The sequence below is a fragment of the Paenibacillus bouchesdurhonensis genome (genome assembly GCF_900155685.1).
Taxonomy (GTDB): Bacteria; Bacillota; Bacilli; order Paenibacillales; family Paenibacillaceae; genus Fontibacillus; species Fontibacillus bouchesdurhonensis.
Map to the genome: position 1 here is coordinate 1,337,145 of NZ_LT732548.1, position 57,671 is coordinate 1,394,815.

Consider the following 57,671-nt stretch of genomic DNA (forward strand, 5'->3'; position numbering starts at 1 on the left):
AGGTCGAGAATAAGCATTTTATCGTCATTTATGTCCAACTGATGGGAATCACGAGCCTTGAGGGGAAATTTAGAAGCGGGGATGAGGGGCTCGTATCCTATGCGGCCGTGAACATTATCGGCGAGCTGGCTATGCAGCGCTTCAGTCAATCCGACACGATTCATTTTCACGACTTGACGGCGGGCATTTTGCTTGTGGTGCCGGATGATGCTTCTGCGGATGCCGAAATGCGCAGCTTTAGCGAAGAGTTGACAAGAACGATTAACGTCATCTTGAAAATGCGGGTGACGCTAGCCTTCAGCGCCCCAGTATCCAGCATCTCCGATATACCGCTCACTTTTGAAGAGGTCAAACAAGCGGCTAGTTACCGCCCTTTCAGCAATGACAACCAGATCATTGATATGGAGCGGCTGGATCAGGACGGAACGGACGAGGCAGAGCCTACGTATTCGTTTACCTTGGAACGTGAGCTGATCCAAGCTATGCGCACTGGTCAGGAGGAGGATGCCTACCGCTTGCTGGAGGATTTCCTGGACGCGCTGAGGGCTAAAGGGGCAAAGGCCATCGACGTACAGCAGGGGATGCTGCATTTGCTCGGCCATGTCCAGCATGCGATTATGCAGTCAGGAATCGATCCAAAGCGGCTGTTTATGGGGATGAATCTGTATGAGGCGCTTTCACAAATTCGCGAGCCGGAGCTCATGCTGATTTGGTTCAAAGAGAAGATCATAGCGCCTTATCTTAAGGAGCTCTCTCAACGCTCCAACGCCGAAGTGAGGATCATGATTGAGCATGCGATGATTTATTTGCAGCAGAACTATATGAAGGATGTTTCGTTGGATAGCTGTGCGGATGAAATCGGCACGAGTTCTTTTTTTCTCAGCAAATCGTTTAAGCAGGTAACGGGGGATAACTTCATCGATTATTTAACGGAGCTGCGCATGGGTAAAGCGAAGGAACTGCTGCGCGAAACAAAATTGCGAATTAGCGAGATTGCCGAGCAGGTAGGATATCAGCATAGCTATTTCAATCGAATTTTTAAGAAGCTGGAAGGGATGACGCCGACGCATTATCGTGAGCTCAGCCAGTAGCGTCTTTATGCATCATAATCTATAGAAAGGGTCAGTCCCCATGGGATTGATTCTTTTTTTGGACTTTATTGAAAACTAAAGCTTGCAATAAAGTCCAAACCGGTCGAAAATATGCAAATTAGTCTGCTCGGCCGCCGTTCCCGCGGATCAAGAAAGTCTCATTGCCGGCAAATATCTCCCTGCCTACAATGGGGGTACATGGAGAAGAAGGAGATGGTAACCTGTGGCTTTACAAACATCGGTAGGGTTACGGTGGTTGAAGCCATCCTCCATCCCTGTCGGCGTAACTTGGGGAATTCCCTGGGCTAAAGGCGCGTTGCAACGGGGAGAGCTATCTGAGCTTTTTCTGAAGCACGGGGATGAAGGATGGGCGGTGCAAGTGAATCCCGACATTGCCAGTAAACTGCCGCTGCAAAGCTGGGCAACAGCCTACTGGCCGGATGGGAGCGTGAAGTGGACGGCGCATGCAGCTGTTGCTGCTTCGGGGGAAGCGGGGCCCGAAGCAGGTGCTCGCGTCAACATCGAAGAGACGGAGGATGCTTTCATAATCGATACGGGTGTGATTGTTTGTACGGTGAATAAGCAGGGGCGGGGATTGATTCGCAGCATCATTCAGACGCCATCGGATGCCATTGTATGCAGCGGAGGGGAACTCGTATGCATCCGCGAAGAGGCAAGCGAGGTCTCCGGCGTACGAACCTTGAAGGAAGAGAAGTTTACTGGCAGCACGCTGCGGGCTGAAGTGGAGCAGCACGGGCTGGTTCGCGCCGTGGTTCGATTGGACGGGAGGCATCATTCCGAGGCGGCGGGAGGAAGGCAGTGGCTGCCGTATACCATCCGCCTGTATTTTTACGCTGGATTATCGTCGATTCGCATGGTGCATACCTTTTTTTACGATGGCAATCCACATCAGGATTTTGTTAAGGGGCTGGGCATTTCCTTTGCGGTGCCTCTGCGGGGGGCATTGTACAATCGGCATGTCAGGTTTGTCGGAGAGGGCGGCGTATTCAGCGAATCGCCGAAGCCCCTTCATACCCGCCGCACAAAGGGACGATATCAGAGGCTGTACACCACTCAGATTGAAGGCGGGACGGTTGAATTTGATCCGGAGCAGGATGCATACTTTCTTGGTCTGTTGGATGATTCAGCAGCCTGGGACAGCTATAGACTCGTGCAAGGCAGCTCCGAGCATTATCGAGTTTCAAAGCGTACGGCGAATGGCTGCAGTTGGGTAAAGGCAACGGAGGGGAAGAGGGCCGGGGGGCTCGGTTATGTTGGCGGCAAGCGGGGTGGGCTTGCTGCCGGGCTTAAGGACTTCTGGCAGAAGTCTCCCTCGGGCATGGAAATTCATGCAGCGACCGAGAATGAAGCCAGGCTCGTCGTATGGCTTTGGTCTCCCGATGCGGAGGCCATGGATCTCAGGCATTACGACACGAAGACCCATGTGGAGTCGGCTTATGAGGGAGCCGAGGAGCTGCGTGCTACGCCCTATGGGATCGCGAACACGAGCGAGCTCATGATCTGGGGCACGGGGGGGACGCCGGATTTCGCTCAGCTTAGGTGCATGGCGGAGGAGACTGCTGCTCCTGCTCGGCTTGTTTGCGACCCGGCCTATTATCATGAAGCGGGCGCATTCGGCATTTGGAGCTTGCCCGACCGAAGCACGCCAGCGAAAGCTTATTTGGAGGAGCGGCTGGATGGCATTATTGCTTTTTACCAGGCCGAGGTGGAGCAACGGAAGTGGTACGGCTTCTGGGACTACGGCGATTTCATGCATAGCTATGATCCCGTCAGGCATGTATGGAATTTTGACCTGGGCGGCTGTGCTTGGCAGAATACAGAGCTTGCCCCGAATATGTGGCTCTGGCTGATGTTCCTTCGTTCTGGACGGGCCGATGTGTTCCGTATGGCCGAGGCGATGACCCGGCATACGAGCGAGGTCGATGTCTATCACTTCGGTGAATACGCGGGACTCGGGTCGCGGCATAACGTGATGCATTGGGGCTGCGGCTGCAAGGAGGCGCGGATTGCGATGGCTGGTCTGCACCGCTATTACTACTACTTGACTGCTGATGAGCGAATCGGAGACATTCTGGACGAGGTGAAGGATGCCGATTATTCCACAGTCGCGCTGGATCCGATGCGGGCTTATTTTCCAAAGGATGAGCATCCCACACATATCCGGGTCGGCCCGGATTGGGCGGCGTTCAGCTCTAACTGGATGACCCGCTGGGAGCGCTTCGAGGATACGGTATATCGGGACAAAATTGTTACGGGTCTGAATTGTATCAAGGCCGCAAATTTTCGGCTCATCTCAGGCCCCACCTATGGCTACGATCCGAAAACGGGAGTTCTCACGAGCATGGGCGATGACAATTGGGGGCGTCATTTAGCGATATGCATGGGCGGACCGCAAGTCTGGTTCGAGCTGGCAGGCATGCTTGAAGACCCTGAATGGGAGGATATGCTGGCCGAGTTCGGGGTGTTCTACAATTTGCCGGATGAGGAGAAGCTGGCTCTGACGGATGGGGCAATCGGCCGCAATAAGCTGAGATTCGAGCATCCGGTGCTTAGTGCGGCGATTGCGGCATACGGCGCATCTTATCGCCAGGATGCCGCGGCAGCGGCGCAGTGCTGGGCGATTCTGCTCGGCAACAGCTTTGCGCGTATTAATCTGCAGAAGGCTGCTGTACCTGTTACTTATATGGACGAACTGCTGGAGGTGGATTGGATGAACACCAATGAGGCGTCGCAGTGGTCTATCAACACAATTATAAGCTTGGAGCTAATCGCCGATGAGTTGCCTCCGCGGATACCGGGGCAAGAGCAGGAACAGAAAGAAGGGGGAGGGAAGCAGGAATAAGAGCAGGTGTAGAATTAGGAATAGAAACAGAGGCAGAAGCAATGCTGCAGCAGTAGAAGCGCAACAGAAGCAGCAGTAGAAGCATAAACAGTGATGAGGAAAAAGGCAGTAAAGCTGTAGTGGCGGAGGAGGTGGCTTTAGTGAATAACAACAGAAGCGGCTTGATCCCCCAGGAGTGGGAGCTGCTGTATTCCAATCCGCTGCAATCGGCAGAGGATGTGGCGGAATTTCGGATGGAGAGCGCCCGCAGCGCTGCCGAGGGGCAGAAGGCTAATCTGGTATTTTGGTGTCCGGAAGAGCTGCCAGCGGATGTTGCGATTTCCTGGCGCTTTCGACCGATTCGGGAGCCTGGGCTGGCTATATTGTTTTTTAGCGCGAAGGGAGCGGATGGGAAGGATTTATTCGACCCGTCGTTGCCGCGACGCACGGGCGAATACGAGCAGTATCATCATGGGATGATGAATGCTTTTCATATATCGTATTTTCGCCGAATGTGGTCGGAGGAACGGCAGTTTCATACTTGTAATTTACGAAAGAGCTATGGCTTTCATAGGGTTGCCCAAGGGGCGGATCCGCTTCCGGGAGTTCCTGATGCCGCTGACTTTTATCACATGCTTATTCTGAAAAAGGGTTCATCGATTACGTTTGCCATCAATGACTTGCAAGTGCTTTCCTGGGAGGATGACGGCGCAGCATATGGGCCGCTCCTGGCCGGGGGGAAGCTGGGCTTCCGGCAGATGGCGCCGCTGATCGCAGAGTATGCGGAGCTCAGCGTATATGGGGCTCAGCCAGAAGGAGGAGACAATAGGTAATGGCATTGCCGAATATTTATTTTTGCTATCCACAAGGAAAGCACAAGGCACTCACGCTCAGTTATGACGATGGGCGAAGAGCGGATGAGAGGCTTGTCGGGATTATTAATCGCTACGGTGTGCGCGGAGCTTTTCATATTAACTCAGGGCTGCTAGGAGGAGAGGATCGCCTCACGGCGGCGGAGGCTGTTGCGCTGTATGAGGGCCATGAGGTGTCCGCACATACCGTCCGGCATCCGACCTTGGCGCGCTGCCCCATGGAACTTGTCGTAGAAGAAGTGCTCGAAGACCGCAAGAACCTGGAGCGACTGTTCAACGTACCTGTGCGGGGAATGTCTTATCCCAACGGCTCTTATAATGAGCGGATCAAAGAGCTGCTGCCGCATCTCGGGATCGAGTACGCGCGGACGGTGCAATCGACGCATGGCGGGTTCGGTTTGCCAGAGGATTGGCTGGAATGGCGGGCCACCTGCCATCATAACGACCGTCTGCTGGAGCATGCGAAGACTTTTGTAGGACTGCATAAGCGGCAGTACCTCTATTTAATGTATGTTTGGGGTCATAGCTATGAGTTCGATCAGGACGACAATTGGGAGTTGATGGAGCAGTTCTGTGAAATGGTTGGCGGGCGAGATGATATTTGGTATGCGACGAACATTGAAATCGTGGACTATATGAAAGCTTGCACATGGCTTAAGGTCGCTGCGACTCGGGAATTTGTACATAATCCGGGGGCGCTGCCGATTTGGCTGGATGTGGATGGAAGAATCGTTGAGGTTCCCGGCGGAAGCCGGGTAGATTTGATCTGACGATTAATTTGATCTGATTGATTTAGGATGTTCAAAGCGAAGGAATAAGAATGCGGAAGGGAACGAGAAGGGGAGAGGGATATGAAGCATTCAGCTATCACCGTAGGGAAGCGTTATGAAGGAAGCGGTATGGACATGGGAACTGGAAAAAGCCAGCGTAATGAGCCCATTCAACATGATAAGCAAAATCAGCACGACCAGCAGACCTTTCAACTAGCGAGCATTGATATAAGCGCCTCCGGCCCGAGATGCAAAATGCTGCTCGGAGACCTGAACGGGAATGGGCGCGCGGAACTGCTGCTCGTCCAGCCGGATAACCGTCAGGATGTGCGCTACATCCCTCACCAGGTTCAGTGCCTGACGGCTTATGATTTAAATGGCAGCATGCTGTGGCAGCAAGGCAAGCCCAGTAAAGAAGCGGGAAGCCAGGGCTCGGACTATCCGGCGCAAATTTATGACATCGACGGCGATGGCCGTCTAGAAGTGCTGTGCGTCATGAATGATCGGTTTCATATTATAGACGGTGCTACTGGAGAGATTAAAGAGGTGCATGACTTGCCGTCCCCGCATGCGCACGACTGCATCATCATCGCGAACCTATCCGGCGGCGAGCATGCTTCGGATATTATTCTCAAGGATCGCTACCATACCTTGTGGGCGCTGAACCGGAATTTTGAGCTGCTCTGGACGCATGAGGGGAATGTGGGGCATTTTCCATGGGCCAGCGACTTGAACGGCGATGGCTACGACGAGGTGATGGCCGGTTACGATCTGCTCGATCATCAGGGCAAGGTGCTCTGGAGCTGTCGCGATCTTGAAGACCATGCCGATTGCATTTGGGTCGGAGATGTGGACGGCGACGGCATACCAGAGCTGGTCATCGGCGGAAGTGTTACTGTCATGTATGACAGAGACGGGCATGAGCGATGGAGATATGAGGGCTCGATCGAGTCCCAGCATATCGCGCTGGGCAGATTCCGGCCTGATTTGCCAGGGCTTCAGATCGCCGGACTGGATCGGATGGTTCGCGAGGATGACGGAAAAGGATTAAAGGGGAAAGATGCGTTGTTCTTAGTCGATAACGAAGGCAATGAGCTGTGGAAGGAGGAGCGGAAGACGAGCGGCTGGTTGACCATTGCTGAAACATTAAGCAACTGGCGTGCAGGAGCGCCGGATTACATTCTTGCCTATCGACGTGGAGGAGGCGTGCATCCGGCTCTATATGACGGTTTCCAGAACGTCGTAGCCGAGTTTCCTCACGAGGGCTATGCAGTCCATGGCGACCTGCTGGGACTTGGAACCGAGCAGGTTGTCATCTATGACGACAAACTGGCGGTGATCTACGCCGGCGAAAGTGCGGACTTATCAGCGCCGCCGTCCGGAGTACGACTGCCCCATCCGAAGCGCTTGTACAATTCTACTTTATATCCGGGGGGAGAAGTGAATGCAGCGTTATTTTCCGGCTCATGATTCAATAGCGAGACAAGCTGCAGGGCAAACGAAGCGGGTGCTCGCTGCCGTAGCCAGCCGCCATATCGGCGCGCATCCTCCAGAACCGCTGGTGTACCGGGTTCATTCCCGCCGAGGCTTCCGCCGATTGGAGGATTGCCGTTACGACATGAACTTGAGGCAGCGATGGCCGGAGCTGTCTGCCGGACAGTTTGTCTATGTATGGGGCATGCTGTGGACGGAACGGGATGGCGAGACGCCATTTGCGATCAGCTGCTACAGCCCGGTTAAAATTTACATCAACGGAAGGCTGGCCTTCCAATCGAATTTGAACGATGACGTGTTCCCGGATCGGCGAGCGTTCTTTCGCGAAAAAACAAGGAAAGGCCGCAACGATATCGTCTTGGAATTTGTTGCGGCCGATACGGGCTGTGGAGGGATTTTCGGTACGGGCAGTGTCAAAGGAGCGCCTCTGCATTTCCTGAATCCCACTAGCGCAGGGCGAGGATGTGAAGGCTGGGTTTACAGCGAGCCGCAGCAGACGCGCTGGCGCACATTGCCAGGTTGGAGAGACTGCGGGCTGGGGGAGAGCAAGCGCAATTTGCATGGACTAGAGCCGGATTTTCGCCCTGAGCAGGGACAGCAGACGCATTGCGATCCCTTTGAGGCCCTTCTGCTCGATCGCGACGGTGTCCCCACTCATAGCCGCTTAAATGAATGCGGTGAATATACCGTATGGCACCCGCAGGAGCAATGGTTGTCCGAGGAGCTTGGGAACGGCTGCTTCCGCCGCCTGTTCGGCAATAAGCCGGCAGCAAAGGCGTTCGCCTGGTGCAAGCTGGAGCTGCGCGGGGCATTGCGGGCTGATCTGCGGCTTGAAGGCCGATACTCGGGAGAGATTGCCGTTTATGTCAGTGGCAAGCTTGTGTTCCACGGCATGGAGGAGAGGCGGTGTTTGGCATCGGAAGACGATGTTCAAACCCATGGGCGGATCGATATTTCGCTGCAGAGCATCGGATTCGGGAGGCATGATGTTGTTGTAGAGTCCACTTGCCGTGGAGAAGATTGGGGCTTTGAATTTAACGAGCCTTATATTACATCTGCAGCTTCGCCAGGAGCCGTCCTTCGGTTTGTGCAACCTCATCCTATTGAAGGGCTGACCGATAACTGGCTCTATGTTGGCGCGTTTTCAGCGGAAAGTGCGCCCCAGGCTGCGGAGATTCCAGTCATGGATCGGTTATTTGGGCAAGGGCAAGAAGCGACCTATTGGCAGGTGGATCGACCTGAATGCTGGGTCAGGCCTTATTTGGAAAGTTCGCTCTACGGCAGGTGGAATTATCCTCTGGGAGTGACGCTCTATGGACTGCTGAGAACGGGAGTGGCGCTGTCTGCACCGCACTATACAGAATATGCAGCAGAGCATATTGAGCAATGCAGCAAGTGGCATGATTATGCGCAGTGGGATCGTGAACGTTACGGGGCGCCGGGATTAAATCATCAGCTGAGCTTGATTGATTCCCTGGACGATTGCGGCTCCTTTGGCGCCGCAATGCTGACGGCGAATAAGCTGCGGCCTTTATTGGGCGTGGAGGCTGCGGCTGCCCATATCGCCCATTACATTGCTGTTGTACAGGATCGTCTGCCGGATGGAGCGTTCTATCGGACTCACGGCACGGTCGATTTTATGAAGGATACGATGTGGTGTGATGATTTGTATATGAGCACCCCGTTTCTATGTAGGTATTACGAGCTTACAGGAGAAGAGCGTTATCTGGACGATGCAGCCTCCCAATTTTTGCGCTATAAAGAGCGCCTATTTATCCCTGAGCTTGGGATTATGCATCATGTGTTCGATGATAAATTCGGCAAACCGAACGGCGTGCCATGGGGACGGGGGAACGGCTGGGTCATTTTCTCGCTGACCGAGCTGCTAACGATCATGCCGCTTGAGCATAAGCTTCGGCCGAAGCTGCTGGAATTTTATCGCGAGCTTAGCGAGGGCTACCGCAAGCTGCAAAGTGCAAACGGGATGTGGCATCAGGTGCTGACAGACGGCGAATCATATGCCGAGGCTTCCTGTACGGCGATGTTCATCTACGCTTTTGCTCATGGGGTTCGGTACGGCTGGCTGGAAGAGCCGGACTTATTTTTGGAGGCGTCTGTAAAAGGCTGGGAAGGACTAACCGAAACATGCATCGATAAGCAGGGCAACGTATATGGCGTTTGCCGAGGTTCGGGGTATTCATTCAATAAATTGTACTATAAGGAAGAGCTCGATTGGCAGCTGAATGATACGCATGGGATCGGTATTGTGCTGCTGGCAGGAATAGAAATTGCTCAATTGGAGGCTGGCCTATAGAATAATGATAATTGCTTGCAAATATGGTACCATATTTAATGGCTATTTATTTACGCATGCTCAAGCCTTTAGGTGGAGGGATCATTATGCAAGAAGAATATACGCGCAAGCTGGAGGATCAGAAAGGCTTATTCAAGCAGCTTGGCATTAAGATGGATGCATTGACTATTCATGAGAAAGATTTTGATGTGAAGATGCGCGGATATGAGAAAGAGGAAGTAGACCGTTTCCTGGATGACATCATCGTGGACTATGAAAGATTTTACGATATCATCACGGATCTGTTGGATAAATATAAGGAGATTCAGCGCCGTCAGGCTTATCTTGAAGAAGAGAAGAAGGCACTGTCGATCCGCAAGGTAACTACCGATTCCAGCAACGTTATCGAGCGCCGGCTCGTAGAGGACGGCATCCGGCAAATGGAGCGCAGCCTGGAGCAATTCAAACTGCATATTCGCAAGGAATTTGATGTATAAGTAGGACTGGTGCTTGGAGCGCCGGTTCTTTTTTTTTGTATAAAAAGAGTCCGTATTGCGCAAAATTTCACTAAAGCGTTGTTCCTTTCATAGGATGTTCATGCTTTATTCATTGCATAAAGTGGAGGGACATGGTATTATATATTTAGGATTTAGATCTAGTCTAAATTTAAAAGAATCTAAAGAAATGAGACTCTTATGGCTAGGCTGATGAGTATCATATTTTAATTTTGAATGGAGGAACCATTAATGTCGAACCAAGTACTAACTGAAACCAATCAAACTCTGCATCAACAATTGAACCTGCAAATCGCCAACTGGACGGTGCTGTATACAAAGCTGCATCATTTCCACTGGTATGTGAAAGGGCCTCAATTTTTTACGCTGCATGAGAAATTCGAGGAGCTATATGATGAAGCGGCTGGATACGTGGATGAAATTGCTGAGCGGCTGTTGGCCATTGGCGGCAAGCCTATTAGCACCCTCAAGGATGCCTTGGCTCAGACGACGATCTCCGAAGCGGCAGGCAATCAATCTGCAGAAGAGATGGTCGCAGCTGTAGTAGCCGACTTCGAATCGATCAGTCAAGAGCTGAAGAGCGGAATGGAAGCGGCAGAGCAGGCCGAGGATGAAGCAACCGGGGATTTGCTGCTTGGCATGCTGTCGGCATTAGACAAGCACAGATGGATGCTGAACGCTTATTTGGGCAAATAATTTCATAGGTATGTCTATGGAACCTGTTCGATTGGGATGATACCCTGCGGACAGGTTTCTTAGCCTGCAATTGCGACACCGAGTCTTATGCAAGGTAGGTGCTTTAGTATTATGGATGTCTATGCAATAAGCCAGTAAAGGGGAAATAATACCGTGCTGAAATTAAAAAGAATTTATGAGAGTCCCGCCGTGGAGGATGGCAAGCGCATCCTTGTGGACAGGATATGGCCTCGCGGCATCAGCAAAGCCGAAGCTCAGCTCTTCTTATGGTTAAAGGAAGTCGCCCCAAGCACCGAGCTGCGAAAATGGTTTGCCCACAAGCCTGAACGTTTCGCCGAATTTTCCAAGCTTTATGAGCAGGAGCTGGCTGCGCAAGAAGCAAAAGCGTATATTGAACAATTACGTTCCTGGATAGAGATAGAAACGGTCACTTTACTGTACGCAGCTAAGGATCAGAAGCATAACCATGCACTTGTGCTGCAGGAAGTACTGGAACGTGAATGATGTGCAGTGATCATACAGCCCCTGGCATTCTAAAGCATGATCCACACGCTATTTCGCGGTTGCATGACGCATGTCCCGAAGCTGGACATTAGAGCTGTAAGTTGCCGCTTTACTGCTTAATTTGAAGGCAGGGTAGTTCTCCTCCGCATCAAGCCACAGTGTATCCTCATAGAAGATTTGATGCTGCTGATCGATGACAAAGGACAAGTCACCGGCATCAATCGGAAGGTCAAATTGACCTTTCTCGTTTTGAATCAGCAGTGTATTCACGCCGTCACAGCCGCAGCCTTCCGTGTCGTAATACAGCTTGATCACACCGGGCTGTTCCCCTAATTTCTCCTGAAGTCTGCGCACGGCTAACGGCGTTATTTCTAATTTTATCATTGTTATTGCTCCTTTCTTTTTATACAAGATGAACTTTAAAAAAGGGATATAAGCAAGGGAGAAAAATGATTCTGAAGAAACCGAAAGCTTTCTGAAAGAAAGCTGCTTCGAAAGCATAAGCTTGTGGTCGCCTTTGCGGTCGCCTTTGTTCCCGGATTTCTAGCCCTTATGAGTCCATATCTCCAAAAAAATCTGGGGACAACAGCGATCGTAGAAACATTTTACGTACTTGCGTATTTGCCTACATCCCTTTCAACGGTTTGACTTATATAATCCACTACTTGTTTTGATTATAGATATTATTTTTTATTCAATCAAATTTCCATTGATTAAATTTTGAATTATAATAGTAAGCAGATTGGATTTATCGTCTATGGTGGCGAATCTTTGGAATGGATGGTGATTCAAATGGACGTATTGTCGGCAATTCAGAAACGGAGAGAGATCACGGCTTACAAAGAGATGTCTATTTCAGAGGAGGACTTAAGCAAGCTCAAGACGGTCTTGTATCAAGCTCCTACCGGAAATAATTTGCCCTCAAGGGAATTCATCCTGATTACGAACAAGCCGCTTCTGGCGCAACTGAGCAAGACGACGCCTTATATGCGGTGGCTGGAGCAGGCTGCGGCTGGAGTAGTTATTATAGGCCACGAGGAACTGAGCAAGTATTGGCTGCAGGATGCTTCGATTGCTGGAGGATACTTGTGGCTGGCGGCGACATCCCTTGGACTCGGGGCAGCCTGGGGAGCAGTCTATCATGCAGAAGATCAGCAAGAATCTGCTCAACGGGAAAGCTATGTACAGGATTTGCTGGATATTCCGAAGAAGTATCGTGTAGTGGCGATTCTGGGAATGGGCTATCCGGCCAATGACCCGCCTCCGAAGAAAATGTACGCTGAGGACGTGGTGTTTCATTTGAATGGCTATAGCGCACGATGAACGCAGGCGCACAGCTCGTAGCGTGTGGCGATTCGCTGTATGATGGCGGTCGGTCGATCACGTTAACAAGTAGGCTTTCCATGGAGAGTGATGCATGGGAAGCTTGCGTTCTTTTGTAGATTTCAGATTGCCATCCGACCCGACAAGATTAACTGCCAACCTCCCTCACAAGATTAGATGGAATTTTGGTATTAAAAATATGCAATCTAGTGCAAGGTGTATGATTAACTGGATTTTGTGTCATTAATTCAAGGGTTTTAAGCTGGACAATGTTATTGAAATGATTTAAATACATGGAATCCAACTAACTCTTCAGATTGCTCTATTACCCTAAAACTAAGTACAGAGAATCCAGTAAAACCGAATAAGGATACAGGGCTTCGCCTACGGGGCATCATTCATTGTTTATCATCTATCATCTATCATCTATCGATCATCACCTACCACCTATAGTTATCAAATATTGACTCTCACCTCTCTCTCATCGGTTAATAGAAATTGGCTAACTGGTATTTGCGATAAGCAGTGAAATAGTCGTCAATCACCGCGTTATTATCGGCGTGCGTACTGCTCCCTGTGCGCATGGTGCCGATGGGGGCATGCTGCAGCGCAGCGCTATTTAATCTTTTTTGATTTGTGACTAAAATCACAAGGGAGAAAAATGAATGCCCTACAATAAGGGTAAGAGTTATTGCAAATGAAGAAACGAGGTGCTTGTATGGGGGGCGTGAATACTTTGCAGGAATTCTCTTTTGACGATATGAAGAAAATTTCAAGGACAGCATTGGGAAACACGGTGCCGATCGAGCTTTATCGAGCTATTCGACTCATCGGCATGTACCAAGGCCTTCCGATGAAAGGGAGGGGAACAACATTGACGGTTGGGCGGAAAATTGGCGAAAGCCTGCCCGTGCAGTCCGTGCAAGAACTGCTTGATTTATTCCGCGAGCTGAAGGTGGGAGATCCTCAGATCGTCCTGGAAGAAAATAATAAGCTTCATATTGCGGTGAATGATTGCTTTTGCGTAGGACTGCCTGAGATCGAAGGGAATCTGGTTTGCGACTTGGAAGGTGCCATTATGGAGGGAGCGCTTAGCAAAATGATGGACAAAAGAGTGTCTGTCAGGGAAATCAAGTGCAATGTCAATGGCGATGATTGCTGCGAGTATGAGGTGCGACTCTAGACTCTAGAGATGGTACAAGCAGCGCTTAATACAGCTTCATTATTATAAGGAGGATGATCAGGATGGAGAAGAAAAATCTTGCTCAGTATCAAGAATATGTGGACAACAAATTTACAAAGCGCATTGTCTTTAAGGAAGAGGAAAATGTTATTTTCGTATTGAACTTTGCTCCAGGGGCGGAGCTGCCGACACATAAGCATCCTGGTGCAAATGTATATATATTGGTTCTTGAAGGCGCTGGTGAAGTAACGTCTAACGGACAGCCATCGGCTGTTGCCAAAGGGGACGTTCTTCATATTACCGGGGACGAGGATTTCTCTTATCGCGGCGGGGAGTCAAATTCCAGCCTGTACGTTGTATTGACGAAGACTCCCAACGAAAACTACGCCAAGAACGTTTAAGGCCAGTGCCGAGCCGAACGACTTGAACTTATGTTGATAGAGCTGATTTCAAAAAAAATGGTGAACAAGGATTCTTCCTTTGTTCACCATTTTTTATTTTTTTGCCTAGTAAACAGCAGCATCAGGAAGGAAATGAAAATGATCGTAATGGTCCAGGCCCAGGCTAAATTGGTATTCCCAGAATCTACCGCGACGTAGATTGCGGTGGGAAGCGTCTGGGTTTTGCCTGGAATATTGCCAGCGAACATGACGGTAGCTCCAAATTCCCCCAGTCCCCGGGCAAATCCAAGGATATAGGCCGTAATCAGGGATGGACTGCTAAGCGGCAGAGTGATATAGCGGAATACTTGCCATTCATTGGCCCCGCTCGATCGCCCCGCATCCTCTAGTTCTTGCTCTATCGAGGCGAACGCAGATTTCATCGTCTGGTAGACAAGCGGAAATGAGACGACAACGGAGGCGATGACCGCCGCCCACCAAGAAAATACGAGCGGTGAGGAGAAGAGCCATTCGACAAAACGGCCGACCCCGCTCCTTCTGCCCAGAAGGACAAGCAGCAAAAAGCCTATAACCGTAGGAGGCAGAACAAGTGGCAGCATAAGTACAGTCTCAAGTAAAATTTTTCCCTTCCATGGCCGACTGGCCATCCAGCGGGCTATGACTGTGCCGAGAATCGTGGCTAGCACACTGGACAGTAGGGCGACTTGCAGGGATAGGCGGATAGGCTGCCAAAATTCATGCCAAGGCAGTTGCATGCTCATAAGTTCTGAGCGGGAGTGAAGCCGTATTTAACAAAAACATCCAGTGCGTCTTTGGATTGAAGATAGTTATACAGCTCCGCCGCTTCCTTGTTATGCTTCGTAGACTTAATGACGCCGATTGGATACTCGACAGGAGTATAGGTCGCGGGATCAACGGGAAAGGCGATCTTTACCTTTGTAGAGGTCAGCGCGTCAGACTGGTAGACAAAACCTGCATCCGCATTGCCGGTCTCTACATATTGCAGAACCTGCCGAACATCCTTGGCTTGAACGACCTTAGGCTGGAGGATGTCCCATAGCCCGGCGAACGTCAAAGCTTCTTTGGCATAGCTCCCGGCTGGAACGCTTTCTGGAATTCCTACTGCGATCATTTTAATCTGAGTGTCGTTCAAATCTTCCAGCCGCTGAATCTCTTCTGATTGGTCATCAGGTATGATAACGACAAGTTTATTCGTCAGCAGACTTATGTGCTGCTCAGCATCGATGATGTCTTGATCTAGAAGGAGATCCATATTTTTAGCTGCTGCCGAGAGAAATAAATCAACAGGCGCTCCTTGCTCGATTTGTGTCTGCAAGGCGCCGGAGCCTCCAAAATTAAATGAGAGCTTAACGGCAGGATGCTGTGCTTCATAGGAGGCTTGGATATCTTTCATAGCGTCGGTAAGGCTTGCTGCCGCTGAAATGGTTAGCTCCACCTGTTCTTTGGGGACAGCATTGCAGCCGGTAAATATAAGGGACATGAATAGGAATAGGGCGGGAAAGGTACGCAGGTTTTTCATACATACGGACTTCCTTTCAAGATAAGATTCAGTTTCGTTGGACGTTTCGCGTTTCATTATAAGTGGATGCCGACCGGGAAGTAAACCCTGTTTGCCTCCGAGAAGGCGATTCCTGAAAGAAAGAGGGATTTCCCCGAAACGATATTAGGACTTCCCCTTATAGGAATGAGAAGAGCTCCCTCTCATAATTAACATATAAGAATAGACAAATTATTGATTCCCGTCATATCTTTGTCATTCGGCAGAAGGAGTGATTCGTCCAGTGAAACGGAAATTCGGGCTCAGATTTTTTAAGCCGACAGAAAGCTACTCTGATAATTGGTCGATTCTTGAAGAGAAGGATCGTACTTGGGAGAATATGTACCGCGGGCGTTGGGCGCATGACAAGGTTGTTCGCACGACGCATGGTGTCAATTGCACCGGCTCTTGCAGCTGGAAGGTATTCGTGAAGAATGGAATCATTACCTGGGAAAACCAGCAGATCGACTATCCGTCATGCGGCCCGGATATGCCAGAGTTTGAACCGCGCGGCTGCCCGCGCGGCGCTTCATTTTCGTGGTATGAATACAGTCCGCTGCGGGTGAAGTATCCATATATGCGGGGCCGTCTGTTGAGAATGTGGAAGCAAGCCCTAGAGGACACGACCGATCCAATAGCGGCTTGGGCAAGCATTGTGGAAAATCCGGAAAAGGCGAGATCCTACAAGCAGGCCAGAGGAAAAGGGGGGCATGTCCGCGTATCCTGGGAGGTTGCAACGCAGTTGATTGCGGCACAGCTCATTTATACGATCCGCAAGTACGGCCCGGATCGGATTGCCGGCTTCACGCCGATTCCGGCGATGTCGATGATCAGCTACGCATCGGGCGCCCGGTTCATCTCTCTATTGGGCGGCGAAATGCTTAGCTTCTATGATTGGTATGCCGATCTTCCGCCCGCCTCGCCGCAAATATGGGGCGAGCAGACAGATGTACCGGAATCCAGCGATTGGTACAACTCAGGCTACCTGATTATGTGGGGCTCTAACGTACCGCTTACGCGTACACCCGATGCCCATTTTATGACCGAGGTTCGATATAAAGGCACGAAAGTGGTGTCGGTTGCGCCGGACTATGCCGAAAACGTCAAGTTCGCAGACAACTGGCTGGCGCCGAATCCGGGGACGGATGCGGCGATTGCCCAAGCGATGACCCATGTTATTTTGAGTGAGTTCTATCATGAGCGTCAGGAGCCGATGTTCCTTAACTATGCCAAGCAATATACAGACATGCCGTTCCTTATTCTTCTGGATCCGCATGAAGGCAGCTACAAAGCAGGGCGCTTCTTGCGGGCCAGTGATTTAGGGGACGCATCAGAGCATGCGGAGTGGAAGCCGGTTATACTCGACGAAGCCACAAATGAGATTACGGTTCCCAATGGAACAATGGGGCAGCGGTGGGAAAAGGACAAGAAGTGGAATCTGATCCTGGAGCGCGAAGACGGTACGAAGATCATGCCGGCGCTGTCCGTGGAAGCCCACAGCGCACAGTGGGAAGAAATGGTGTTCCCGTTCTTTGATCATACCGGAAACGGAACCTTCAAGCGTCTGATTCCAGCCCAAAAAATCCAACTGGCTGATGGCACAGAACGTCTAGCTGTTACTGTATATGACTTAATGCTGAGCCAATATGGCGTACGACGCAGTGGAAGCAAGCATGAAGCGGCTGGATATGATGACGCATCAACGCATTATACCCCCGCATGGCAGGAAGCTATTACGGGCGTCAAGCCTTCCATCGTCATTCAAATTGCTCGTGAATTTGCCCAGAATTCATTGGATACCGGGGGACGCTCCATGATTATTATGGGGGCCGGGATTAATCATTGGTTTAACAGTGATACGATTTATCGTTCCATTCTGAACCTAGTCATCTTGACGGCATCGCAGGGTGTGAACGGCGGCGGCTGGGCGCATTATGTAGGACAGGAGAAATGCCGTCCGATCGAAGGCTGGTCCGCGATTTCCTTTGCCAGGGACTGGCAGGGCGCCTCGCGTCAGCAGAATGCCACGTCGTTCTTCTATTTTGCAACAGATCAATGGAAATACGAGGAGACGGGTACGAATTCGCTGAAATCGCCCACCGGGGGAGAGGTTCGGTACGAACATCCCGCGGACTACAACGTGCTTGCTGCTCGCTTGGGCTGGCTGCCGTCCTATCCGCAGTTTAACAAGAGCAGCCTCGCCTTTGCTGAAGAATCCGCCCGGCAAGGAAAAACAGATAACGACAGCATTATTAAGCAGGCATTGGAGCAGGTCGTATCCGGAGAAACCAAGTTTGCTGTTGAAGATCCGGATGCACCGGAGAATTTCCCGCGCACCTTATTTGTGTGGCGCTCGAATCTGATATCGAGCTCCGCCAAGGGGCAGGAGTATTTCATGAAGCACTTGCTCGGTGCTGCGGATGGGCTGTTGTCTACGCCGAATGAGGAGGAGAAGCCTGAGGAAATTACGTGGCGCGAAGATGTCGAAGGAAAGCTTGATCTTCTAGTTGCGTTGGACTTCCGGATGACATCGACGCCAATGTATGCCGATATCGTATTGCCTGCCGCGACCTGGTATGAGAAGACAGACTTGTCTTCTACGGATATGCATCCGTTCGTGCATCCGTTCAACCCGGCGGTCGATCCTTTGTGGGAATCCCGTTCGGACTGGGATATTTACCGGACGATTGCGAAAGATTTCTCGGACATGGCGAAGAAGCATCTCCCCGGCGTATATAAGGATGTCGTGACTACACCGCTTGCCCATGATTCCGTGAATGAAATCGCCCAGCCTTACGGAGTTATCAAGGATTGGCATAAGGGTGAAGCTGAGCCGATTCCTGGCAAGACTATGCCGAATCTGACTATTGTCGAACGCGACTACACGAAGATTTATGACAAGTATATTACCCTTGGGCCGAATTTGAGCACGGGCAAGGTAGGAGCCCACGGTGTCAGCTTCTCTGTGGCCGAGGAATATGAGGAATTGAAGCGCATCAACGGAACTTATCATGACGATTCGATCAAAAATGGGCTGCCGAAGCTCCATACCGCTCGCCACGCCGCAGACGCCATCCTGAATCTATCGTCCGCGACGAATGGCAGGGTATCCCAGCGCGCATGGGAATCGGCGGAACAGGATACGGGCGTTGCGCTCAAAGATATTTCCGCAGATCGGGCTGCTGAGCGAATTACGTTCCAGAGCATTACGGTACAGCCGCGCGAAGTCATTCCAACCCCGGTGTTCAGCGGATCGAATAAAATGGGACGGCGATATTCCCCATTCACTACAAATATCGAGCGCCTTGTGCCATTCCGTACGCTTACAGGCAGACAGCACTTCTATATCGATCATGAGTTGTTCCTGCAATTTGGCGAAGCATTGCCGGTCTATAAGCCGACTCTGCCGCCCATGGTGTTCGGCCCTCGGGACAAGCAAATTGTCGGTGGTACGGATGCGCTTGTACTTCGTTATTTAACGCCGCATGGCAAATGGAATATTCACAGCATGTATCAGGATAATCTCCATATGCTGACCTTGTTCCGCGGCGGTCCGACGGTCTGGATCAACGATGAGGATGCGGCTGACCACCAGATTCAAGATAATGATTGGCTGGAAGTGTACAACCGCAACGGCGTCGTTACAGCGCGGGCCGTCGTTAGCCATCGGATGCCAAGAGGCACGATGTTCATGTATCACGCACAAGATAAGCATATTAACGTGCCGGGCTCCGAGATTACGAAGGAACGCGGCGGAAGCCACAATGCGCCGACGAGAATTCACGTTAAGCCGACGCAAATGGTAGGCGGATATGCTCAACTCAGCTACGGCTTCAACTATTACGGACCGATTGGGAATCAGCGGGATGTCTATGTTGCGGTTCGTAAGATGAAGGAGGTTGACTGGCTTGAAGATTAAAGCACAAATCGCCATGGTCATGAATCTGGATAAATGCATAGGGTGCCATACCTGCAGCGTGACCTGCAAGAGCACTTGGACAAATCGGCCGGGCGCAGAATATATGTGGTTCAACAACGTCGAGACTAAGCCAGGGATCGGTTATCCAAAGCGCTGGGAGGATCAGGAGCAATATAAAGGGGGCTGGACGCTGAAGAACGGGAAGCTTGAATTGAAATCCGGGAACAAGCTGTCCAAGATTGCCCTCGGCAAGATCTTCCACAATCCGGATATGCCTGAGATGAAGGACTACTACGAGCCGTGGAACTACAACTATGAGCACCTTACCAACGCAGGCGAGAAGAAGCACCAGCCGGTAGCCCGTCCGAAGTCGGTAATTACGGGCGACAATATGGATCTAGAGTGGGGGCCGAACTGGGAGGACGATCTGGCGGGTGCCCATGTGACGGGGCCGAGGGATCCAAACATCGAGAAGATCGAAGAAGAGATTAAATTCAATTTCGAGCAGGCCTTTATGATGTATTTGCCGCGTCTTTGCGAGCATTGCCTGAACCCGAGCTGCGTGGCGTCCTGTCCGTCGGGAGCGATGTACAAGCGCGACGAGGATGGCATCGTACTTGTCGATCAGGAGGCTTGCCGAGGCTGGCGTTATTGTATGACAGGCTGCCCGTACAAGAAAGTATACTTCAACTGGCAGACGAATAAGGCGGAGAAGTGCACCTTCTGCTTCCCGCGGATCGAAGCCGGGCTTCCGACGGTATGCTCCGAGACATGCACGGGACGTATCCGCTACCTTGGCGTATTGCTGTATGATGCTGACCGGGTGCAGGAGGCGGCTTCCATGCCGGATGAAAGGGATCTGTATCAGGCTCAATGCGATTTATTCCTAGACCCGAATGATCCCGCAGTCATCGCGCAGGCCCGTGTAGACGGCATAACGGAGGAGTGGATCGAGGCGGCCCAGAATTCGCCGGTTTACAAGCTGGCCATTGAGTACAAGCTGGCTTTCCCGCTGCATCCGGAATACCGGACACTGCCGATGGTATGGTACGTACCGCCGCTGAGCCCGATCATGAATTACTTCGAAGGCAAGGATTCGATTCAGAACCCGGATATGATCTTCCCGGCGATTGAAGAAATGAGAACCCCAATTCAATATTTAGCCAATATGTTAACCGCCGGCGATCCCGAGCCTGTAAAAGAATCGCTGCAGCGTCTGGCGATGATGCGTTCGTATATGAGATCCACACAGACGGGCAAAGCCTTCGACGAGGAGCGGCTGAATCGCCTGGGATTAACCGCGCACCAGACCGAGCAAATCTATCGCCTGCTGGCTATTGCCAAATATGAGGATCGATTCGTAATCCCGACATCCAATAAAGAAACGTATTTGGACACCTATCACGCCCAGGGCTCGGCGGGCTTTGGAATGGATTGCGGAGGCTGTGGAGTTAGCGGATCACCTGGAACGAACAATGCGAAAGAAGAAGATCACTTCTATGGGGGAATATGGCGTGATTAATCTCGAGAAGCTGTATGAATATAAGCATATATTCGGTTTTTTCGCCCAGCAGTTAACGTACCCGGAGAAGCTTCATTACCATCCGTCTGTCATGGAAGAACTGCTTACCTCTGATAACCCGGCTTATGAGCATGTTGAGCGATTCTGGGATTTGATCCAGGGCTGCAGCATGGAGCAAATGGAAGAGCTGTATGTACAGACCTTTGATTTTCAGAAGGATTCGACCTTATATATGACTTATTTTAAATTTGAAGATACAAAGGAACGCGGTCAGATGCTGGCCAAACTGAAAATTCTCTATCAAATGTTCGGGCTGGAAATGCCGGATCATGAGCTCTCTGACTATTTGCCGCTGATGTGCGAGTTTATCTACGCTGCAAACTGGCAGGGAAATGCACAGGCAGAGAAGGATTTTAGCGTGCTGGCAGGCGTCATTGAGGATGGCACCTATCATTTGCTGAAATCGCTGGAAAAAAACAAAAATCCCTACTATCACCTGATCAAGGGCTTGCGGGAAACACTTAAAGCATGCATTAGACAGGAGGTGCCAAACGAGCGATGAGCCTATTGGACCAATTTCTGTGGGTGATTTTCCCTTACCTTTGCCTCGTACTATTTGTTGTGGGTCATATATACCGTTACCGCCATGATCAATTCCACTGGACAGCCAAGTCCAGCGAATTTATCGAGAAGAAGCATCTGAAGCTCGGCAGCTTGATGTTCCACCTGGGCATCATTCCCGTGGCCTTCGGACATATCGCGGGACTGGGAATTCCCAAGGAATGGACACAGGCACTCGGGATTAGTGATCATTTGTATCATCTTGGCGCAACGTATGTGGGAGGGTTGTTCGGATTCATCACACTGGGAGGAATGCTGCTGCTGACTGCCCGGCGGCTGACGATCAAAAATGTGAGGAGATTAAGCTCTGCCTCGGACATTCTCGTAAACCTGGTATTGTTATTTATTGTCTTCATGGGCATGTACAGTACAATCATGACCAATGCCGTCCAGCCTGATTTCGATTACCGCTCGACAATTTCCGTATGGTTCCGCAATTTGTTCATCCTTCGACCTGAGGCGAGCTTCATGGCGGATGTGCCGATCTCGTTTAAAATTCACATTTTGGCCGCCTTCTTCATCTTTGCGATGTGGCCCTTTACAAGGCTGGTTCACGTCTGGAGCGTTCCATTGAATTATGTGGGCAGAAGTTATATCCTATACAGAAAGAACCGTAAACAAGGATTGTAGAGAGAAGGCTTGAATGCCTTCTTTCTTTTCAATAAGCAGGGGTGGAAATAGGATGAAGGATGAACCGAATTTTGATTTTCAGCAAGCGATTGATTCCCTTCGGGAACGATTCGCCTTTGATTTTGTCTCGATCGCGCTTGTTCAATCTGCAGCCGATCAATTTGTACTGACCTGGCAGTACGCATCAGGCAATTTGAACGAACGCTATAAGCGGATTGTACTGCATTCGGGTAAAGGGATCGCCGGTATGGTGTTCAAGACGGGTAAGCCGATGATCATTCAAAATATAGCCGATGAACTTGATCCTAACGATTTGTTCAATTACCCGATTATTGTCGCGGAGCAGCTTCAAACCGTATGCGCCGTCCCTCTATGGAAGGAAAGCCGCGTGGATGGCGTATTATTAGTAGGCTTTCGCCAAGGAAACCGATTAACCTCCGCCTTGCTCGATGAATTTAGGCAATATTTAGACCCGTCATTCGGCCCCTATTTCACCAGAGAGCTGGTAGAGGAGTGAGCCCTTTGCTCGATATTCCAATGTCCGATTTGCTAAGAAGCATGTATAAGAACAGCATCGAGGCCATATTCTTCGTCAATTCAGAGGGAGAAATCCTGCATATGAACCCGGCTGCGGAGAATATTCTGGATCTGGATGTGATCGAACAGATGCATAAAGGAGAAGCGATCTCGATTTGCAACTCCTGCGCTGGCTATACGAATGAAGAATCGGTAATATCTTGCATGAATTGTTTCTTGAGGAATTCGAAGGAAGACTTCTCTTCCTTTCAAGTTTATTTGAATACACGGGGAAAAGGGCTCGTTCCTTATGCAGCAAGTTTTCATGTGATCGATGAGGCGGAAGGCATCCGCGCCTTCATGCTGCTTAACTTAACGAAGCAATACCGGACTCAGGAAATGCTGCACCAGACCAATATGACCAAATATGTGATCAAAGCGCAGGAGGATGAGAGAAAGCGGATTTCGCGCGAGCTGCATGATAGTGTTGCTCAGGAGCTGTTAAGCTCCCTCGTCGATTTGCGCGTTCTCAAATATATGAATGCCGATGAAGTCGTCCTGAACAAGCTGCAGCAGACGGAAGCCTCGTTAACCCGGCTGCTCGATGATATCCGGCGGCTGGCCGTGGAACTGCGTCCGGCAGCTTTGGATGATTTCGGGTTGGAGGCGGCTTTTCGCTCCCATTTTAAGTGGCTGGAAAAAAACTATGGGCTGCTCCTGGATTTTAAGGCCGAGCTATCCGCTGCAAGGTACAGCAATGAGCTGGAGACTGTCGTCTATCGGATTTGCCAGGAAGCGGTGCTGAATGCGCTGAAGTACGCGAATACAGATGAAATCCAGGTCAGGCTGTTTGAGGAGGACGGAGAGCTGCAGCTCATTGTACAGGATGAAGGCTCAGGCTTTCAGTTGAACACAAGGGATCCAAGAGGAACAGGACTCGGCTTGTTCGGCATGCGGGAGCGCGCCGAGCTTGTGCATGGCCAATTGATCATTTTATCGGAGGTAGGTGTAGGAACGACGATCCATCTGCGAATTCCGTTGTCGCCTAACCAAGGAGGGGATAAGGAATGAAAATTGTCATCGCCGATGATCACGCCGTCGTTCGCAGCGGCTTCTCCATGATCCTGAATTATCAGCCCGACATGGAGGTCGTGGCTACGGCTGCGGATGGAATCGAGGCGTATCAAATGGTTGCCAAGCATAACCCTGACGTCTTATTGATGGATTTGAGCATGCCGCCGGGAGAAAGTGGATTGATAGCGACAGGCAAGATCAGCAGCGATTATCCGGGCACCAAAATATTGATTCTCACCATGTACGACGATGAGGAGTATTTGTTCCATGTGCTCAAGAACGGGGCCGCAGGCTATGTGTTAAAAAATGCGCCGGATGAGGAACTGCTGACAGCGATTCGTACCGTTCATCAGGGGGGGACGTATATTCACTCCAAGATGGCGACATCCCTTGTAAGAGAATTCATTAAGAAGGATCTGGAGTCCAGCGATTCCGACCCTTTTAACCTTTTAACCAAGCGGGAAATTGAAGTGCTGCCGCTGGTCGCCAAGGGCTATGGGAACAAAGAAATTGCCGAGAAATTGTTCATTTCTGTCAAGACGGTAGAAGTGCACAAGGCGAAAATCATGGAGAAGCTGGGCTTAAAGAGCCGCCCGGAATTGGTGGAATATGCCCTCAAGAAGAAGCTGCTCGACTTTTAATACTATAACCGCACAATATTTAGGGAATTCCTCCGAAGGATCAGGGGATTTCCCTATTATTTTTCTCTGCGTGCTGCATTTACAATAAGACATGGGAATCAATAATTCAGTATGCAGGAATTAGGTGATCTGATGATTAGAAAAATGCAGCTGCCTTTGCAAACGATGAATTTAGTGCTTGGCTTTATGGTGTGGGTGATCATTTCGGCACTCATTCCATTTATTAAAGAGGATATTCAAATTCCAGCGGAAAAGCTGGCGATTCTCACGGCGATCCCTGTTGTACTAGGGTCGGTTCTAAGAATCCCATTCGGGTACTACGCCAATGTGTTCGGAGCGCGCATCGTCTTCTCGGTCAGCTTCGTTCTGCTGCTGTTTCCGGTATTCTATATCAGTGCAGCTTCTTCGTTTACCGATTTGGTCATCGGTGGTATATTTTTGGGGATTGGCGGCGCTGTATTCTCGGTGGGCGTAACATCTTTGCCGAAGTACTATCCGAAGGAACGGCACGGTCTGGTCAACGGCGTGTACGGGATTGGCAATTTGGGTACGGCGATTACTACGTTCGCTGCGCCAGTGATTGCGACGCAAGTAGGCTGGTCATTGACGGTAAAGCTCTATTTGGTTCTGTTAATCATTTTTATCGCATTAAATATACTGTTTGGAGACCGAAAGGAAGTCAAAGTGAAGACCCCGATTATGGATGAAATCAGGGCTGTCTATAAAAGTGATAAGCTTTGGATGTTCTCGCTCTTTTATTTCCTTACCTTCGGTTCTTTTGTCGCTTTTACCGTATACTTGCCTAATTTCCTGGTCTCTCACTTTGCACTGGAGAAAGTGGATGCAGGGATGCGTACAGCCGGATTCATCGCTCTGGCAACGTTTATGCGTCCGGCCGGAGGATGGCTTGGCGACAAGTTCAAACCGTTAATTTTATTAATGGGTATTTTTCTGGGGCTGACGCTTTCCGGAATATTGCTTGCCTTCTCGCCTTCAATCGGACTGTATACCGTAGGCAGTTTAACTATAGCGGTTTGTGCTGGGCTGGGGAATGGCGTTATATTTAAGCTTGTCCCGCAATACTTCAACAAACAGGCGGGAACCGTAAATGGCATCGTATCGATGATGGGGGGACTGGGGGGCTTCTTCCCGCCGCTCATGCTCTCCATGATTTATTCCATGACCGGGCAGTATTCCATTGGGTTTATGGCTTTGTCTCAAGTCGCTTTGGCAAGCTTGATTCTTGTCATATGGATGTATTATCAGGATCGGCTCGTCATGTCCAGTAAAGTATTCCGCTATACGGGGCAAGGCATTCTAGTTACTGATTCCAAGGGAAGGATTAGCAGTGTTAATCCTGCCTTTACCAAGCTGACGGGGTATGCCGAGGCTGAGGTCGTCGGCCATAAACCAAGTATTTTAAAATCAGGAAGGCAATCCAAACCATTTTACGAGGAAATGTGGAATACAATTAGAGCAACGGGCCAATGGCAAGGAGAGATTTGGAACCGCCGGAAGAACGGAGAAGAATACCTGGAGTTTCTGACCATCAATGCAGTTATAGATGATTCAGGAGAAGTCGTTCACTACGTAGGTTTGTTCAGCGATATTAGTGCACCGTGAAAAAAAGGGGGACTGGTCATTCGGCCGGTTGCCCTTCCCTATTTTGGCGTATAAGGTGGCTGTATAATGAAACGGTATGAGATTGTCGATAGGCCTATAAATATTCAGAATGCTATAGATATGGTATTACATCCGGGCGCAGGTGCCGTGACGACGTTTACGGGGCATGTAAGGGAATGGACACACGGCGTCAGAACGCTATACTTGGCTTATGAGGCTTATCTCCCGATGGCGGAGAAGAAGCTGGCGCAAATCGGTTCTGAAATTGAAGAGAAATGGCCGGGCACGCGTGTGGCGATAGCCCATCGCATCGGTGAACTGCATATTTCCGATATTGCCGTCGTCATTGCGGTATCGTCACCGCATCGTAAAGCCGCTTACGAGGCCAATGAATATGCGATTGAACGCATCAAGGAAATGGTGCCCATTTGGAAAAAGGAAATATGGGAAGATGGCGAGGAATGGATTGGCGAGCAGAGGAAGAAGCCTGAACATAGGAGGAGTATAGAATGATACGCGTGCTTTATTTTGCAGGTCTGCGCGATTTGACGGGCAAGTCAGAGGAGCTCATTGATCGTCCGGAGTGGACGGTTCGCGAGCTTACAGACTGGGTCAAAGCAGCCTACCCGGAATTTAATCATAAAACCGTATTTGTTGCCGTCAATGAAGAATATGCCCGTCAAGAGGATGTCATTCGGGCCGGGGACACAATTGCTATAATACCTCCGGTGAGCGGTGGTTGATCGCTGCGGCAATATAGAACTTGCGGGAGAATAGAGAGGGGCAAATGGGAAATGACTACTGAACCGATCCGCGACCAACTGAATCGGCCTATCCGCGATTTGCGTATTTCAGTAACGGATCGCTGCAATTTTCGCTGCACCTACTGTATGCCCAAGGAAATTTTCGGTGATGATTTTAAATTTTTGCCTAAAAGCGAGCTGCTGACGCTGGAAGAAATCTGCGCTGCAGCGCAGCTGTTTGCTTCCCTTGGTGTGAAGAAGATTCGATTAACGGGCGGGGAGCCCTTGTTGCGCAGAAATTTACCGGAACTCGTCGGCAGGCTGGCGAACATTGACGGGATCGAGGATATCGGTCTAACTACGAACGGCCTGCTCCTGAACCAGTATGGCCAAGCGTTATATGAACAGGGTCTCCGAAGGGTCAACATAAGTCTGGATGCACTGAATCCGGATCTGTTTGCATATATGAATGGACGTGGAATTAAACCGGCCGCTATTCTTGACAATATCGAGTATGCTAGACAGATAGGCTTTCAAATTAAGGTGAATATGGTGGTGCAAAAGGGCGTAAATGATCAGGAGATTCTGCCTATGGCCGCCTACTTCAAAGAGAAGGGAATCACGCTGTGCTTCATCGAATTTATGGACGTGGGCAACGATAACGCCTGGAGTCCGGAGCGCGTTGTCACCAAAAGGGACATCTATGATAAACTGTCTGGGGTGTACGAGCTAGAGGCTTTGGAGCCGCATTATTTCGGTGAAGTAGCGCAGAGATACCGGTATAAGGATGGTGAAGCCGAGATTGGCTTTATTACCTCGGTATCGGAGTCGTTCTGTTCGACTTGTACGCGTGCAAGGCTGTCATCGGAAGGGAAGTTCTATACTTGTCTGTTCGCCTCACAGGGATTTGACTTGCGTGGGCTATTACGCGGAGGCGCGTCCAAGGACGAGCTGCTTGCAGCTATTCGGAGCGTCTGGGAGCAGCGGACTGATCGTTACTCGGATGAACGAACGGAGCAGCGGGCCTTCCAGCGCAAGAAGATCAATATGTCCTATATTGGCGGCTAGAACAAAATGTAAATGAGGAGAAGAGGTTTGGGCGTGTGAAGAAGCAGGGGTTCGTAATCCCCCATGAGCATGGGGGCTGGGCCATGGTCAGCGTTCCATTCGTGATTGGAATGATGGCCGGAAGGCCGCAGTGGATGCATCTGCCATTATTTCTGGCATGGCTCTTTCTATACTTATCGTCGTATCCGTTTCTGCAATCGGTCAAGCGAAAAAAAGAGCGCAGGCGTTTGATCATTTGGGGCTTGATTTATGGCGCCATTGCGCTGGTATGTCTGATACCGGTTCTGATCAGCTTCCCGGAGCTATTCTATTTCGGGCCGATTTTACTTGTCCTGCTGATGGTGAATCTATGGCATGTGAAGCAAAAATCAGAAAGAGCGGTGCTGAATGATCTGTGCGCTGTTCTAATTTTCTCGATCGGCGGGGCTGCCGCCTATTGGCTTGGCGGGGGCGGATGGGATCGCTCCATGCTGCTGGTCGTTGTGTTCAACGTGCTTTTTTTCATGGGCAGTGTGTTCTTTGTGAAATCTGTATTTCGTGAGCGGACGAATGGGCGCTTGATCGCTTGCGCAAAAGTCTATCATGTCATCTTGCTGATCATTCCCTGGTTATTCGGCTTGCCATGGCTGATGATTGCCTATTTGTTTCCTTTGATCCGTACCTTTGTCTTTGCGGGAAAAACATTACGTCCTATGAAAGTGGGCATCATAGAAATTATCGGTTCCGTCCAATTTTTGCTGCTCGCTATAGTTGTGCTCTAAGCATGCTTGCTGTTTCGATGTTCTCCCGGCGGGTTAATTTGTACCGTCTAACGCAAATCGTATATCATCCGCCGCTGATGTTTTGATTTCCTTAGAGCGGGTAATACAATACCGTACCCGATGCGGTACCTTACAAATACGATAAGGAGTGAACCAACATGGCTAACAACAATCGTGACGGTAAGATGAGCCTGGAGGAAGCAGGACGCAAGGGCGGCGAGGCAACAGCCAGAAATCATGACAAAGAATTCTATCAGGAGATCGGCCAGAAGGGCGGCGAAGCTACTGCCCGGAACCATGACAAGGACTTCTACCAGGAGATTGGCCGTAAAGGCGGCGAGGCTACAGCTCGCAATCATGATAAAGAGTTCTATCAGGAGATCGGACAAAAAGGCGGCGAAGCGCGCAGGGACTCAGACAATGATGACGGAAAGATGAGCCGCGAGGAAGCGGGGCGTAAAGGCGGCGAAGCCCGTGCTCGCCAGCGGAGAAATTAATATATGGAAACAGGCGGCCTAAGGCCAAACAAGGTGACCTCTGATTCAATCAGAGGTCACCTTGTTGCTGTGGGGGGTTATGTTCGGAAACGTTCAATCATCGTATGCAGCTTCTCCGATAGGCCGGACAGGAAGCTGGCGGACGCTCCGACCTCCTCCATGGCTGCGAGCTGTTCTTGGGAAGCCGCGGACATGGTCTGAGCCCGTTCCACATTATGATTGGCGACCGCAACAATATCCTCTATAGATCCTACTAAATGGACGGAACGGTCGGAAAGCTCCTTGACGTTCGACGCGACTCCCTCGATTGATTTCGCAGTGTATGCGGCAGAGGATTCAATGGCAGAGAAGGATTGGCCCGCATTGCGCACAAGCTCGGTGCTATGAAGCGTTTCATCCAAGGCCTCGTCCATCGTTTTGCTGCTTAGCTCCATTTGCTGGACAATATAGGCGATGAGGCTAGAAATTTGTTCAGCCGATTCCACAGATCGTTCGGCTAATTTACGAACCGATGTGGCGACAACGGCGAAGCCCCGTCCTTGTTCCCCAGCCCGGGCTGCTTCTATTGCGGCATTCAAGGCAAGCAGATTGGTCTCCGTGGAAATTTCCGTCATTATATCGAGAATGCTTTGAATTTCTTTGGAATGGCTGCCGAGCTCCTGGACAATGGAGGACAGCTGTTGTATTTTGCGCTCCATTACTTCCATCTGTCCGATGCTAAGGTGAACCGACTCGCGCCCTTGCTTGGAGGCCTCGGAGGACTGCTGAGCCGATAGCGCGACAGCTTCGGCTTGGCGGCTAATCTCATCGATTGCCGCTGCCATGCTCTTGATTACGGAGGAGCTGTCCGCCAAGCTTCGCAGCTGCGATTCGGTGCCTTCCGTCAGCTTCTCTGTCATGTCAGCAGCTTGCTCACTCGCTCTGCCTGTCTGGTCGGCGCTGGCTGATAGCTGCTCGGATGAGGCAGCCACCTGCATGGACGTCTCATTGACCTCTGTAATAAGCTGCCTTAGACTTGCGGTCATATTCCCGAAATCGCAGGCGAGCCGTCCTACCTCATCCCGGCTTCGGATGGCGAGAGGCTGCACGCTCAAATCTCCGGCCGCTACTTTGTTCACTTGCAGCGAAAGCTGCTCGATCGGCCGAATCATCCGGTGGATGAAGAAGTAGACGCAGACAGCTCCGGCCAGAAACACCGCAGCACCGATCGCGAAAGGCAGAGTTATGATTTCCCAGGTACGCTCGTGAATGATGGAAGCGTCAAAATTGATGGTCATTAATCCGACAATCGGGCTCGCTGGATCGTGATTCAGGTAGATCGGCGCATAGCCTGACAATAGCTCTACGCCATCGTATGTATAGACGTCGCTGTAGACGGAGTGCTTCATATCCCTGATCATATCCTGATCCATCTTTGCTAAGTAAAAGGAATCGCCAGCCGAGTAACCGCGCTCCTGCAAGTATTTGTCGGCCGCCAAAATTTTGCCGTCCAGGGACAGAATAAAGCTTTCTTTAAATAAGGATTTATGGTCAACTGTCCAATTTAGCTGTTCCTCTACGAGGGGAAGGACGGATCTGTCGCCTTGAAGCAATTGTTCGATCATTCGGGGATCCACTAGCCCCGTAGTAATATTGGCGCAGCCCAGCACCTCGATGCCGACCGATTTTTGAATTTGGCGGTAGGCGGTCTGATAGCTGAATACCCCGATTAAAGCCCCGATTACAAGGAGCAGACTGATGATGGCTAAAGTAATTTTTCGCGCTAATCCCATGCTGTTGCAGTTCTCCTATCCTAAAAATTATAATTTTGATGTATATACATTTATTATAAATCTGAAATGTTTGCTGAATAATAACGACAAGTATCTAAATGTGTCAAAAAAACAACTATTGAGAATAAATTCACAAGGAGGGGTGATCTATGTCACCAGAAGGGGAGAAATGGCGTCTCTTTGTTGCTATCCCACTGCCAAATCCCGTCAAGGAGCGACTTCATGACTGGTGCCTGAAGCAGCAAAATGACTTGAAGTTTCGCAAGTGGGTGCATCCTGCGGATTATCATATTACCGTTCAGTTCCTTGGAGATACTCCGGCAGGGCGGATAGCTCCTATGCTCGGAGCCCTTCGGGAGGCAGCATCCGAGGTGGAGCCCTTTCGACTGGAGGCAGCCGGCGTCGGAGTATTCGGCCCGCCAACCCGGCCCCGCGTATTGTGGAGCGGCCTGCAAGGGGACTTAATTTCCCTGCACCGTCTTCATAGCCGGGTAACTGCGGGAAATATTAAGCTGGGTTACGTACCCGAGGAGCGGCCCTATGCCCCGCATATCACGTTGGCACGCAAATTTTCAGAGGACGCCAAGCTGCAGGAGCCATTGTTAAATAAAGGATTATCCTTTGGGGATTGGACAAATGACACCATTTTGGTGTATCGTACTAGGGTAACCGTAAGTCCGATGTATGAGGTAGTAGGGATCGTATCTTTAAAGAAATGAATCCCCTGTTTCTCCGTTAGTTGCTGATTGCAGAGTCGTTATAAGGAGAGCCTTCCTTTTCGGAAGGCTCTTTATGTGGAAATTTTTAGAGAGAAAGTATTCAAAACCTCTTTTTTCGGTTACATAGTTGAAAGAATCATTTCAGAGATACTGTAATTGTGGGAGGCCATATGTATATTTTCAAACAGAATCGTTATGTCACGCTTTTAATTAGTGCTCTTCTAGTATGTTCAGGGTCGATTTCATTATTATGGGGTCGCATGGATCATAATCAAAATCGTGTTCGTCCAATCGAGCTTTCATCAAATAGTATGTCCGTTTTCGTAAAGCAGCAGGAACGTAATACTGCCGTGAATATGAACGCATCTCTGAATCAGGAGAGGCGTATTTATCGACCCATCGCACCATTGATTTCTAGACTGCCGATGAAGAAACAAGGCGAATCCGAGACAAGCCAAAGTTATCAGCTTTTGTTCACGCGCAACCTGATAGCATCAGAGCATGCTCTGATGCAAGGGAATGCGGTAGAGGCTGAGGCGGCTGCACAAGCAGTAGAAGCATTAGAAACAGTAGATATGTCTCATCCCCCCAACCAAATATACTTCACCCGTACAGAACTACTTAGCCAGGCAGACAAGGATCAGGCGACCTGGAACTACGTTCTGAAGGATGAAGAACTGCATCTCCTTCACAAAATAGTGATGGCAGAAGCAGAGGGTGAACCGTACGAAGGCAAAGTGGCAGTCGCCAACGTTGTCTTAAACCGGCTACGGTCCGCCAATTACCCCGACACGATTAAGGAAGTTATCTACCAGAAATCTCAATTTAGTCCTGTACAGAACGGAAGGATGGATCGGGTTACTCCTAACGAGGATTCTATTCGTGCTGTAACGGAAGCTTTGCATGGCCGCAAGGAAGTGTCCGATGACACTTATTATTTCCTGTCGCTGTCTTTAGCTACGGATTTAACGGTTGCGCGCACGAAGAGTAAATCAAAGGAGATTGGGAACCATACCTTCTATAAATAAACATAATCTAGCTTTGCCTGAGTGGAAGGCTTTTGAAGCAAGCTGATCACGTCTTTGGCGCAGCGATCCGGCTTATACACCGGGCGGCGCAGCGGACTTACCTTATCGGACATCTGGCTCATCTGCGACGGCTCGGTAATCGACATGAACCATTGATCAATGATCTCGGGAGAGGACAGCTCCATGCCGAATCCATGACTGACGAAATATTCGCGGTTTTTCTCTTCCTGTCCGGGAATCGATTCAAAGAACAGCATCGGTATGTCCTTGGCCAGTCCCTCAGTGCATGTCATGCCGCCGGGCTTCGTTATCAAAATATCCGAGGCGTCCATCCATTTGCTGACCTCATGGGTATGGCCAATGATGGTAATGTTCTCATGCTGCAATGCTGGACAAGCACGCAGCTTCTCAGCCAGCTTCTCATTGCTTCCGGTACAGCAAATGATCTGTACCTTGCTGCGCCAAGCCAAGAGCTTGTCGATCAATTCATCCTTCAGCAGCAGCCCCCAACCGCCTCCCATAACGAGTACGGTCGGCATTTGCCTAATGCCGAGCTCTCTTCTTGCCGAGGCTTTATCCTGGATGCTCCAGAAATTAGGGTGAACCGGTATTCCGGTTACCTGGACGGCCTCGGGACTGACTCCACGCTGCAAGAGCAACTGCTTGACCTCTGGCGTGGAGACGAGATATTGATCTACTTCGGGACTAATCCAGGCGCCATGGGCATCGTAATCAGTGATCAGCGTATAAAGAGGGACGCGAAGTCCTGAGGCGCGAAGCCTGGCGACTACGGCATTCGGAATTGGATGCGTGCAGATAATGACATCCGGCTGCAGCTGCCTGATCACTTGTGAAGCATGATGATAGAACATTTTATGAAGGGCCAATCGGGTTAGTCGACCGACCGGCTTTTCGTATTTTTTGCGATAGAGCATTCCCACTAGGGCTGGACTCGTATTTACGGTAACCCGGTAAGCAGACAAAATCCACGGGGCGACAATCGGATTAAGGAATGAGCCGAGTTCCATTACTTTCGTCTTCGTCTCGGGGCATAATTTCTTAATACCTGCAGCCAGGGCATGACCGGCTTGGGTATGACCGCGGCCGAACCCCTCCGATAAAATCAGCACTCGTTTCTTGGACATGATATCACCTGCTTTAAGAATAGATCCGTCCCTATGGGGGCGGTTTTTTCTTATCTGGATAAGACATAACGTTAATACCTGGTTCTAGTTTAAAAGGTTGTGATATGAAACAAAAGAGCCTGCAGACTGGTCGATAGCTGGACTTAAGTCGGGGAAAGACAGCTGAAATAAAAAAAACTTGCAAAGAAATAATCGAAGTGATAAAGTGAAAAATGACCGATTGACCGAAATGGATTTTTGGTCAATTTCTAAAATAACGTGAATATTGCAATCGAAGAGGAGTTTCCTGTTCGATGAAATATTCCAACTAAGGAGGTGAAGATCATGGCAGTAGACCGCAGACAGCAGGTTATCGATGCGGCAGAGAAATCCTTTGCCTTGTTCGGATATAAGGCAACGACGATGGATCAGGTCGCCAAAATAGCGAATGTGGCAAAAGGGACGATCTATACTTTTTTTACGAATAAGGAAGAGCTCTTCGATGAAATCCTTCGTTCCGTCATCTTGGAAATGAAGCGAATCACCGAGAAGGATGTTCGCGAGGATAAATCCTTCTTCGAGAATGTATATCAGAGCATGGATTCGCTTCTGGAATTCAGGCGTGAGCATGAGCTGCTGATCAAGCTGTTCCAAGAGGTGCGTGATTTTGGCACGCCTCAAGCCCGGGAAGGCCTGCAGCGGATTGAGAATGAGATTCTGAGCTATTTGGAAAATCAAATTATGCGCGCGGTTCAGCGCAGGGAGATCCGCTCGCTGGATCCGAAAATAGTCTCCTTCGTGATGATCAAGCTGTATATTGCGCTCACCTCGGAGTGGAATAAGCATGGGGAACCGCTAAGCAAGGAACAGATCAAGGAATTCGTTCGCATTTTTCTGTCCGGGGGATTATCCCCGGAATGATTGCCAGTGGTTTAGAGGGCGGGAGAGCTAAAAATATATAAAGACAATAGATACAGAGAAATAAAGGAGAGAAGCCAAATGAAATCAATGTCGGTGTTTTTTAAGGATTTGGGAGCTTCTTTCAAAAAGCCAAAAGTGATTATCCCAATACTGGTCGTTCTGTTCATCCCTGTGCTGTACAGCGGCATGTTCCTGACGGCATTCTGGGATCCTTACGGTAAAATGAACGAGCTCCCCGTTGCTGTAGTCAATGAAGATACCGGTGCCGAGTATGAAGGCAAGTCGCTGCAGGTCGGCGAAGACTTGGTCGCCGAGTTGAAGAAGAGCGATGACTTCTCCTGGAGGTTCGTTACCCGTGAAGAAGCGGACAAAGGGATGAAGAATGACGAATATTATATGACGATCGTTATTCCCGGAGATTTCTCATCCAAAGCAACTACGTTGATGGATGATCATCCGCAGCCAGCGAAGCTCGTGTTCGAGCCGAATGAAGGATACAATTTCCTTGCTTCGCAAATCGGCGGAACCGCCGTAAAGGAAATTAAAGCCAAGGTGTCGGCGAAAGTAACGGAAGCTTATACAGAAACCCTGTTTGAACAGGTTGAGAAAATATCCGGCGGATTAGGTGACGCAGGCACGGGAGCAAGCACGATTAACGATGGCGCCGCGCAGCTTGATGAAGGTGCGCTGAAGCTGAAGGAGAATCTGGCCAAACTGGTCGAGGGGACGAATAAGCTGCAAAATGGCGTAGCTCCCCTGGAAGAAGGGGCTGTAACTCTTAGCCAAGGCGCTAAAGAGCTTAAAGGCGGGGCTTCCGGCCTCGCGAGCGGCCTAGAGCAGTTGTCTGCGGCGCAGAAGCAGCTGGAGGATGGCGCGGTTAAGGCGCAGGAAGGCGGAGTGCAGCTGCAAACAGGCCTACAGGCCTCCCTGCAAGGAGCCGAGAAGCTGCAAGCGGGACTGACTGCTGCTGAGCAGGGTAGCGCTAAGCTGCAAACCGGGCTTGAGGCATCGCTCGAAGGCAGCGGTCAAGTAGCCGAAGGGGCTAAAGGCGTTGCCCAGGGCCTGGAGCAGCTTGCCAAGGCGAGCCCTGACCTGGCTGCCAATCCGGAGGTGCAGAAGCTGCTCGCCGCAAGCAAAGCGGTGGCTGAAGGCAGCGGGCAGGTTGCTGCGGGCCAGCAGGAGCTGCTTCAAGGCGCGCGTGAGCTGCATGGCGCCCAGGGCCAGCTGCAGCAGGGCAGCGTGCAATTAGTGCAAGGCCAGCAGCAGCTTGCAGAAGGCGCAAGCCAATTGACTGCAGGGCAAGCGCAGCTATCGAGCGGGCTGAAGCAATTCGGCGCTAAGCTGTCGGAAGCCGCTGCTGGAGGCCAAAGCTTGGCAAGCGGCGCAGCGCAGCTGAGCGGCGGTGCCGAGAAGCTGCAGGGCGGCGTAGGCCAATTGTCCGGCGGCGTCAGCACGATTGCCAGCGGCTCCAAGCAACTGGCGGGTGGTGCCAGCGAACTGAAGGAAGGCATGGATAAATTGGCCTCCGGCTCTGAGGAGCTCGCAGGCAAGCTGAATGAAGCTGCGGAACAAACGTCCAGCGTGAAGAAGAGCGATGAACTGGTCAATATGTACGCGCAGCCGATTGAGATCGAAGAGCATAAATTAAACGAGGTTCCGAACTACGGTACAGGCTTTTCGCCGTATTTCCTATCACTCGGCCTGTTTGTCGGAGCATTGATCTCTACGCTCGTTGTTCCGATCAGAGGCTCATCCGTGGCCGAGGCTACCGGTTGGAACCGCTTTGTGAGCCGGGCCCTTGCCTTTACAGGGATGAGTTTTGTCCAATCGATCCTATCGGCGGCACTCGTGCTGTATGTGCTTAAGCTTGAAGTGCAAAGCGTACCGCTGTTCTATCTGTTCACATTCGTAACCAGCTTAAGTTTCATGTTCATCATTCAGGCTCTGGTTACTTGGCTGGACAATCCAGGACGATTCCTGGCGATCCTTATCCTGATCTTCCAGCTGACGACAAGCGCCGGCACATTCCCGCTTGAGCTGATTCCGGATTGGATGAAGGTTCTCAATCCCCTGCTTCCAATGACTTACAGCGTTCTTGGCTACAAAGCCGTAATTTCCAGCGGGGAGTTCGCGATTGCTTGGCAGAATATCGGTGTATTGGCGAGCTTTGGCGTTGTGTTCCTAGCCATCACTATGCTGTACTTCTTGCGTCGAGAGCACAGTAAGGCAGCGAGCATCGTGCCAGTCGAGGTTTAAGCTGGTTCGCATTGCACTTGTCATAATCTCATACTATTTGGATGAAAAGACAGCCCAAAGCGGGGGATTACCCCGCTTCGGGCTGTGCTGTTTTTTTGGACTTTTTAATAGGCTCGGCTGCGGGAATCGTTGCGGCTGCCGCCTTCTCCATTTTGCTGCTGCCGTTTAACAGGCCGCCTTCTGTAATGACGAGTTTTGCTACATTTACATTCCCTTCAACCAGTCCGCTGCTCGAAATCGTTAGCCGGCCTTGCGAGGTAACATCGCCAATGACTTTGCCAGCTACCACGATATCCGCGCCATTGATATTCGAGTAAGCTTCCCCGGTTTCACCGATAACTACCTGCCCCTGACAATGAATCTCACCATGGAATGAACCTTCGATCCGCAGGTTTGCTTCGCATTCCAATTTTCCTTCGGCATTGCTGCCCTGTCCAATTAAAGTGCCTTGCCAGCCGCCTGTTTTTTTATGATCCTTGAACATATCATTTATCCTCCGTTCATAAATGGGATGTATTATTGCAAGTAAGAGAGCGGATTGACCTTCTTGTCCCCCTTCGCAATCTCGAAATGCAAATGCGGCCCTGTGCTTCTGCCGGTATTGCCTAATTTTGCAATGTTTTCCCCTTTTCTTACCGCATCTCCTTCGGAAACCTGAATCTCACTCAGATGCATATACCAGCTTTGCAGTCCATTCGGATGTTGGATTATAATGTACTTGCCTCTTGAACGATTGTTCTCCGCTGCAATGACTTTTCCGGCTGCCGCAGCGTAAATTGGGTCTCCAACCTTGCCGGAGATGTCAATGCCGGCGTGAAAAGCCGCCTTCCCCGTAAACGGGTCGGTTCGGTAACCGAAGTTCGATGTAAGGCGGGTGGACAGCGTGGGCCATTCCGAAGGTGTTCCAGAAATGGAATACTCCGTTTGTTTGGCCTTTTGGAGTGTTGAAGGCACATTCTTCTCAATTTCATCCAGCATTTCGCTGATTGCCAGGAAATCGTCACGCGTCTCCTGAGCCAATTCTCCAATTTCCTGATCATGTACGGCAATAAATTCGCCGCCTTTTCCTAAGGATTCGTCCCAGGACAGGGAGGACAGCCTGCCGGAACCGCCCTGGCTTCCATATTTATCTATAAAATTTTGCAGTTCGGCTTCAAGCTCATTTACCCGCTCCATACGATTCATCAACTCTTTGGATTGTCCAGATAAAGTAATGACCTGGCTTTGCAGCCGATCTATCGCTTCATTCTTGTCTGTGACGACGGCTTCGAATTTAAGATTTTGCAGTCTGAGCGTGTCCTCCAAGCGTGCAATGGTATTCTCCGATTGGATTTGCAGGCTGACAATGAGACTGGAAATGGATAGGAGGGCGACGATGGGCACGGCAATGACAAACGGTTTCGATACCTGGATTTGCTTAACAGGCTGATTCGCTTCCCGCAGAACAAGCAGTGTCATGCGATGGGGTAAACTAGCACTTCTCATGGCATCTCCTTCCCGTATATTTGGTAGCTTCTACTACTTTATCTATTCTCATGTCTCTTAAAACATGTCAAAAAAGTCATCTTGTCTCATATAGTTCATGCTGTAAATAAACGAGCGGCAGATGAATGAATAATTTGGGAGTACCTTGGCTAATGCTGAGTGGAGGAAGGTGAAGCAGATGTGGTGGTTAGTTCTTATATTGCTCGCGTTTATTTTTCAAATCGCTACAATTCTTATTTTGGAGTTTCGTAATCCCAGCAAGGCCTTAGCCTGGATGCTGATCCTGTTCCTCTTCCCTGTTATTGGCTTCATTCTGTATTATTTCGTAGCTCAGGACTATAAGAAACGGCGGAAGCTGCGACGCCGCGGCTCAAGGGCATTTCAGGAGATTCGGGCTAGACTCTGGCAGCAGACGGCAATTATAGACCGCATCGATGATATGAATAATTCGGAATACCGGCATCAGGAGAGGCTATTCGGTTTGCTTACGCATATTTCGGAGAGTCCCATAACGGGCTGCAACGAGACGAAGGTATTGACGGATGGAGAGAGGACTTTTGCGGCGATGCTAGCCGCGATGGAGCTAGCCCGGGATCATATACATATGGAGTCTTACATTTTTCGTGCGGATGGGATAGGGCATCAGTTCAAGAACGTGATGATTCGGAAGGCACAGCAAGGCGTGAAGATCAGATTAATTTGTGATGGGCTGGGCAGCTATCATTTAAAAAGCTCCTTTGTGAAAGAGCTTCAGGATAGCGGGGTAGAAGTGCATTTCTTCCTGCCGCCGCTGATCGCTACGATCGACCGGAGAGTCAACTACCGTAATCATCGGAAAATACTTGTGGTGGACGGGACAGTGGGCTTTGTCGGCGGGCTCAATGTCGGGGATGAATACTTAGGGCTCGATGGGAAGCTGGGCTTTTGGCGCGATACGCATTTGCAAATTAGCGGAGACGCGGTGTACTTTCTGCAGAATGCGTTTCTGGGAGATTGGCGTCTGGCTTCTGGCCAGCGGATCAATCATCCTGAGCTGTATCCTGTACATCATTGTCAAGGCAATGAACAGGTGCAGGTGCTTACTAGCGGTCCCGATCAGCATTGGGACGCCATTCAGGAGATGTGCTTCGGGGCGATTGCTGTTGCCAAACGGCGCATATGGATTACTTCGCCTTATTTCATTCCTGATCCCAGCATCTACAATGCGATCAAAACGGCTGCCGTCAGCGGGGTCGAGGTGAAAATTATTATTCCGTACGAGTCGGACAGCCGGATTGTCAAGCTGGCTTCACTCTCCTATGTGGAGGAACTGCTTCAGTCCGGAGTGAAGTTCTATCAATACCAGAAGGGATTTATTCATGCCAAGGTAATGATTGTGGACGATCTGCTTGCCACTGTCGGTACGGCGAATATGGATATGCGCAGCTTCTTTTACAATTTCGAGATGACGGCAATCCTGTTTGATAAGGCTCCGATTTCCCGGTTAAATGAGGATTTCTTGAATGATCTGAATGGGAGCAAGGAGATTGATCTGAAGACCTTCTCCCGCCGTACGAGAATGCAAAAAGGGCTGGAGCTGCTGTGCAGACTGCTGTCCCCGCTTCTCTGACAAGAGACAGGGCGAGCCTGCCCGGCACCCTATTTAAGATGCTGCAGGATAAGCTGGACAGATTGCGGCGGAACGTCTGCCAGCAAATCCCCTTTCTGTTTGAGGCGTTCTCCGATATTGTGCAGGTTGAAGTCGGAGGGATGGGGATTGCTGTGCACCTCATCCCAGGCTAGCGGCGTAGATACGCTGGCGGCAGGGCGCGCTCGAGGAGTATAGGGGGCGGCCAATGTTTTTCCGGCATAATGCTGTAAGTAGTCGAAGTAGATTTTGTCGCCGCGATCCTTCTTCAGCCGTTCAATCGTGAATAGTCGGGGATATTTCTCAGTTGCGTAACGGGCCACGAAGTGCCCGATCAGCCGGAGTTCGTCGAAGGTGACCCCATATTCGATCGGCACGATGATTTGCACGCCTGTCGCTCCGGAGGTCTTCGGGACGGATTGAAGCCCTAAAGAGCTCAATATGTCCCCTACGCAGGCGGCTGCTTCCATGATGCGCGGCTCCTCTTCCAGCGAAGGATCCAAATCGATCATCCATTCGCAGGGCAGCTGCTCCTGAACATAATGCAGTGATGGATGGAATTCGATGCATGCCAAGTTGCCGAGCCACAGCAGCACTGGCAGGCGATCCAGCACCACATAATCGACGCCCTCATGCGCGGAAGTGCGCACGAATGGCGGCAGTGGCTCCGGCGCATTTTTCTGATAGAAAAATTTGCGCCCCACTCCATCGGGATAACGGATCGTGGTGAGAAGACGGTTTTGGCAATAACGCAGCAGGTAGGGCGAAATTTCCGCCAGCTTCTCCAAGTACAGCTTCTTCGTAATGCCAGCCTCCGGCCACAGCAGCTTATCGGGATTTGATATCGTAATTTCCTCGCCATCAACAAAGATCGTGCCTTTAGTCGTCCTCGCCACAGTCATGCTCCTCTCATATATTTACTTTCCTAAATGAGGATCGATAGCCAACTTCGTTTAAGCACGGATCAGTGCTTTTCTTTTAGGCTTGCCCATTTAGAACAAATTAACCGCTAGAAACCGAACTCTATTCATAGAATGGAAGTACGGCGGCATGGGCAGACTTGGGAACAGAAATGATGAGACATCAAAGCGCACGCTTAGAATCGTACGTAGTGAAGAAGCAAGCCTGCGGGGAGCGGACTTCGATGGCAACTGCACCGCCGGAAAAGCATATAGTTGGGAGGAATGAGCATGAAGATGAAGCCGGTGGCTCCTTTTGAGCCAATACGGTCAGAGAACCTTCCGGGGGGACCGGATTGGATTACACAGGTAAAATGGGACGGGGTGCGAATACTTACCTATTATGATGGCAATGAAGCGCGGCTTATTAACCGCAAGGGCAATGAGCGAAGCAGGCAGTACCCCGAGTTCATGGAAGTGTCCTCCTATTGTCGTGCGGATTCGGTTATTCTGGACGGAGAGATGATCGCGCTGAACGGGGACAGGCCGTCCTTCCATGAGATCATGAGGCGGGACAGCTTGCGGCGGGAACAGGAAATTCGCTTTGCTGTCAAGCAGATACCAGCTATTCATATGATATTTGATGTGTTGTACTATAACGGAAAATGGGTGACCGATCGCACGCTCGCAGAGCGGCAGGAGCTGCTGCAAGAGATCATTGTTCCGAGCGCGCTGCTTCAGCTCGTTCCGAGCTACAGCAATGGAGAGAGCTTGCTAGCAGTCATGAAGGAGCGGGGCTGGGAAGGAGTTGTCAGTAAACGGCTGGACAGCACTTATGCACTCGGCGGCAAAGATGGACGCTGGCAGAAGCTCAAGCTCGGCTATGACTTATACGCCGTAATCGGTGGCGTTACTTATCGAGACGGGGTTATGAATGCTCTGCTGCTCGGCTTATACGATGAAAATGGACAATTCATTTATATCGGGCATACAGGCAGCGGGAAGCTGAACCAGGCTGCCTGGCGCAGCTTGAACCATCAAATATCTACGCTCATGGTGAAGGATAGAACCTTTCACAATATTCCGCAGCGGATTAAGGGAGCGGTCTGGATTCAGCCGCTGCTTACAGTAAAGGTACAGTTTATGGAATGGACTCCCGGCGGAACGATGCGTCATCCGGTACTGCAGGGGATGGCTGACATACCGCCGAAGAGCTGTACGGTTACGCAGAACATGTAGTTTGCACTGAGTATTTCTTGTGCATCGTAACTCTGGCATAGAGCATATCTTGCAAGTGAGAGCGGAAGCGGCTCAGGAGATGGTCTTTTTCGCTTTGCTGGCGGCCCTTTTCTTTGGTTTGGGGATCGTCTCCTTGACGGCCGCTGACTCTGCGTCATTGGCTGGCTCTGTAGTTTGTGCATCCGAAGCTTGCTTCTTCTTCGCCGTTTTACGCGTACGCTTGGCTGGAGCAGGGCCCGGGTCTGTCACGACGGCAGGCTTAACCGCCTCGATGCTTGCTTGCAGGGCAGCCATGAGATCAATGACATTGCTCTGTGGCTTAGCAGGAGCTAGGCTGACCTCCTCTCCGGCAATCTTCTGTTCGATGAGATGCAGCAGCGATTCACGATAGTCATCATTATATTTCGCCGGCTCAAACGGCGTAGACAACTGCTCGATCAACAGCTTGGCCATGGTCAGCTCCTTCTCGTTCACGTTCAAGCTCTCCGGCAAATTGGGTACTTGAGAGATCGGCCGAATTTCATCGGGATAGAAAATGGTCTCCACGGCCAGGCAGCCTTCCATGACCCGAATCGCTGCGAGGCTGCTTTTGGAGCGAATTGCGATTTTGGCGATGCCGATTTTGCCGGATTGGCGCATCGCTTCCAGCAGAAGCTGGTAGGCGTTCGATCCAGCTTGGTCAGGAGAGAGATAATATGTTTTTTGAAAATAAATAGGGTCTATTTCTGTCAAATCTACGAAATCCATAATGGTGATCGTCTTCTCAGTTTGGGATGACAGTTGCTCCAGTTCCTCTTTTTCAAACAGCACATATTTCCCTTTCTCATACTCATACCCCCGGGAAATTTCCTCCCAGGTCGTATCCTTGTCGCAAGTCGGACAGCGCCTTACATAAGAAATCGGACTGCCGCAAACGGTATGAATGTATTTCATGGAAATGTCTTTGTCTTCGGTGGCAGAGAACATTTTGACCGGAACGTGCACGAGTCCGAAGCTGATCGCACCCTTCCAAACGGTATGCATTAGAGGTTGCTCCTTTCTGTTTCTCTTGCTTATTTTTAGATGGTTGGGGTTATGATTATGGCATCATCTCTATATTAGTATGGTCCAATTTGGTTCCTCATAACCGGGAGCATCTGTGCCTAAGTTGTTGCGGCTCATGCAGCAGACCGATATAATGAGGACATACGTTTGAGCATTTAAACAGATCGCGGAGATTGCCTAAGCGCAAGTGAGGCGGGGAAACCGCGATGTTGTATATGTAAAGGTGGTTGTGTTGGAGTGGGATTTGATCAAGCTTCGTCCAAGTGGATGTACGAGGCCAAGGATTTGCAAGGTACCGAAGAACTCGCCGCGTATCTTGCCGCTCAGGCTCTGCCGGGAACGGTCATTGCCCTGGACGGCGATTTAGGCGCGGGCAAGACGGCTTTTTCTCAATTATTTGCCAAGCATCTGGAAGTTCGGGATACGGTGAACAGCCCGACTTTTACATTAATTAAGGAATATGAAGGCCGACTGCCTTTTTACCATATGGATGTGTACCGGTTAACGCTGGAGGAAGCGGAGGACTTGGGACTGGATGAATACTTCTACGGAAACGGCGTGACGCTGGTAGAGTGGGCAAGCATTATCGAAGATATTTTACCGGAGCAGATTTTGCACATCTATATAGAAGCTGGAGCAGGCACGGAGCGCAAAATGCGGTTATCCGGCCAGGGTGAACCCTACGAACAGTGGATCATGACCTTGAAACAGAATGGAGCTGTGCCTAAATGAATCATACACAACAGCCGCGCCAGCGGTTATTGGCGTTGGATACGTCGACCTCAATACTGTCCGTGGCCGTGATGGAGGACGGTAAGCTGCTGGCTGAACGGAATATAAGGGCAGAGCGCAATCATTCGGCTTATTTGGTTACAGCGATTGAGGAGGCCTTGGCTGAGGCCGGATTGGATAAAAAAGAGTTGGACGGTATCGCTGTCGGTGTAGGGCCGGGATCGTATACGGGTGTCCGCATCGCGGTTACAACGGCCAAGACGCTAGCCTGGTCGCTGCAATTGCCCGTATCTGCCGTGTCGAGTCTGGCCGCGATCGCGTTTGGCGGATTTGCTGCGGGAACGGGACAAGCCGCAGAGCAATTTTCTCCAGCTTGTCCAGCTCCGGCGGAAATGACTGCCTCTGTGGGCTATTCCGCCGAACACTGGATCATCCCGCTTGTCGATGCTCGCCGCGGGCAAGCCTACACAGCGCTATTCAGCGCGGCGGAAGGGCGAGTTCCGTACCGCATAGAGCCGGATGCCATTCGGCTGGTGGCAGATTGGCTAGGCGAGCTTGCCCGGAGGCTGGAAGCATTGCCTCCGGAGCAGAGACCGGCAGGCGTATGGTTTGTCGGAGATACTGCGATTCATGCCGCGACGCTAGAAAGTTTGCGTTCCCTGCTGGGAGAAGCGCTGCACATATGCGAATATGAGCTCGAAGCCGTGTGGCTGGGGCTGGTTGGATCGGAACAGTTCCTCCAGGGAGCTTATGATGATGTGCATACGCTGGAGCCGAATTATACCCAGTTGGCAGAGGCAGAAGCGAAGAAGCTTCGTTAGCATTCAGGGAGGGATTCGGACATGGAGTCAGCAAAGTCGATACAAACGGACAAAGTGACTTTCCGTCATATGAAGCTTGAAGATATACCCGACATTATGGTCATCGAGCATGAATCCTTCACCTTGCCATGGAGCGAAGAGGCTTTCCGCAGCGAAATGACCTTGAACCATTTCGCCAAGTATTTGGTGATGGAATACGAGGAGAGTCCTATTGGTTATGCAGGGATGTGGACGGTGCTGGATGAGGCGCATATTACGAATATCGCGGTGAGGACGGCTTACCGCGGCCATCATTTGGGCGAACTGCTGTTTCGCAAAATGATTGACTGGGCTGCCGAGCTTCGCATGCGCCGGATGACGCTGGAGGTACGCGTCACGAATCATTCTGCCCAAGCCTTATATAGGAAGCTTGGATTTCATTCTGTCGGCACGCGAAAAGGATATTATTCCGATAATCATGAGGACGCGCTCATCATGTGGTGCGAGCTGCCTGTGCAGGAGCCGCAAGCAGGTGAAGAGGAAGGAAGCGAAGAAGATTGGATTTGAACCGGGATTGTTATATATTGGCGGTCGAGACGAGCTGTGATGAAACCTCGGTCGCTGTTGTGAAAAATGGAACGGAAGTGCTCTCGAATTTAATTGCCAGCCAGATCGAAACGCACCAGGCCTTTGGCGGAGTCGTACCGGAGGTTGCTTCCCGCAAGCATGTCGAGAGCATTACGCTCATGCTGGAGGGGGCGATCCAGGAGGCGGGCATTTCGCTTGAAGAGCTGTCGGCTGTCGCCGTTACGGAAGGCCCTGGCCTTGTCGGGGCGCTGCTGGTTGGAATTATGGCTGCCAAAAGCTTGGCCTTTGCTGCGGATAAGCCATTGATCGGCACACATCATATTGCCGGTCATATTTATGCGAATCGGCTTGTGCAGGAAATTCACTATCCGTCGATTGCGCTTGTCGTATCGGGCGGACACACCGAGCTTGTGCTGATGGAGCGTGAAGGAAGCTTCAAGCTCATTGGCCGTACGCGGGACGACGCTGTCGGCGAAGCGTACGACAAGGTGGCGAGAGCATTGGGTTTCCCTTATCCTGGCGGGCCGCATGTCGACAAGCTGGCTTTGGAGTCCGATACGGTTGAGGTGCTGCCGCGCGCCTGGCTGGAGCCGGATTCGTACGATTTCAGCTTCAGCGGCTTGAAGTCGGCTGTACTTAACGCAGTGAATCAACATAAGATGCGCGGTGAAGAAGGGTACGGCCCGGCCATCGCTCGCGGCTTCCAAGAATCGGTCATTGAGGTGCTGGTCGAGAAGGCAATTCGCGCGGTGCGATCCACGGGTGCGGTGCAGCTCTTGCTCTGCGGCGGAGTTGCTGCGAACCGGGGGCTGCGCACGTCACTTGCCGAGCGGTGCGCGAAGGAACGAATCGACCTTGTCATTCCGCCGCTGAAATACTGCACGGATAATGCCGCCATGATCGGGGCCGCTGCATATTTGAAGTGGAAGAACGGCGAGTTCTCCGGTTGGGAGCTTAAAGCAGAGCCCTCGCTCTCTCTGGAGAATTGGTCCGCGGAATAGAAAAGTGGGCGCGAATCGCGGGTTATCCCTAGATCAGCGCCCTTTTTATGTATAACTACTAAGTCTTCATTCACTGTGCCAAACTTAACAAGACTTCCTATCGGTTAGCCGATCAGGAGGTCTGCGACGTGGCTGCCGCTTCTTTATTTGCGCTTTCTGCGGGTTCGGACGGATTGCTCATACGGCTGCTTCCTTCAAAAATGCTGCCTTCCTCAACCGAAAGGCTGGCCACCGTAATGTTGCCATACAATTTTCCCGTTGAGGTAATCGTAAGCTTGCTCTTCGTTTGAATGTCTCCTGTCACCGTTCCGGCGATGATGACATTACGTGCGGCAATGTTGGATTTAACCCGGCCTTTCTCTCCGATCGTAACATCGCCTTTGCATTCGATATCTCCCGTAACCTGTCCTTCAATCCGGATGCTGGCATCCGATTTAATGTTGCCTTCGAAGCTGCTGCCCTCTCCTACCAGGGTATCCGTCGTATCCGGATCAAGCTTTACGGGAACCGCCTTGCTCTTGAACATTATTCATCTTCTCCCTTTTCCGGTTTAATTAGATATATTTCGGGGTCGACCATAGCTCCGTTTTCTACTACTTCAAAATGAAGATGAGGCCCTGTACTGCGCCCGGTTGAACCGAGCGTGCCGATCGCATCGCCTTGCTCCACTTCAGCGCCTTTTGTCGTAGAAATTTCATTTAAATGCAAGTAATTCGTCGATAAGCCGGATGGATGGCTGATGGTAACATAATTGCCGCGCGCAGAGCTGTATCCGGCGTCGGTCACTATCCCGTCAGCTGCGGTGTAAATAAGATCGCCGACATTGCCTTTGATATCCAGGCCGTTATGCAGTGTGAGTCTGCGGGTAAACGGATCTCTGCGCTTTCCAAACGGCGAGGTCGTCTTTAAAGAATCCGTTGGCCAAAACGTTGGCAATATGCGCATCATTTCCTTATACTCCGTCACGGCTTCCTTCGTTTGTTCTAGCCTCGTTTGCAAGGCGGGCATTTCCTTGAGAGATGCGGATATGCTCTCTTTGGTCTCCTCAATGAGGGAGGAAATATCGTTCTCGTTTAAAGGAATGAGTTCGCCGCCCATTCCTTCCATATCCAACAGCTCGCTGTCTGAATTTTCCCATGACAAAGCCGCAGCGGAGTGAATCTCGCTTCCTGATCGCTCCCCGTTCGTTATGGATTTCAGCTCTGCTTCCAGCTTCTCAAGCTCGGTCATCTTCGTCTCCAAAGTTTTGGACTTCTCCGAGAGCTCTACCAATTGAAACAGCAATCTGTCGATTTCCTGTTCCTTATCGTTGACTGTCGCTTGCAGCTGCTCTGAGGAGGTCGAGAGTTTGGTTTCCAAAGCGGCGATCTTGAAGGCATGGGAGCGGTTTAAGGTGAATAAGACTAAGGCAGTCACGAGCAAAAGAACTGCAGCGATTAAGCCGACAAGTAAATATGTGGATGTCATTCTTAGACGAAATACCGGCTGTGAGCCTTCTGGAACAACTAGAACGGTATAGCGTTGGTTCTTGCGTTTAAATCCGAGCTTCATAGCTTCCTCCTGAATCTTGTGCAATCTTAAAAGAACGCAAGACATGGGTCTTCGTTCACCAAGAGGTATTATTCGGCAAATCATACCGATAATCCTGTTGCCATAGAGAATATTATCGTAATATTTTGTGAAGAGCCGGGAAATTTGTCGAAGGTGCTGTCATATTAGCATAAGAATATGACAGCTGAGGAGCTCGAAGTGCACCGCCAGCAAATTTGGGATGTACTATTCAGTAAGCCGCATGCCTGCATGCGAGCCTCACAACTTCCGAAAAAGTATGGCTTCGGCATTCATTACGATTCTGAAGGCCGAATTGCCATCTCTGGCATGGAGACGCCCGAAAACGAGCGTTTCGTACAATCCGGCGATGAAATTACGCTGCTTAATGGAATGCGGCGTCGGCGCGGCGCGGCTAGGCAGCGGGTGCAGCGGGAACAGCGGGGATAGGTGCGAGTAGACAGCGGGAGTAAATGCGGGACTCTATATAAGTTGTTCTACCGCAGCGGCTGCAGTTCTGCCTCTTATGAGCCTCTATCAATCAAGAGAGCTGGGGGCAAAAGCGATGGTAGGAACATGTTGCGTACTTGCTCCGCATCCATTTAATTGTTTAATTTATATAAATGGATTTATAGTCGTTAGTTTTTTCGTAAAGCAGGAAAAGTAGATTTAAAATGGGTTGCATGTCGTTACGAAGAAGGATAATGGATATTCTGGGTTGAATTCTTGATTTTAGGTACAGTGAATCCATCTAATTCTCTGAAACATTCGATTGGAGTATAATTAGATACATGAATTCCATTCCCTCGTATTTTAGGAATTATGTTACGAATGCTCAATCATTCAACTTATATAGAATAGAAAAGGTGACAACACAGTGGAAGAAATAAAAGGAGAACTAATTACGGTTGCTACGCTAGAACAGGATATAAAGAAGCTCGGAGTGCAAGAGGGCATGACGCTGCTGGTGCACTCCTCGTTCAAATCACTCGGGCAATGGGTGCTTGGCGGCCCGGTATCCCTCATTCTTGCTCTGGAGAAGACGGTAGGGCTGGGCGGCACTTTGGTGATGCCAACGCATACTCCGGACTTAAGCGATCCGTCAGGATGGGGGAATCCGCCGGTTTCGGAGTCTTGGTGGGAGACGATTCGGGCAGAGATGCCCCCTTATGACGAGGCCATGACGCCGTGCGAATGGATGGGCGTGATTCCGGACACCTTCCGCAAACAGAAGGGTGTCATTCGCAGCAGCCATCCTCAGGTTTCTTTTGCAGCCTGGGGGGCGAAATCTGGTGATATCGTGAAGGATCACGATATCGACAATGGTCTTGGCGAGAGCTCGCCGCTAGCCAGAATATACGATCATCATGGTTGGGTTTTGCTGCTTGGCGTCGGACATGATTGCAACACATCCCTTCATCTATCGGAGCATCGGGCGAGCTATTCCGGCAAGAAAATGGTAGAATGCAAAGCGCCGATCACTAGGGAAGGCATACGGCAGTGGATCAGCTACACGGATCTTGATTATGAATCCGCGGACTTTGGACGTTTAGGCGTGGACTTTGAGCGTTCAGGCGGGCAGGTGCTTCGGGGACAAATCGCTGGTGCAGACGCTAGGCTTATCCCGCAGCGGCAGCTTGTGGATTATGGCGTACAATGGCTGGAGCAGCATCGCCGCTAAAACGATGTGCACGATCATCAGATCGTCTGCGGCAAGATCGAACCTCTAGGAAATAGTCGAAATAAATAGCGCCCCTGTATCGTTCAATTGAACTTATACATGGGGCGTTTGTTCATGTTTATTATGCATAGGATCCGTTGTATCCTATAGATCCGCAGCATCTTATGGAAGGGCATCGTTGACCGCCAGGGCAGGATCATAACGCTGACATCTCGTTAATAGCTAAAGCTCCTAGCGTCACGCTAGGAGCTTATTTTGGCGATGATCGTCGTTTTAGGATAAGGGCGTTGACTGTCGTGCAAGAAACTTATCTTATCGTTGGCTGTCACGGTAGGCGCTTGGCGTTTGGCCGGTGACTTTTTTGAAGAGCATGGAGAAGTATTTGTCGTTATTGTAGCCTACACTAGCCGCTACCTCATGCACCGGTGCATCGCTCTCGGCAAGCAGTCGTTTAGCTTCTTCAATCCGCCGGGTGATGAGATAATTGACGGGAGAATCGCCCAAGTCCTTTTTGAATAAACGGGATAAATAATGCTGGCTGACATAGAGGGTGTCGGCAATTTCCTTTAAGGTAATGCTTTGCGTAAAGTTGTTATCGATGAATTCTTTGGTGCGAATGGTGAGCTCGTTTTTGCCTTTCAGCGATTGGAATTGGTGCTCCGCATCAACCATGCGGTAAATGAACGTGATTAACGACATCAGTAAATTGCTGCTCAGCGTCTCGTAGCCTAAGGCCTGGGAGTCGCATTCCTGAAGCATTTCCGATAAATAGGATTCCACGCGGCTCGCATATTGTCCGCAGGAAATGACGGGCTCGACATACGGGGGCAGCAGCATACCGCTCGGTACCCCTTCGATATGCAGATTGTCTACTCCACAGTAAACTACTTTGAAGGTTCCCTGTCCATGATTGGTCGAGCGTTCCTCATGGAGGACGCCAGGGTTGTAGATCGCTACATCACCTTGCTGCAGTCCGTAGCTTTTGCCGCCGATCTGGAACTCGCCCGAACCTTCGACGATATAAATGATTTCGCAGAAATCGTGAATTTGCATGGGTGCATAGAAGGCGGACTTATCGACGACTTGTCCGGCGTAGAGAAGCTCGGGAATTTTTTTGAAACGGAATCGATCGCTCTTGTTGTAAGGGATTTCAATTTTCGTCATTTGCCGTCCCTCCAGAACCGAATATTATCTACTATTATATAACAGGGCGCGAAGAGGTACATCATCTTCTGGCGGGTACAACAGGTATACAATATTGATCGATATGGGCGGAAAAAGAACAAAATAGTAGGTTATCTTCCTTCCCTTCCCTCATTAGAATAGGGGTATATTCTATGACGAATTGGAGGGACAACAATGACTTCACTTGAAAGCGATTACAGATGGCGCGACGGGTTTCCAACGATCGGGATTCGTCCGACGATTGATGGTAGAAGGAGAGGGGTACGCGAATCACTGGAAGAGCAGACGATGAATCTGGCCAAAGCGGTAGCTGCCATGCTAACGGAGCAACTTCGCTATCCCGACGGCACTCCCGTGAAGTGCGTTATCGCCGATACCTGCATAGGCGGGGTAGCCGAAGCGGCAGCGGCTGCAAAAAAATTCAAAAACGCCGAGGTCGGCTTGACGATTACGGTTACCCCCTGCTGGTGCTATGGAACGGAGACGATGGATACTGAACCTGCACTTCCCAAGGCAGTGTGGGGCTTTAACGGAACAGGGCGACCAGGCGCAGTGTATTTGGCGGCCGTCCTGTCCGCCCATGCTCAGAAGGGGCTGCCGGCGTTCGGCATCTACGGGGAGGATGTACAGGACGAGGGAGACAATGCGATTCCAGCGGATGTGCAGGAGAAACTGCTGCGCTTCGCCAAGGCAGGGCTGGCCGCGGCGATGATGAAAGGCAAGGCTTATCTATCAATGGGATCGGTATCGATGGGGATCGCAGGCTCAATGGTGGATGATGGTTTCTTTCAGGAATACTTGGGCATGCGCAATGAATACATCGATATGAGCGAATTTACACGGCGTATAAATGAAGGAATATTTGACCCAAGCGAATATGAGCGGGCGCTGGCCTGGACAAAGAAATCCTGCAAGGAGGGTATGGACAATAATCCAGAGCAGCTGCAGTCGTCCCGTGAACGCAAGGATCAAGAGTGGGAGACGGTCGTGAAAATGACGCTCATTGCCCGCGACCTGATGATCGGAAATCCGCGGCTTGCCGAGCTGGGCTTCGAAGAGGAAGCTCAGGGCCACCATGCGATTGTCTCTGGATTCCAGGGGCAGCGGCAGTGGACAGATCATTTTCCGAATGGGGATTTTATGGAGACGCTGCTTAATTCCTCTTTCGATTGGAACGGCAGGCGTTCACCTTATATTATCGCTACAGAGAACGACAGCCTGAATGGGGTCAGCATGCTGTTTGGCTACTTGCTGACAAATACGGCGCAGATTTTTGCCGATGTGAGAACGTATTGGAGTCCGGCTTCGGTGGAACGGGTTACGGGCTATAAGCTGGAAGGACAAGCGGAGAATGGAATTCTCCATTTGATCAATTCGGGATCGGCTGCTTTGGACGGAACGGGAGAGCAGATGAAGCAGGGGCAGCCAGTGATCAAGCCCCATTGGGAAATCGACAATGAAGAAGTAGAGCAAATGCTTGCAGCGACGCAGTGGCGCCCGGCCTCGCTCGAGTATTTCCGGGGAGGCGGCTTCTCCACCGACTATTTGACGCGTGGCGGGATGCCGATGACGATGGCTCGGATCAATCTCGCCAAGGGGCTGGGCCCGGCACTGCAAATTGCCGAAGGATATTCCGTCGATCTGCCACAGCATGTGCATGACACGCTGGATCGTCGAACCGACCCGACTTGGCCGACGACCTGGTTTGCGCCGAACCTGACGGGCACCGGAGCCTTCACGAGCGTTTATAGCGTGATGGACAATTGGGGTGCCAATCACGGCGTGATCAGCTACGGACATATTGGCGCTGATTTAATCACGCTGGCGTCGATCCTGCGTATTCCGGTCAGCATGCATAATGTTCCACCAGAGCAAATATTCCGGCCCCGGGCATGGGGATTATTCGGTACGGAAAGCGCCGAGAATGCGGATTATCGGGCTTGCGCCAATTTTGGGCCGCTTTACAAATAGCAAATGGGAATGGAGAGGAGAGCTGCATGATTAATATGGATACGCGAAATGAGTTGTGCAAATATGCCCGCAAAATCGTGGATAGCGGGCTCGTCGTTGGCCCCGGCGGCAACATTAGCGCCCGGGCGGGAGACAAAATGTACTTGTCTCCCAGCGGTTTTGCCTTAGAGGAAGTCGAACCCGAGCAGTGGATCGAAGTCGATATCCCTACTGGCGAGATTACCGAGATCGGCCTGCGCCCGTCTTCAGAGGTGCTGATGCATTTATACGGATATCGGCAAAAACCGGATATGGGGGCCATGGTTCATACGCATCCTCCTTATTGCATTGCCTTTACCTTAGTTGAGCAGAAGCTGCCGATCATGTTTCCCGATCAGGCGGCATTAGTCGGCAGCACCGCATATATCCCCTACTTGATCCCGACGACGGATTTACTGGCAGAAGCCGTAGCTGACAAGGTCAATGAAGCCAGCTCGATTCTTCTTGGCAACCATGGACTAGTTACGACGGGACGTAATTTGCGAGAAGCTTACTATCGAACCCAGGTCGTAGAGGAAAGTGCAAAGATATATTTAAGCGCGAGAGCGGCGGGAACTCCGGCTCCGCTTACCGACCAAGAGGTTGCGGATATCGCTGCACTGGAGAGTGAGGACTACCGGATTCAACTGCTGCAAAAAATGAAATGAGCGGGTGGTGATATCGTGAGTTTAACTCCATGCGTCTTGGCTTTTGATTTAGGAGCCAGCAGCGGCAGGGCGCTGATCGGTGAGCTTGTCAGGGAGGAGAGCGGACATCCAGGCAGACTGAACATTACGGAAATTCACCGATTTGCGAATACCCCGGTACAAATCGGCGATCATTTGCACTGGAATATCGCGATGCTGCTGCAGGAGATCAAGTACGCGATACGGCAAGCATTTCAGGCTGGTTATAAGCCGGTGAGCTGCGGGATGGATACATGGGGCGTGGATTTTGGCCTGTTGGATCATAACGGCGAATTGCTGGGCCTGCCCTATCATTACCGGGATCGCCAGACCGAGGGGCTGGTGGAGGAAGTGTCCGCGCTTATTGGGAAGGAGCGGTTGTTTCGGGAGAGCGGACTGCAATTTATGCCTTTTAATACGCTATATCAGCTCTATGCAATGAAAAAATCGGGCTCCCCCAAGCTGAAGCTGGCGCAAACCCTGCTGCTGACCCCGGATTTGCTTAATTATTTCCTGACCGGGCGGAGAATCTGCGAATTTACCATGGCAACGACCACACAGCTCTATGATCCAGTGAAGGGGGCTTGGAACGTCCCGTTAATGGAGCAGCTTGGATTGCCTGCAGAAATCCTTCCAGCGCTTGTATACCCTGGGACTGTCATTGGAGAGCTGACCGAGGCTTTATGCGCCGAACTGGATGTGCCTCCGCTCAAAGTTGTGGCGGTGGCTTCGCATGATACGGAATCGGCTGCGGTGGCGGTGCCTTCTTCCTCCATGCCCTTGGCCTATCTTGTCAGTGGAACATGGTCGCTGCTTGGAACGCCAATGGAACGGCCGTTGCTCGATCCCGCAGTACTTGAGCTGCAGTTCTCGAATGAGGGCGGAGCAGGTGGCAGCTATCACTTATTGAAAAATATAATGGGGCTGTGGATTCTTCAGGAGTGCAGGCGGAAATGGGAGCTGGCGAGGAACTCGTATTCCTATTCCGACCTTGGGCTGCTGGCGGAGGCAGCACCCCCATTCCGCTGTTTTATCGACCCGGACGATCTTCGTTTTATGAATCCGGCAGATATGCCTAAGGAAATAATCGACTATTGCCGGGAGACCGGGCAGGTAGAGCCGCGAAGCGATGGAGAGATCGTCCGCTGCGTCATGGAGAGTCTGGCCCTGCGCTACCGCCAGGTGCTTGAGCAGGCCGAGAGGCTGACCGGCGTGGGCTTCAAGGGGCTGCATATGGTCGGCGGCGGCATTCAAAATGAGCTGCTATGCCAGTTTACGGCGAATGCTCTTGAACGTCCCGTATGGACAGGGCCGATTGAAGCCAGTGCGATCGGGAACATGCTTGTACAATTGCAGGCAGGGGGTTATATTCGGAATATGGAGGAAGGGAGTGCAGTCGTGAAGGCTACATTTCCGCTGCAAGTATATGAACCAGAGGGTCGAAGTGAATGGGCGGAGGCCTACGAAAAGTATAGCGGTCTAGCTTCCCGGGCTGTACATTGATTATGGAATGGCATTCATAGGGCTCATATCAATTATAACGACAAGTTTGGAGGGCTTACTTGCATGTTAAAAGGAATTTCGAGCCTGATCTCGCCGGATCTGATCAAAGTGCTGATGGAGATGGGACACTCGGATGAAATCGTGTTTGCCGACGCTAATTTTCCGGCAGCGAGCCATGCCCAGCGCTTGGTTCGCTGCGACGGTCATGGCATTGCCGAGCTGCTGGAGGCGATATTGCCGTTGTTCCCCTTGGACGTGTACGTGGATCGGCCTGTAACGTTGATGGCCGTAACTCCAGGCGACGGCGTGAAGACTCCGATTTGGGACAGGTACCGGAAAATCGTGGAGGGTTATCATTCCGGGGCCGACGCTTTCGAGGAAATGGAGCGGTTTGCTTTTTACGAGAGAGCAAAGCAGGCCTATGCGATTGTATCTACCGGGGAGCGGGCATTGTATGCGAACATCATTCTGAAAAAGGGCGTCGTCATTTAAAGTGGTCATATCCATCATCATGTCGCTGATCAGGTCGTTACATTATGTAAGTATATTAGGTGAGTGCATTATGGCAGTTACCCTGCCAGCATCATATTAAACGATCGTATCAACTATATAAAGTTGAACAAATATTTAGGCTATATGGCTAATGCCTAAACCATTTTGATCTCTCGACCGCAAACCTTAGCCTTTGTACTAAATGGAATTTAGGTATCTGAATATTCCCTAAACGAATGTTTCAAGGGATTAGATGGAATTTATGTACCTAAGATCATGAAACCAGCCCATGATTGGGCACTTCCCTTCTTCTAGTGACATTGAAATCCATTTATATAAGTTGAACATCAAGATGAATGTGAGGCAAGTACGCAAAGTATTCCTGTGATCGCTGTTGTTCTCAGACTTCTTGGGTGATATAGATTTCCTGGATTCTATAGGTTCATAATAGGTGGAAATCCGCTCACAAAGGCGACCAGAGGCGACCCGCAAGTAATTTGCTTCCACAGCCGCTTTCTTTCAGGAAAAAACGGGCCTGACCCAGCAGTCGGTTGTCACTGACTTTCCAGGTAGCCGCTCGATTTCTTTAGACATCATTTTATCTCTTGCCTCATCCCAACCTTTAGTTCATCTTATAATAGAAATAGCTGCGGGTAAGCCCGGCAGCTATTTCTTCTGCAAATCGTATATATATGATTATATTAAAGCTTCCAGTTCGAGCGATAAGTCCGCGTGATGCCGTCATAGGTTATGGCAAGCTTCAGCTTGTAGCCGGAAGGGGCTTCGCGGCTGCTGCTTGAGGCCTTGTTATGATTCGGCGCCTTGCTAGAATGAAAGGCTTCGTTCCTGGCAAAGGACTGGCCATTGTCGCGGAACTCCTGATCATAAGCGGACAGATCGCCGCTCTGCTGCGAATCGGCGAGGCAGATGCGCTGAACCTCTTCACCGCCACGCGGCACCGTACCGGTTACAGTCGCCTCATCCAGCAGGTGGTCGTCCTCGCTGTAGAGCGAGACGTTAAGCGCATATCGGCAGCTATAGCGCTCATCGATGCCGAGCAGGCCGACTTGGACTACCAGCGGCTTCTGCGGAAGCAGGCCGCCGCGCTGCAGCGATGGCCGAACACGCAACTGATCCGATGCAATGAGCTCCAACTGCATCTCCCCGTTCAGGGCGCGGCAGCTTTCGGCCGTAAACTGCAGCGAATGCCGACCGGCCTGAAGCGGAATATGGTCTGCAACGTAACGCAGAGAGCCTGATTCATGCTCAGCCGGTCTTAGGCATATCGGCCCCGGCAGCTCGCGTCCGTCGATGCTGAGCCGGAGCATTGGCTTGTCTCCGGGCTTTACGATGGCCGCAAGCTTCAGCGTGTACAGGCCGCTCTGCTGTACAAAGATATCCAGCTTCTCCTCGGGAGAGGTGCAGCAGCCGCCTAGAACGCCCGGTATGATGAACGGATCGAAGCATTCCTGCTCTACCGCTTGCGCCGACCATGCTGCCGTTCCGGCAGGCAGCCCGTTATAATAGCTTTCCGGCGGGCCGAGCAGGCTCGGCTTCTGACCCCCGGTATCGATGACGATCTTTTGCAGGACGACGATCGGATCAATCATCCATATCCGCAGCGTATGATAGCCCGCCTGCTCGATCCGGTGCTGCGTTATTGCTGTGCGGATATTGTAAATAACGCTTTGCTCCCAATCGCGTTCGTGGAATCCGCCGTCCGGCATCTTGGCGATCAGCTCCGCAATTTGCACAGGTTCGTCATCGAAGGAAACGCCGATCCGCAGTCCTCGGCCGGGAACAAAGTCGATGGACGGAGCGGCATATAGCGTAACGCCGACCTCTCCGGTGCTCGTCATGTACACGGGGTATTCAAGGCTTGGCGAACTCTCGGCATCCGGCTGCTCCACACTAGACGCAGTTACCGGGAACACGGCTACTGAGGATAAGGTGCGGCCATAGCCTGCAATGACCTGCCATTTCGCATCGCCTGCACTGCGACTTACAGAATAATGCTCAGCCTCGATGGAGATCACCCCGTTCGTCTCGATGTGACCGACCAGCGTTTCCCGAGTCGGCTCGGCGGGATGGAACAAGGTGACCTGAGCCGTCACCTCTTCTCCAGTTGGGCCGCTTATGACAATCTCACCCTGAATCTCATTTCCAATGGGTGCGCTGTCCCAGTCAATATCGAC

The 57,671-nt window shown here is 50.9% G+C and carries 54 protein-coding genes (2 of these 54 cut by a window edge); 41 read left to right on the top strand and 13 right to left on the bottom strand.

Annotated features, from left to right (window positions below):
• The 9 genes from CZ379_RS10575 to CZ379_RS10615 form a co-directional block, all read left to right on the top strand.
• On the top strand, positions 1–1,091 hold the final stretch of the coding sequence (locus CZ379_RS10575) for a helix-turn-helix domain-containing protein (RefSeq protein WP_110931595.1). It extends 1,255 nt beyond the left edge of the window; 1,091 of the gene's 2,346 nt are visible here — the last part of the coding sequence; its start codon lies off the left edge, out of view; the stop codon is at positions 1,089–1,091.
• A 223-nt stretch (positions 1,092–1,314) separates the two neighbouring features.
• Positions 1,315–3,954 carry an exo-rhamnogalacturonan lyase family protein gene (locus tag CZ379_RS10580; protein WP_110931596.1) on the top strand — a complete coding sequence of 880 codons (2,640 nt, stop codon included), beginning with the start codon at positions 1,315–1,317 and terminating at the stop codon, positions 3,952–3,954.
• A gap of 140 nt (positions 3,955–4,094) precedes the next feature.
• A complete protein-coding gene (locus CZ379_RS10585) occupies positions 4,095–4,766 on the top strand; it encodes a DUF1961 family protein (RefSeq protein ID WP_110931597.1) in 672 nt (223 codons plus the stop codon).
• Entirely contained in the window at positions 4,766–5,575 is an 810-nt protein-coding gene (locus CZ379_RS10590) for a polysaccharide deacetylase family protein (RefSeq protein ID WP_110931598.1), read from the top strand. The genes CZ379_RS10585 and CZ379_RS10590 overlap by 1 nt, the downstream gene beginning before the upstream one ends.
• A gap of 255 nt (positions 5,576–5,830) precedes the next feature.
• Positions 5,831–7,045: a hypothetical protein gene (locus tag CZ379_RS10595; RefSeq protein ID WP_234405033.1), complete on the top strand. Its 1,215-nt coding sequence runs from the start codon at positions 5,831–5,833 to the stop codon at positions 7,043–7,045.
• The gene (locus tag CZ379_RS10600; RefSeq protein WP_110931599.1) at positions 7,020–9,383 is read left to right on the top strand and encodes a glycoside hydrolase family 88/105 protein; all 2,364 of its coding nucleotides are present in this window, start codon (positions 7,020–7,022) and stop codon (positions 9,381–9,383) included. The genes CZ379_RS10595 and CZ379_RS10600 overlap by 26 nt, the downstream gene beginning before the upstream one ends.
• Before the next feature lie 86 nt (positions 9,384–9,469).
• A complete protein-coding gene (locus CZ379_RS10605; RefSeq protein ID WP_110931600.1) occupies positions 9,470–9,859 on the top strand; it encodes a DivIVA domain-containing protein in 390 nt (129 codons plus the stop codon).
• A 249-nt stretch (positions 9,860–10,108) separates the two neighbouring features.
• Positions 10,109–10,573, top strand: coding sequence for a Dps family protein (locus CZ379_RS10610; RefSeq protein WP_110931601.1), 465 nt, complete (start codon positions 10,109–10,111; stop codon positions 10,571–10,573).
• Positions 10,574–10,726: 153 nt separating this feature from the next.
• Positions 10,727–11,077, top strand: a complete 351-nt coding sequence (locus tag CZ379_RS10615; RefSeq protein ID WP_110931602.1) for a DUF488 domain-containing protein — start codon at positions 10,727–10,729, stop codon at positions 11,075–11,077.
• Positions 11,078–11,125: 48 nt separating this feature from the next.
• Here the strand turns inward: CZ379_RS10615 and CZ379_RS10620 are convergent, their stop codons facing one another.
• Positions 11,126–11,461 carry an iron-sulfur cluster biosynthesis family protein gene (locus tag CZ379_RS10620; protein WP_234404882.1) on the bottom strand — a complete coding sequence of 112 codons (336 nt, stop codon included), beginning with the start codon at positions 11,459–11,461 and terminating at the stop codon, positions 11,126–11,128.
• Between the two features lie 396 nt (positions 11,462–11,857).
• Between CZ379_RS10620 and CZ379_RS10625 the strand changes: the two genes are divergently transcribed.
• The 3 genes from CZ379_RS10625 (at position 11,858) to CZ379_RS10635 (ending at position 13,984) form a co-directional block, all read left to right on the top strand.
• On the top strand, positions 11,858–12,400 hold the full coding sequence (locus tag CZ379_RS10625; protein ID WP_234405034.1) for a nitroreductase family protein: 543 nt from the start codon (positions 11,858–11,860) through the stop codon (positions 12,398–12,400).
• Positions 12,401–13,097: 697 nt separating this feature from the next.
• On the top strand, positions 13,098–13,583 hold the full coding sequence (locus CZ379_RS10630; RefSeq protein WP_407668660.1) for a V4R domain-containing protein: 486 nt from the start codon (positions 13,098–13,100) through the stop codon (positions 13,581–13,583).
• A gap of 62 nt (positions 13,584–13,645) precedes the next feature.
• Entirely contained in the window at positions 13,646–13,984 is a 339-nt protein-coding gene (locus CZ379_RS10635) for a cupin domain-containing protein (protein ID WP_110931604.1), read from the top strand.
• Between the two features lie 83 nt (positions 13,985–14,067).
• Here CZ379_RS10635 and modB read toward each other — a convergent pair whose 3' ends face one another.
• Positions 14,068–14,745 (bottom strand): molybdate ABC transporter permease subunit, encoded by a 678-nt coding sequence (gene modB / locus CZ379_RS10640; protein ID WP_110931605.1) that lies wholly within the window; start codon positions 14,743–14,745, stop codon positions 14,068–14,070.
• Complete coding sequence (gene modA, locus CZ379_RS10645) at positions 14,742–15,524, bottom strand: molybdate ABC transporter substrate-binding protein (RefSeq protein WP_110931606.1); 783 nt, start codon at positions 15,522–15,524, stop codon at positions 14,742–14,744. The genes modB and modA overlap by 4 nt, the downstream gene beginning before the upstream one ends.
• A gap of 262 nt (positions 15,525–15,786) precedes the next feature.
• Between modA and CZ379_RS10650 the strand changes: the two genes are divergently transcribed.
• The 13 genes from CZ379_RS10650 (at position 15,787) to CZ379_RS10710 (ending at position 29,157) form a co-directional block, all read left to right on the top strand.
• Positions 15,787–19,461, top strand: coding sequence for a nitrate reductase subunit alpha (locus CZ379_RS10650; protein WP_110931607.1), 3,675 nt, complete (start codon positions 15,787–15,789; stop codon positions 19,459–19,461).
• Positions 19,451–20,983: a nitrate reductase subunit beta gene (gene narH / locus CZ379_RS10655; protein ID WP_110931608.1), complete on the top strand. Its 1,533-nt coding sequence runs from the start codon at positions 19,451–19,453 to the stop codon at positions 20,981–20,983. The genes CZ379_RS10650 and narH overlap by 11 nt, the downstream gene beginning before the upstream one ends.
• Complete coding sequence (gene narJ / locus CZ379_RS10660) at positions 20,976–21,545, top strand: nitrate reductase molybdenum cofactor assembly chaperone (RefSeq protein ID WP_110934321.1); 570 nt, start codon at positions 20,976–20,978, stop codon at positions 21,543–21,545. The genes narH and narJ overlap by 8 nt, the downstream gene beginning before the upstream one ends.
• A complete protein-coding gene (narI, locus tag CZ379_RS10665) occupies positions 21,542–22,234 on the top strand; it encodes a respiratory nitrate reductase subunit gamma (RefSeq protein WP_110931609.1) in 693 nt (230 codons plus the stop codon). The genes narJ and narI overlap by 4 nt, the downstream gene beginning before the upstream one ends.
• Positions 22,235–22,286: 52 nt before the next feature.
• On the top strand, positions 22,287–22,751 hold the full coding sequence (locus CZ379_RS10670; RefSeq protein ID WP_110931610.1) for a GAF domain-containing protein: 465 nt from the start codon (positions 22,287–22,289) through the stop codon (positions 22,749–22,751).
• Complete coding sequence (locus tag CZ379_RS10675; protein ID WP_407668661.1) at positions 22,748–23,821, top strand: sensor histidine kinase; 1,074 nt, start codon at positions 22,748–22,750, stop codon at positions 23,819–23,821. The genes CZ379_RS10670 and CZ379_RS10675 overlap by 4 nt, the downstream gene beginning before the upstream one ends.
• Positions 23,818–24,465, top strand: a complete 648-nt coding sequence (locus CZ379_RS10680; protein ID WP_110931611.1) for a response regulator transcription factor — start codon at positions 23,818–23,820, stop codon at positions 24,463–24,465. Before CZ379_RS10675 ends, CZ379_RS10680 begins: the two co-directional genes overlap by 4 nt.
• Positions 24,466–24,597: 132 nt before the next feature.
• A complete protein-coding gene (locus CZ379_RS10685; RefSeq protein WP_110934323.1) occupies positions 24,598–26,088 on the top strand; it encodes a nitrate/nitrite transporter in 1,491 nt (496 codons plus the stop codon).
• A 66-nt stretch (positions 26,089–26,154) separates the two neighbouring features.
• The gene (locus CZ379_RS10690; protein ID WP_110931612.1) at positions 26,155–26,601 is read left to right on the top strand and encodes a molybdenum cofactor biosynthesis protein MoaE; all 447 of its coding nucleotides are present in this window, start codon (positions 26,155–26,157) and stop codon (positions 26,599–26,601) included.
• Complete coding sequence (moaD, locus tag CZ379_RS10695) at positions 26,598–26,831, top strand: molybdopterin converting factor subunit 1 (protein ID WP_110931613.1); 234 nt, start codon at positions 26,598–26,600, stop codon at positions 26,829–26,831. The genes CZ379_RS10690 and moaD overlap by 4 nt, the downstream gene beginning before the upstream one ends.
• A gap of 51 nt (positions 26,832–26,882) precedes the next feature.
• Complete coding sequence (gene moaA, locus CZ379_RS10700; RefSeq protein ID WP_110931614.1) at positions 26,883–27,899, top strand: GTP 3',8-cyclase MoaA; 1,017 nt, start codon at positions 26,883–26,885, stop codon at positions 27,897–27,899.
• A gap of 35 nt (positions 27,900–27,934) precedes the next feature.
• On the top strand, positions 27,935–28,660 hold the full coding sequence (locus CZ379_RS10705) for a YwiC-like family protein (protein ID WP_110931615.1): 726 nt from the start codon (positions 27,935–27,937) through the stop codon (positions 28,658–28,660).
• Between the two features lie 158 nt (positions 28,661–28,818).
• The gene (locus tag CZ379_RS10710; RefSeq protein ID WP_110931616.1) at positions 28,819–29,157 is read left to right on the top strand and encodes a KGG domain-containing protein; all 339 of its coding nucleotides are present in this window, start codon (positions 28,819–28,821) and stop codon (positions 29,155–29,157) included.
• 77 nt (positions 29,158–29,234) lie between these two features.
• Here the strand turns inward: CZ379_RS10710 and CZ379_RS10715 are convergent, their stop codons facing one another.
• Positions 29,235–30,929 (bottom strand): methyl-accepting chemotaxis protein, encoded by a 1,695-nt coding sequence (locus CZ379_RS10715; RefSeq protein ID WP_110931617.1) that lies wholly within the window; start codon positions 30,927–30,929, stop codon positions 29,235–29,237.
• Positions 30,930–31,078: 149 nt separating this feature from the next.
• Between CZ379_RS10715 and thpR the strand changes: the two genes are divergently transcribed.
• On the top strand, positions 31,079–31,648 hold the full coding sequence (gene thpR / locus CZ379_RS10720) for an RNA 2',3'-cyclic phosphodiesterase (RefSeq protein WP_110931618.1): 570 nt from the start codon (positions 31,079–31,081) through the stop codon (positions 31,646–31,648).
• A gap of 260 nt (positions 31,649–31,908) precedes the next feature.
• Positions 31,909–32,676: a cell wall hydrolase gene (locus CZ379_RS10725; protein WP_234404883.1), complete on the top strand. Its 768-nt coding sequence runs from the start codon at positions 31,909–31,911 to the stop codon at positions 32,674–32,676.
• Here the strand turns inward: CZ379_RS10725 and CZ379_RS10730 are convergent.
• A complete protein-coding gene (locus tag CZ379_RS10730) occupies positions 32,667–33,821 on the bottom strand; it encodes an MGDG synthase family glycosyltransferase (RefSeq protein WP_110931619.1) in 1,155 nt (384 codons plus the stop codon). The two genes, CZ379_RS10725 and CZ379_RS10730, sit on opposite strands and share 10 nt — an antisense overlap.
• A gap of 324 nt (positions 33,822–34,145) precedes the next feature.
• Between CZ379_RS10730 and CZ379_RS10735 the strand changes: the two genes are divergently transcribed.
• Both CZ379_RS10735 and CZ379_RS10740 read left to right on the top strand, forming a co-directional pair.
• Complete coding sequence (locus CZ379_RS10735) at positions 34,146–34,721, top strand: TetR/AcrR family transcriptional regulator (protein WP_110931620.1); 576 nt, start codon at positions 34,146–34,148, stop codon at positions 34,719–34,721.
• A gap of 78 nt (positions 34,722–34,799) precedes the next feature.
• The gene (locus CZ379_RS10740; protein WP_110931621.1) at positions 34,800–36,977 is read left to right on the top strand and encodes a YhgE/Pip family protein; all 2,178 of its coding nucleotides are present in this window, start codon (positions 34,800–34,802) and stop codon (positions 36,975–36,977) included.
• Positions 36,978–37,044: 67 nt separating this feature from the next.
• On the opposite strand, the gene CZ379_RS10745 is transcribed toward CZ379_RS10740, so the two are convergent.
• Both CZ379_RS10745 and CZ379_RS10750 read right to left on the bottom strand, forming a co-directional pair.
• Positions 37,045–37,461 carry a bactofilin family protein gene (locus tag CZ379_RS10745; RefSeq protein ID WP_110931622.1) on the bottom strand — a complete coding sequence of 139 codons (417 nt, stop codon included), beginning with the start codon at positions 37,459–37,461 and terminating at the stop codon, positions 37,045–37,047.
• Positions 37,462–37,493: 32 nt separating this feature from the next.
• Entirely contained in the window at positions 37,494–38,462 is a 969-nt protein-coding gene (locus CZ379_RS10750) for a M23 family metallopeptidase (protein WP_110931623.1), read from the bottom strand.
• A gap of 178 nt (positions 38,463–38,640) precedes the next feature.
• Between CZ379_RS10750 and cls the strand changes: the two genes are divergently transcribed.
• Positions 38,641–40,071: a cardiolipin synthase gene (cls, locus tag CZ379_RS10755; RefSeq protein WP_110931624.1), complete on the top strand. Its 1,431-nt coding sequence runs from the start codon at positions 38,641–38,643 to the stop codon at positions 40,069–40,071.
• A 29-nt stretch (positions 40,072–40,100) separates the two neighbouring features.
• On the opposite strand, the gene ligD is transcribed toward cls, so the two are convergent.
• Positions 40,101–40,985, bottom strand: coding sequence for a non-homologous end-joining DNA ligase (gene ligD, locus CZ379_RS10760; RefSeq protein ID WP_110931625.1), 885 nt, complete (start codon positions 40,983–40,985; stop codon positions 40,101–40,103).
• A gap of 294 nt (positions 40,986–41,279) precedes the next feature.
• Between ligD and CZ379_RS10765 the strand changes: the two genes are divergently transcribed.
• Positions 41,280–42,227, top strand: coding sequence for an ATP-dependent DNA ligase (locus CZ379_RS10765; RefSeq protein ID WP_110931626.1), 948 nt, complete (start codon positions 41,280–41,282; stop codon positions 42,225–42,227).
• A 72-nt stretch (positions 42,228–42,299) separates the two neighbouring features.
• Here CZ379_RS10765 and ku read toward each other — a convergent pair whose 3' ends face one another.
• Entirely contained in the window at positions 42,300–43,250 is a 951-nt protein-coding gene (gene ku / locus CZ379_RS10770) for a non-homologous end joining protein Ku (RefSeq protein WP_110931627.1), read from the bottom strand.
• Between the two features lie 288 nt (positions 43,251–43,538).
• Between ku and tsaE the strand changes: the two genes are divergently transcribed.
• The 4 genes from tsaE to tsaD are packed head-to-tail and all read left to right on the top strand — an operon-like array spanning position 43,539 to position 46,392.
• Complete coding sequence (gene tsaE, locus CZ379_RS10775; protein WP_110934325.1) at positions 43,539–44,003, top strand: tRNA (adenosine(37)-N6)-threonylcarbamoyltransferase complex ATPase subunit type 1 TsaE; 465 nt, start codon at positions 43,539–43,541, stop codon at positions 44,001–44,003.
• The gene (tsaB, locus tag CZ379_RS10780) at positions 44,000–44,824 is read left to right on the top strand and encodes a tRNA (adenosine(37)-N6)-threonylcarbamoyltransferase complex dimerization subunit type 1 TsaB (RefSeq protein WP_110931628.1); all 825 of its coding nucleotides are present in this window, start codon (positions 44,000–44,002) and stop codon (positions 44,822–44,824) included. Before tsaE ends, tsaB begins: the two co-directional genes overlap by 4 nt.
• A gap of 21 nt (positions 44,825–44,845) precedes the next feature.
• A complete protein-coding gene (gene rimI, locus CZ379_RS10785; protein ID WP_110931629.1) occupies positions 44,846–45,370 on the top strand; it encodes a ribosomal protein S18-alanine N-acetyltransferase in 525 nt (174 codons plus the stop codon).
• On the top strand, positions 45,361–46,392 hold the full coding sequence (gene tsaD, locus CZ379_RS10790; RefSeq protein ID WP_110931630.1) for a tRNA (adenosine(37)-N6)-threonylcarbamoyltransferase complex transferase subunit TsaD: 1,032 nt from the start codon (positions 45,361–45,363) through the stop codon (positions 46,390–46,392). The genes rimI and tsaD overlap by 10 nt, the downstream gene beginning before the upstream one ends.
• 112 nt (positions 46,393–46,504) lie before the next feature.
• Here tsaD and CZ379_RS10795 read toward each other — a convergent pair whose 3' ends face one another.
• Together CZ379_RS10795 and CZ379_RS10800 are read right to left on the bottom strand one after the other, a co-directional pair.
• Entirely contained in the window at positions 46,505–46,918 is a 414-nt protein-coding gene (locus CZ379_RS10795) for a bactofilin family protein (RefSeq protein WP_110931631.1), read from the bottom strand.
• Positions 46,918–47,943, bottom strand: coding sequence for a M23 family metallopeptidase (locus tag CZ379_RS10800; RefSeq protein WP_110931632.1), 1,026 nt, complete (start codon positions 47,941–47,943; stop codon positions 46,918–46,920). Before CZ379_RS10800 ends, CZ379_RS10795 begins: the two co-directional genes overlap by 1 nt.
• A 177-nt stretch (positions 47,944–48,120) precedes the next feature.
• On the opposite strand from CZ379_RS10800, the gene CZ379_RS10805 reads away from it, so the two are divergent.
• Together CZ379_RS10805 and CZ379_RS10810 are read left to right on the top strand one after the other, a co-directional pair.
• Complete coding sequence (locus CZ379_RS10805; RefSeq protein ID WP_199925569.1) at positions 48,121–48,390, top strand: DUF6157 family protein; 270 nt, start codon at positions 48,121–48,123, stop codon at positions 48,388–48,390.
• Between the two features lie 427 nt (positions 48,391–48,817).
• The gene (locus CZ379_RS10810) at positions 48,818–49,621 is read left to right on the top strand and encodes an AAC(3) family N-acetyltransferase (protein ID WP_110931633.1); all 804 of its coding nucleotides are present in this window, start codon (positions 48,818–48,820) and stop codon (positions 49,619–49,621) included.
• A gap of 312 nt (positions 49,622–49,933) precedes the next feature.
• On the opposite strand, the gene CZ379_RS10815 is transcribed toward CZ379_RS10810, so the two are convergent.
• The gene (locus CZ379_RS10815; RefSeq protein ID WP_110931634.1) at positions 49,934–50,785 is read right to left on the bottom strand and encodes an AraC family transcriptional regulator; all 852 of its coding nucleotides are present in this window, start codon (positions 50,783–50,785) and stop codon (positions 49,934–49,936) included.
• A gap of 195 nt (positions 50,786–50,980) precedes the next feature.
• On the opposite strand from CZ379_RS10815, the gene CZ379_RS10820 reads away from it, so the two are divergent.
• The 4 genes from CZ379_RS10820 (at position 50,981) to fucU (ending at position 55,476) form a co-directional block, all read left to right on the top strand.
• Positions 50,981–52,777 (top strand): L-fucose isomerase, encoded by a 1,797-nt coding sequence (locus CZ379_RS10820; protein ID WP_110931635.1) that lies wholly within the window; start codon positions 50,981–50,983, stop codon positions 52,775–52,777.
• Positions 52,778–52,803: 26 nt separating this feature from the next.
• A complete protein-coding gene (locus CZ379_RS10825; RefSeq protein ID WP_110931636.1) occupies positions 52,804–53,463 on the top strand; it encodes a class II aldolase/adducin family protein in 660 nt (219 codons plus the stop codon).
• Positions 53,464–53,478: 15 nt separating this feature from the next.
• Entirely contained in the window at positions 53,479–54,984 is a 1,506-nt protein-coding gene (locus CZ379_RS10830) for a rhamnulokinase (protein ID WP_110931637.1), read from the top strand.
• Between the two features lie 63 nt (positions 54,985–55,047).
• Complete coding sequence (gene fucU, locus CZ379_RS10835; protein WP_110931638.1) at positions 55,048–55,476, top strand: L-fucose mutarotase; 429 nt, start codon at positions 55,048–55,050, stop codon at positions 55,474–55,476.
• A gap of 701 nt (positions 55,477–56,177) precedes the next feature.
• Here fucU and CZ379_RS10840 read toward each other — a convergent pair.
• Positions 56,178–57,671, bottom strand: partial view of a glycosyl hydrolase 115 family protein gene (locus CZ379_RS10840; protein ID WP_110931639.1) — the 3' portion only. Its footprint extends 2,160 nt past the window's final position; 1,494 of the gene's 3,654 nt are visible here — the last part of the coding sequence; its start codon lies off the right edge, out of view; it ends in the stop codon at positions 56,178–56,180.

Coding starts and splice junctions, on each gene's coding strand:
- CZ379_RS10590 (WP_110931598.1), top strand. CDS start 4,766: ATGGCATTGCCGAATATTTATTTTTGCTATCCACAAGGAAAGCACAAG.
- CZ379_RS10595 (WP_234405033.1), top strand. CDS start 5,831: ATGCTGCTCGGAGACCTGAACGGGAATGGGCGCGCGGAACTGCTGCTC.
- CZ379_RS10600 (WP_110931599.1), top strand. CDS start 7,020: ATGCAGCGTTATTTTCCGGCTCATGATTCAATAGCGAGACAAGCTGCA.
- CZ379_RS10605 (WP_110931600.1), top strand. CDS start 9,470: ATGCAAGAAGAATATACGCGCAAGCTGGAGGATCAGAAAGGCTTATTC.
- CZ379_RS10610 (WP_110931601.1), top strand. CDS start 10,109: ATGTCGAACCAAGTACTAACTGAAACCAATCAAACTCTGCATCAACAA.
- CZ379_RS10620 (WP_234404882.1), bottom strand. CDS start 11,461: ATGATAAAATTAGAAATAACGCCGTTAGCCGTGCGCAGACTTCAGGAG.
- CZ379_RS10625 (WP_234405034.1), top strand. CDS start 11,858: ATGGTGATTCAAATGGACGTATTGTCGGCAATTCAGAAACGGAGAGAG.
- CZ379_RS10630 (WP_407668660.1), top strand. CDS start 13,098: ATGAAGAAACGAGGTGCTTGTATGGGGGGCGTGAATACTTTGCAGGAA.
- CZ379_RS10635 (WP_110931604.1), top strand. CDS start 13,646: ATGGAGAAGAAAAATCTTGCTCAGTATCAAGAATATGTGGACAACAAA.
- modB (WP_110931605.1), bottom strand. CDS start 14,745: ATGAGCATGCAACTGCCTTGGCATGAATTTTGGCAGCCTATCCGCCTA.
- modA (WP_110931606.1), bottom strand. CDS start 15,524: ATGAAAAACCTGCGTACCTTTCCCGCCCTATTCCTATTCATGTCCCTT.
- narI (WP_110931609.1), top strand. CDS start 21,542: ATGAGCCTATTGGACCAATTTCTGTGGGTGATTTTCCCTTACCTTTGC.
- CZ379_RS10670 (WP_110931610.1), top strand. CDS start 22,287: ATGAAGGATGAACCGAATTTTGATTTTCAGCAAGCGATTGATTCCCTT.
- CZ379_RS10680 (WP_110931611.1), top strand. CDS start 23,818: ATGAAAATTGTCATCGCCGATGATCACGCCGTCGTTCGCAGCGGCTTC.
- CZ379_RS10685 (WP_110934323.1), top strand. CDS start 24,598: ATGATTAGAAAAATGCAGCTGCCTTTGCAAACGATGAATTTAGTGCTT.
- CZ379_RS10690 (WP_110931612.1), top strand. CDS start 26,155: ATGAAACGGTATGAGATTGTCGATAGGCCTATAAATATTCAGAATGCT.
- moaD (WP_110931613.1), top strand. CDS start 26,598: ATGATACGCGTGCTTTATTTTGCAGGTCTGCGCGATTTGACGGGCAAG.
- moaA (WP_110931614.1), top strand. CDS start 26,883: ATGACTACTGAACCGATCCGCGACCAACTGAATCGGCCTATCCGCGAT.
- CZ379_RS10710 (WP_110931616.1), top strand. CDS start 28,819: ATGGCTAACAACAATCGTGACGGTAAGATGAGCCTGGAGGAAGCAGGA.
- CZ379_RS10715 (WP_110931617.1), bottom strand. CDS start 30,929: ATGGGATTAGCGCGAAAAATTACTTTAGCCATCATCAGTCTGCTCCTT.
- thpR (WP_110931618.1), top strand. CDS start 31,079: ATGTCACCAGAAGGGGAGAAATGGCGTCTCTTTGTTGCTATCCCACTG.
- CZ379_RS10725 (WP_234404883.1), top strand. CDS start 31,909: ATGGATCATAATCAAAATCGTGTTCGTCCAATCGAGCTTTCATCAAAT.
- CZ379_RS10730 (WP_110931619.1), bottom strand. CDS start 33,821: ATGTCCAAGAAACGAGTGCTGATTTTATCGGAGGGGTTCGGCCGCGGT.
- CZ379_RS10735 (WP_110931620.1), top strand. CDS start 34,146: ATGGCAGTAGACCGCAGACAGCAGGTTATCGATGCGGCAGAGAAATCC.
- CZ379_RS10740 (WP_110931621.1), top strand. CDS start 34,800: ATGAAATCAATGTCGGTGTTTTTTAAGGATTTGGGAGCTTCTTTCAAA.
- CZ379_RS10745 (WP_110931622.1), bottom strand. CDS start 37,461: ATGTTCAAGGATCATAAAAAAACAGGCGGCTGGCAAGGCACTTTAATT.
- CZ379_RS10750 (WP_110931623.1), bottom strand. CDS start 38,462: ATGAGAAGTGCTAGTTTACCCCATCGCATGACACTGCTTGTTCTGCGG.
- cls (WP_110931624.1), top strand. CDS start 38,641: ATGTGGTGGTTAGTTCTTATATTGCTCGCGTTTATTTTTCAAATCGCT.
- CZ379_RS10765 (WP_110931626.1), top strand. CDS start 41,280: ATGAAGATGAAGCCGGTGGCTCCTTTTGAGCCAATACGGTCAGAGAAC.
- ku (WP_110931627.1), bottom strand. CDS start 43,250: ATGCATACCGTTTGGAAGGGTGCGATCAGCTTCGGACTCGTGCACGTT.
- tsaE (WP_110934325.1), top strand. CDS start 43,539: ATGTACGAGGCCAAGGATTTGCAAGGTACCGAAGAACTCGCCGCGTAT.
- tsaB (WP_110931628.1), top strand. CDS start 44,000: ATGAATCATACACAACAGCCGCGCCAGCGGTTATTGGCGTTGGATACG.
- rimI (WP_110931629.1), top strand. CDS start 44,846: ATGGAGTCAGCAAAGTCGATACAAACGGACAAAGTGACTTTCCGTCAT.
- CZ379_RS10795 (WP_110931631.1), bottom strand. CDS start 46,918: ATGTTCAAGAGCAAGGCGGTTCCCGTAAAGCTTGATCCGGATACGACG.
- CZ379_RS10800 (WP_110931632.1), bottom strand. CDS start 47,943: ATGAAGCTCGGATTTAAACGCAAGAACCAACGCTATACCGTTCTAGTT.
- CZ379_RS10805 (WP_199925569.1), top strand. CDS start 48,121: ATGACAGCTGAGGAGCTCGAAGTGCACCGCCAGCAAATTTGGGATGTA.
- CZ379_RS10815 (WP_110931634.1), bottom strand. CDS start 50,785: ATGACGAAAATTGAAATCCCTTACAACAAGAGCGATCGATTCCGTTTC.
- CZ379_RS10820 (WP_110931635.1), top strand. CDS start 50,981: ATGACTTCACTTGAAAGCGATTACAGATGGCGCGACGGGTTTCCAACG.
- CZ379_RS10825 (WP_110931636.1), top strand. CDS start 52,804: ATGATTAATATGGATACGCGAAATGAGTTGTGCAAATATGCCCGCAAA.
- fucU (WP_110931638.1), top strand. CDS start 55,048: ATGTTAAAAGGAATTTCGAGCCTGATCTCGCCGGATCTGATCAAAGTG.